42 protein-coding genes and 1 pseudogene (1 of these 43 running past the window's edge) are annotated in these 57,671 nt (G+C 68.0%); 23 read left to right on the forward strand and 20 right to left on the reverse strand.

What is annotated here, in order from left to right; genetic code table 11:
• The 7 genes from FHU31_RS30905 to FHU31_RS30935 all read left to right on the forward strand — a co-directional run.
• A partial coding sequence (locus FHU31_RS30905; protein ID WP_167165234.1) for an esterase family protein occupies nt 1-668 on the forward strand: 668 nt, incomplete at its 5' end.
• A 125-nt stretch (nt 669-793) separates the two neighbouring features.
• The gene (locus FHU31_RS30910) at nt 794-1,771 is read left to right on the forward strand and encodes an alpha/beta hydrolase-fold protein (protein WP_337789967.1); all 978 of its coding nucleotides are present in this window, start codon (nt 794-796) and stop codon (nt 1,769-1,771) included.
• 88 nt (nt 1,772-1,859) lie between these two features.
• A complete protein-coding gene (locus FHU31_RS30915) occupies nt 1,860-2,357 on the forward strand; it encodes a DUF732 domain-containing protein (protein ID WP_167165236.1) in 498 nt (165 codons plus the stop codon).
• Nucleotides 2,358-2,421: 64 nt separating this feature from the next.
• Entirely contained in the window at nt 2,422-3,432 is a 1,011-nt protein-coding gene (gene culp6 / locus FHU31_RS30920) for a carboxylesterase Culp6 (protein ID WP_167165238.1), read from the forward strand.
• 204 nt (nt 3,433-3,636) lie between these two features.
• Nucleotides 3,637-5,526, forward strand: coding sequence for a long-chain-fatty-acid--AMP ligase FadD32 (gene fadD32 / locus FHU31_RS30925; protein WP_167165240.1), 1,890 nt, complete (start codon nt 3,637-3,639; stop codon nt 5,524-5,526).
• A 56-nt stretch (nt 5,527-5,582) separates the two neighbouring features.
• Complete coding sequence (gene pks13, locus FHU31_RS30930; RefSeq protein WP_272953514.1) at nt 5,583-10,988, forward strand: polyketide synthase Pks13; 5,406 nt, start codon at nt 5,583-5,585, stop codon at nt 10,986-10,988.
• Nucleotides 10,985-12,556, forward strand: coding sequence for an acyl-CoA carboxylase subunit beta (locus FHU31_RS30935; protein WP_167165244.1), 1,572 nt, complete (start codon nt 10,985-10,987; stop codon nt 12,554-12,556). Before pks13 ends, FHU31_RS30935 begins: the two co-directional genes overlap by 4 nt.
• On the opposite strand, the gene FHU31_RS30940 is transcribed toward FHU31_RS30935, so the two are convergent.
• Nucleotides 12,553-13,806 (reverse strand): PucR family transcriptional regulator, encoded by a 1,254-nt coding sequence (locus FHU31_RS30940; protein ID WP_167165246.1) that lies wholly within the window; start codon nt 13,804-13,806, stop codon nt 12,553-12,555. The genes FHU31_RS30935 and FHU31_RS30940 overlap by 4 nt on opposite strands.
• A 105-nt stretch (nt 13,807-13,911) precedes the next feature.
• Between FHU31_RS30940 and FHU31_RS30945 the strand changes: the two are divergent.
• The 11 genes and pseudogenes from FHU31_RS30945 (at nt 13,912) to FHU31_RS30995 (ending at nt 26,084) form a co-directional block, all read left to right on the forward strand.
• Nucleotides 13,912-15,367, forward strand: a pseudogene (locus FHU31_RS30945) (class I adenylate-forming enzyme family protein).
• 9 nt (nt 15,368-15,376) lie between these two features.
• Nucleotides 15,377-17,143 carry a DUF3556 domain-containing protein gene (locus tag FHU31_RS30950; protein WP_167165248.1) on the forward strand — a complete coding sequence of 589 codons (1,767 nt, stop codon included), beginning with the start codon at nt 15,377-15,379 and terminating at the stop codon, nt 17,141-17,143.
• Entirely contained in the window at nt 17,140-18,555 is a 1,416-nt protein-coding gene (locus FHU31_RS30955; RefSeq protein WP_167165250.1) for a phytoene desaturase family protein, read from the forward strand. Before FHU31_RS30950 ends, FHU31_RS30955 begins: the two co-directional genes overlap by 4 nt.
• 99 nt (nt 18,556-18,654) lie before the next feature.
• Nucleotides 18,655-20,052, forward strand: a complete 1,398-nt coding sequence (locus FHU31_RS30960) for a serine/threonine-protein kinase (protein ID WP_167165252.1) — start codon at nt 18,655-18,657, stop codon at nt 20,050-20,052.
• Complete coding sequence (locus tag FHU31_RS30965; protein ID WP_167165254.1) at nt 20,052-20,498, forward strand: hypothetical protein; 447 nt, start codon at nt 20,052-20,054, stop codon at nt 20,496-20,498. Before FHU31_RS30960 ends, FHU31_RS30965 begins: the two co-directional genes overlap by 1 nt.
• Nucleotides 20,491-20,916, forward strand: a complete 426-nt coding sequence (locus tag FHU31_RS30970; protein WP_263987882.1) for an RDD family protein — start codon at nt 20,491-20,493, stop codon at nt 20,914-20,916. The genes FHU31_RS30965 and FHU31_RS30970 overlap by 8 nt, the downstream gene beginning before the upstream one ends.
• 23 nt (nt 20,917-20,939) lie before the next feature.
• Nucleotides 20,940-21,941, forward strand: a complete 1,002-nt coding sequence (locus FHU31_RS30975) for a DUF4331 family protein (RefSeq protein ID WP_167165258.1) — start codon at nt 20,940-20,942, stop codon at nt 21,939-21,941.
• 151 nt (nt 21,942-22,092) lie between these two features.
• The gene (locus FHU31_RS30980; protein ID WP_167165260.1) at nt 22,093-22,377 is read left to right on the forward strand and encodes a DUF1490 family protein; all 285 of its coding nucleotides are present in this window, start codon (nt 22,093-22,095) and stop codon (nt 22,375-22,377) included.
• The gene (locus tag FHU31_RS30985) at nt 22,355-24,523 is read left to right on the forward strand and encodes a heavy metal translocating P-type ATPase (RefSeq protein ID WP_167165262.1); all 2,169 of its coding nucleotides are present in this window, start codon (nt 22,355-22,357) and stop codon (nt 24,521-24,523) included. The genes FHU31_RS30980 and FHU31_RS30985 overlap by 23 nt, the downstream gene beginning before the upstream one ends.
• A 53-nt stretch (nt 24,524-24,576) precedes the next feature.
• Nucleotides 24,577-25,191: a TetR/AcrR family transcriptional regulator gene (locus FHU31_RS30990; protein WP_409371191.1), complete on the forward strand. Its 615-nt coding sequence runs from the start codon at nt 24,577-24,579 to the stop codon at nt 25,189-25,191.
• Nucleotides 25,188-26,084 carry an SDR family NAD(P)-dependent oxidoreductase gene (locus FHU31_RS30995; protein WP_167165264.1) on the forward strand — a complete coding sequence of 299 codons (897 nt, stop codon included), beginning with the start codon at nt 25,188-25,190 and terminating at the stop codon, nt 26,082-26,084. Before FHU31_RS30990 ends, FHU31_RS30995 begins: the two co-directional genes overlap by 4 nt.
• A gap of 16 nt (nt 26,085-26,100) precedes the next feature.
• Here FHU31_RS30995 and FHU31_RS31000 read toward each other — a convergent pair whose 3' ends face one another.
• A complete protein-coding gene (locus tag FHU31_RS31000; RefSeq protein WP_167165266.1) occupies nt 26,101-26,982 on the reverse strand; it encodes an MBL fold metallo-hydrolase in 882 nt (293 codons plus the stop codon).
• A gap of 161 nt (nt 26,983-27,143) precedes the next feature.
• On the opposite strand from FHU31_RS31000, the gene FHU31_RS31005 reads away from it, so the two are divergent.
• Nucleotides 27,144-28,286 (forward strand): ankyrin repeat domain-containing protein, encoded by a 1,143-nt coding sequence (locus tag FHU31_RS31005; RefSeq protein ID WP_167165268.1) that lies wholly within the window; start codon nt 27,144-27,146, stop codon nt 28,284-28,286.
• Here FHU31_RS31005 and FHU31_RS31010 read toward each other — a convergent pair.
• The 3 genes from FHU31_RS31010 to FHU31_RS31020 form a co-directional block, all read right to left on the reverse strand.
• Nucleotides 28,276-31,404 carry an arabinosyltransferase domain-containing protein gene (locus FHU31_RS31010; RefSeq protein ID WP_167165332.1) on the reverse strand — a complete coding sequence of 1,043 codons (3,129 nt, stop codon included), beginning with the start codon at nt 31,402-31,404 and terminating at the stop codon, nt 28,276-28,278. The genes FHU31_RS31005 and FHU31_RS31010 overlap by 11 nt on opposite strands.
• Before the next feature lie 50 nt (nt 31,405-31,454).
• A complete protein-coding gene (locus FHU31_RS31015) occupies nt 31,455-34,697 on the reverse strand; it encodes an arabinosyltransferase domain-containing protein (protein ID WP_167165270.1) in 3,243 nt (1,080 codons plus the stop codon).
• Between the two features lie 76 nt (nt 34,698-34,773).
• Complete coding sequence (locus tag FHU31_RS31020) at nt 34,774-35,961, reverse strand: alkane 1-monooxygenase (RefSeq protein ID WP_167165272.1); 1,188 nt, start codon at nt 35,959-35,961, stop codon at nt 34,774-34,776.
• A 241-nt stretch (nt 35,962-36,202) separates the two neighbouring features.
• Here FHU31_RS31020 and FHU31_RS31025 point away from each other — a divergent pair, with 241 nt between their 5' ends.
• Nucleotides 36,203-37,693, forward strand: a complete 1,491-nt coding sequence (locus FHU31_RS31025) for a GMC oxidoreductase (protein ID WP_263987879.1) — start codon at nt 36,203-36,205, stop codon at nt 37,691-37,693.
• Here FHU31_RS31025 and FHU31_RS31030 read toward each other — a convergent pair.
• The 7 genes from FHU31_RS31030 to FHU31_RS31060 form a co-directional block, all read right to left on the reverse strand.
• Nucleotides 37,690-38,430 carry a hypothetical protein gene (locus FHU31_RS31030; protein ID WP_167165276.1) on the reverse strand — a complete coding sequence of 247 codons (741 nt, stop codon included), beginning with the start codon at nt 38,428-38,430 and terminating at the stop codon, nt 37,690-37,692. The two genes, FHU31_RS31025 and FHU31_RS31030, sit on opposite strands and share 4 nt — an antisense overlap.
• 21 nt (nt 38,431-38,451) lie before the next feature.
• Complete coding sequence (locus tag FHU31_RS31035; protein WP_167165278.1) at nt 38,452-39,441, reverse strand: DUF7159 family protein; 990 nt, start codon at nt 39,439-39,441, stop codon at nt 38,452-38,454.
• Between the two features lie 201 nt (nt 39,442-39,642).
• A complete protein-coding gene (locus FHU31_RS31040) occupies nt 39,643-42,861 on the reverse strand; it encodes an arabinosyltransferase domain-containing protein (protein WP_167165280.1) in 3,219 nt (1,072 codons plus the stop codon).
• Nucleotides 42,861-44,792 carry a galactan 5-O-arabinofuranosyltransferase gene (locus FHU31_RS31045; RefSeq protein WP_167165282.1) on the reverse strand — a complete coding sequence of 644 codons (1,932 nt, stop codon included), beginning with the start codon at nt 44,790-44,792 and terminating at the stop codon, nt 42,861-42,863. The genes FHU31_RS31040 and FHU31_RS31045 overlap by 1 nt, the downstream gene beginning before the upstream one ends.
• 34 nt (nt 44,793-44,826) lie before the next feature.
• Nucleotides 44,827-45,606, reverse strand: coding sequence for a decaprenylphospho-beta-D-erythro-pentofuranosid-2-ulose 2-reductase (locus tag FHU31_RS31050; RefSeq protein ID WP_167165284.1), 780 nt, complete (start codon nt 45,604-45,606; stop codon nt 44,827-44,829).
• Between the two features lie 19 nt (nt 45,607-45,625).
• Nucleotides 45,626-47,038, reverse strand: a complete 1,413-nt coding sequence (locus FHU31_RS31055) for a decaprenylphosphoryl-beta-D-ribose oxidase (RefSeq protein WP_167165286.1) — start codon at nt 47,036-47,038, stop codon at nt 45,626-45,628.
• Nucleotides 47,039-47,079: 41 nt separating this feature from the next.
• Nucleotides 47,080-47,505, reverse strand: coding sequence for a GtrA family protein (locus tag FHU31_RS31060; protein WP_090361882.1), 426 nt, complete (start codon nt 47,503-47,505; stop codon nt 47,080-47,082).
• 68 nt (nt 47,506-47,573) lie between these two features.
• On the opposite strand from FHU31_RS31060, the gene FHU31_RS31065 reads away from it, so the two are divergent.
• On the forward strand, nt 47,574-48,209 hold the full coding sequence (locus FHU31_RS31065; protein WP_167165288.1) for an HD domain-containing protein: 636 nt from the start codon (nt 47,574-47,576) through the stop codon (nt 48,207-48,209).
• Here the strand turns inward: FHU31_RS31065 and pdxR are convergent.
• Nucleotides 48,199-49,620, reverse strand: a complete 1,422-nt coding sequence (gene pdxR / locus FHU31_RS31070) for a MocR-like pyridoxine biosynthesis transcription factor PdxR (RefSeq protein WP_167165290.1) — start codon at nt 49,618-49,620, stop codon at nt 48,199-48,201. The two genes, FHU31_RS31065 and pdxR, sit on opposite strands and share 11 nt — an antisense overlap.
• 50 nt (nt 49,621-49,670) lie before the next feature.
• Here pdxR and FHU31_RS31075 point away from each other — a divergent pair, with 50 nt between their 5' ends.
• Nucleotides 49,671-50,141: a carboxymuconolactone decarboxylase family protein gene (locus tag FHU31_RS31075; protein WP_167165292.1), complete on the forward strand. Its 471-nt coding sequence runs from the start codon at nt 49,671-49,673 to the stop codon at nt 50,139-50,141.
• A 114-nt stretch (nt 50,142-50,255) separates the two neighbouring features.
• Here the strand turns inward: FHU31_RS31075 and FHU31_RS31080 are convergent, their stop codons facing one another.
• From FHU31_RS31080 to FHU31_RS31105, 6 genes are all read right to left on the reverse strand, one after another.
• Nucleotides 50,256-50,888, reverse strand: a complete 633-nt coding sequence (locus FHU31_RS31080) for a hypothetical protein (RefSeq protein ID WP_167165294.1) — start codon at nt 50,886-50,888, stop codon at nt 50,256-50,258.
• A gap of 97 nt (nt 50,889-50,985) precedes the next feature.
• Nucleotides 50,986-51,816: a galactan export ABC transporter permease subunit Wzm/RfbD gene (wzm, locus tag FHU31_RS31085; protein WP_167165296.1), complete on the reverse strand. Its 831-nt coding sequence runs from the start codon at nt 51,814-51,816 to the stop codon at nt 50,986-50,988.
• Entirely contained in the window at nt 51,813-52,832 is a 1,020-nt protein-coding gene (gene glfT1, locus FHU31_RS31090) for a galactofuranosyltransferase GlfT1 (RefSeq protein ID WP_167165298.1), read from the reverse strand. Before glfT1 ends, wzm begins: the two co-directional genes overlap by 4 nt.
• Nucleotides 52,825-53,625, reverse strand: a complete 801-nt coding sequence (gene wzt, locus FHU31_RS31095) for a galactan export ABC transporter ATP-binding subunit Wzt/RfbE (RefSeq protein WP_167165300.1) — start codon at nt 53,623-53,625, stop codon at nt 52,825-52,827. Before wzt ends, glfT1 begins: the two co-directional genes overlap by 8 nt.
• 10 nt (nt 53,626-53,635) lie before the next feature.
• Entirely contained in the window at nt 53,636-54,133 is a 498-nt protein-coding gene (locus tag FHU31_RS31100) for a bacterial proteasome activator family protein (protein ID WP_090361865.1), read from the reverse strand.
• A 20-nt stretch (nt 54,134-54,153) separates the two neighbouring features.
• The gene (locus FHU31_RS31105) at nt 54,154-56,157 is read right to left on the reverse strand and encodes a DUF6541 family protein (RefSeq protein ID WP_167165302.1); all 2,004 of its coding nucleotides are present in this window, start codon (nt 56,155-56,157) and stop codon (nt 54,154-54,156) included.
• Nucleotides 56,158-56,281: 124 nt separating this feature from the next.
• Here FHU31_RS31105 and FHU31_RS31110 point away from each other — a divergent pair, with 124 nt between their 5' ends.
• A complete protein-coding gene (locus tag FHU31_RS31110) occupies nt 56,282-57,478 on the forward strand; it encodes a cysteine desulfurase-like protein (protein ID WP_090361858.1) in 1,197 nt (398 codons plus the stop codon).
• Here FHU31_RS31110 and FHU31_RS31115 read toward each other — a convergent pair.
• Nucleotides 57,475-57,671, reverse strand: the 3' end of a protein-coding gene (locus FHU31_RS31115; protein ID WP_167165304.1) for an NAD(P)H-quinone oxidoreductase. It continues 775 nt past the right edge of the window; only the last 197 of its 972 coding nucleotides appear in the window; its start codon lies off the right edge, out of view; it ends in the stop codon at nt 57,475-57,477. The genes FHU31_RS31110 and FHU31_RS31115 overlap by 4 nt on opposite strands.

Here is a 57,671-nt window from a genome sequence, read left to right on the forward strand (position 1 = left end):
GCCAGTCCAGCTTCTACTCCGACTGGTACAAGCCGGCCTGCGGCAAGTCCGGTTGCACCACCTACAAGTGGGAGACCTTCCTGACCTCGGAGCTGCCCGCGTGGCTGCAGACCAACCGTCAGGTGAAGCCGACCGGTGGCGCCGCCGTCGGTCTGTCGATGGCGGGTTCGGCGGCCATGACGCTGGCGATCTACCACCCGCAGCAGTTCATCTACGCCGGCTCGATGTCGGGCTTCCTGAACCTGTCCGAGGGCTGGTGGCCGTTCCTGGTGAACATCTCGATGGGTGACGCCGGTGGCTACAAGGCCGACGACATGTGGGGCAAGACCGGCGATCCCGGGAACGCCTGGAAGCGCAACGACCCGTTCGTGAACATCAACCAGCTGATCGCCAACAACACCCGGCTCTGGGTCTACTGCGGTAACGGCACCCCGTCGGAACTCAGCGGCGGCGCCAGCGCGGGCAACCTGTTCAACGCGAAGTTCCTCGAAGGCTTGACCATCCGCACCAACAAGACCTTCCGGGACACCTACATCGCCAACGGCGGCACCAACGCCGTGTTCAACTTCCCGGAGAACGGTGTGCACGACTGGCCGTACTGGGGCCAGCAGCTGCAGGCCATGAAGCCGGATATGCAGCGCGTGCTGGGCGCGGTGCCGACCGCCTGACCCGCGGTACAGCAACAACCTGAAGTCTGACGGCGGTGCCCCCTCGGGGACACCGCCGTCAGGCGTTTTCACAGCAGTGGACTGCGGTGATGTGGTTCACTACAACGCGGCGGTGGGGAGATTCGGTGACTTCGATGAGGTGGGATATGCGGCTGGGCGAGCGAAGCGACGGGAAACTCATCCGGGGCGAGCGAAGCGACGGGAAATCTCTCCTGCAGTCGGCGATCCGCAAGACGGTGCAGGCGACATGTGCGGCGTTGCTGGCGCTGGGGCTGTGGTCGACGGCCGGGGCTCCGGCCCACGCGGACGGGATCGAGTACCTCCAGGTGCCGTCGGCGGCGATGGGCCGCGATATCCCGGTGGCCTTTCAAGCCGGCGGGCCGCACGCGGTCTACCTCCTCGACGCGTTCAACGCCGCACCCGAGGTGAGCAACTGGGTCAATGCCGGCGCGTTCAACACCCTGGCCGGTAAGGGCATCTCGGTGGCCGCCCCGGCCGGTGGTGCGTTCAGCATGTACACGAACTGGGAGCAGGACGGCAGCAAGCAGTGGGAGACGTTCCTGTCTCAGGAGCTGCCGGACTGGCTGGCCGCGAACAAGGGCCTGGCCCCGACCGGGCACGGTGTCGTGGGTGCGGCCCAGGGCGGCACGGCGGCGCTGACGCTGGCGGAGTTCCACCCGGACCGGTTCCGCTATGCGGGCTCGATGTCGGGCTTCCTGACGGTCGGCAACACCTTCCTCAACGGTGCGATCACCGCGGGTATGGCGCAGTTCGGTGGGGTCAACACCCAGGACATGTGGGGCCCGGCGCAGTTCGGGCGGTGGAAGTGGCACGACCCGGATGCCCACGTGCAGCTGTTGGCGGATAACAACACCCGGATCTGGGTGTTCAGCCCGCAGACGCTGACCTGTAGCGATCCCGCGGCGATGATCGGCTATTGCGATCAGGCGCAGGGCAGCAACCGTGCGTTCTACTCGCACTATCGCAGCCTCGGCGGCCGTAACGGGCACTTCGACTTCCCGACCGGTGGCCAGCACGACTGGAGCAGCTGGGGCCCGCAACTGGCGGCCCTGTCCGGCGATCTCTCGGCCGCCATCCGATAAGCCGGGGCGGGCGCAACCGCGGGAAATATCACATCACGGCATCGTCTCGGCCCGGGGGCACGCGCTGGACAGCCGGTACCGTGGAGCCGTGCAGCGTAACCACCGGTGGACTGCGGGTCTGGCAAAGCGACCCGCGCTGGTGTTGACCCCGCTGATGCTGGCCTCCACCGCGGCCGCGGTGTGCGGATGTTCGTTCAGCGACGACGTCATCACGACCATCGGACTGCCGTCTTCCCAGTCCGCCGGGCCGTCGGACGGGCTGGCGGACATCGCCCCGCCGGCCGCCAGCGCGGCCGGTGGCTACCGCGAGCACATGCCGATGTCCCATCAGCAGCAGTCCTATCTGGACGCGCTGGGCACGGCCGGCGTGCACCCCTCCGACGAGATCATCGCGCTGACGATCGGGTCCTATGTGTGTCAGGCACGGGCGGCCAAGCAGACCGATCAAGCGGTGTGGGACTTCGTCGTGCCGCTGGTCCGGGCGGATGTCCGTGAGGCGCACGTGAGTTCGACGGCCCCGCCGACGGGTGAGGTCGACTCTGTCACCGCCGACTACATTCGCATCGCGACCGAACAGCTCTGCTGACCGCTTCCCGCGGACATGACAGCAGTGCTCGGGCAACCCAGCTGAACCGAGGAGCTCATCAACTATGGCGAACAACCGCAAACGCCACCGGATTCTCGCGGTGGCCGCGGCCGGGGCGGTTGCCGTCCTGGTGGCGGTGATCGTCGCCGCACTCGTGGTCTGGCTGCGCCAGCCGGAGCATCCGCCGTTGGCCACGCCGCCGACGGCACCGCCCACCGCGGTCCCGACCACGGGTCCCTCGCCGAGCAAACCGCGCCCGGAGTTCCAGGACGCCAGCTGCCCGGATGTGTTCGTGCTGTCCATTCCCGGCACCTGGGAGTCCTCACCGGTGCTCGACCCGAACAACCCGGTGCAGTTCCCGGCCGCGCTGTTGCTCAATGTCACCAACCCGCTGCTGCAGCAGTTCGGTCCCGACCGGATCCAGGTCTACACGGTCCCCTACACCGCGCAGTTCCATAACCCGTTCGCCGCGGACGGTCAGATGTCCTACAACGACTCCCGCGCCGAGGGCACCAAGAAGGCGGTCCAGGCACTGACCGATATGAACAACCGGTGCCCGTTGAGCAGCTATGTGATCATCGGATTCTCCCAGGGCGCGGTCATCGGCGGCGATATCGCCAGCGATATCGGCAATGGCCGCGGCCCGGTCGACCAGGACCTGGTGCTGGGCGTGACGCTGATCGCCGACGGCCGGCGCCAGGACAACGTCGGTCAGAGCCTGCCCGCGAATCCGCCGGGACAGGGAGCCGAGATCACCCTGCACGAACTGCCGATGCTGTCCGCGCTGGGGCTGTCGATGACCGGCCCGCGCGACGGGGGTTTCGGCGCGCTCAATGACCGCACGTACCAGATCTGTGGGAACGGTGACCTGATCTGCGCCGCCCCCGAGGAGGCGTTCTCCGTCGGGAATCTGCCCGCGACGCTGCAGACCCTGCTGGGCAGCACGGCGGGGCCGGTGCACGCGCTCTACAACACCCCCCAGTTCTGGAGCCTGGACGGCCAGACGGCCACCCAGTGGACCGAGCAGTGGGCCCGCAACCTGCTGGACAACGCGCCGCACCCCAAACACGGCTGAGCTGTTCGGTCTACCCGCCGCTTCGCTCACCCCCAGGAACCCGACTCGCCGGTAACCAGATTTGGCCTGCGAGAATCGGTCCCCTAACATTAAGAGAAAACTAAGAGCGGTGGGCGGGCGTCGAGGGGGGGAACAGCGCGTCCCGGTACGATCGCCGGGGCTCGCGACGACCGTGCGAAGAGTGTGCAGTGACAGGAGAATTTGATGCCGTTCCATAACCCGTTCATCAAGGACGGTCAGATCAAGTTCCCTGATGGCGCCAGTATCGTGTCGCACGTCGAGCGCTGGGCCAAGGTCCGCGGCGACAAGCTCGCCTACCGGTTCCTGGACTACTCCACCGAGCGCGACGGTGTGGCCCGCGACCTCACCTGGGCCCAGTTCAGTGCCCGCAACAAGGCCGTCGCGGCCCGCTTGCAGCAGGTCACCCAGCCCGGTGACCGCGTCGCGATCCTCTGCCCGCAGAACCTGGACTACCTCGTCGCGTTCTTCGGCGCGCTCTACGCCGGTCGCATCGCGGTGCCGCTGTTCGATCCGTCGGAGCCCGGGCACGTCGGACGCCTGCACGCCGTCCTGGACAACTGCAGCCCGTCGGCCATCCTGACCACCACCGACGCCGCCGAGGGCGTGCGCAAGTTCTTCCGCAGCCGGCCGGCTAACCAGCGGCCCCGGGTCATCGCGGTGGATGCCGTGCCTGACGACGTCGCCGTCACCTGGGAAGAGGTGGTGGCCACCGAAGAGACCATCGCCTACCTGCAGTACACCTCGGGTTCGACGCGCATCCCCACCGGCGTGCAGATCACCCATCTGAATCTGGCCACCAACGTACTGCAGGTGGTCGAGGCTCTGGAAGGTGAGGAAGGCGATCGCGGCCTGTCCTGGCTGCCGTTCTTCCACGACATGGGTCTGATCACCGCGCTGATCGCCCCGATGATCGGCCACTACTTCACCTTCATGACGCCGGCGGCCTTCGTGCGCCGGCCCGAGCGCTGGATCCGCGAGATGGGCTTCAAGCCCGACGACACCGGCGGTGTCATCTCGGTGGCCCCCAACTTCGCCTTCGATCACGCCGCCGCCCGCGGTGTGCCGAAGGAGGGCGACGCACCGCTCGACCTCTCCCATGTCAAGGCGGTCCTCAACGGCAGCGAGCCCATCTCGGCGGCCACCGTGCGCCGCTTCAACGAGGCCTTCGCGCCCTTCGGCTTCCCGCCCAAGGCCATCAAGCCGTCCTACGGCCTGGCCGAGGCCACCCTGTTCGTGTCCACCACCCCGGCCGCCGAAGAGCCCAAGATCATCAATGTCGACCGCGATGCGCTGAACACCGGTCGCATCGTCGAGGTGGATGCGGACTCGCCCAAGGCGGTGGCGCAGGCCTCGGCAGGCAAGGTCGGCATCTCCGAATGGGCCGTCATCGTGGATGCGGAATCCGCGACGGAACTGCCCGACGGCCAGATCGGTGAGATCTGGATCAGCGGCCAGAACATGGGTACCGGGTACTGGGGTAAGCCGGAGGAGACCCGTGAGATCTTCCAGAACACCCTCAAATCGCGGACCAGCCCCTCGCACGCCGAAGGCGCGGCGGATGACGCGACCTGGGTGCGCACCGGTGACTTCGGCGCGTTCTACGGCGGTGACCTCTACATCACCGGCCGCGTCAAGGACCTCGTCATCATCGATGGCCGCAACCACTACCCGCAGGACCTGGAGTACTCGGCGCAGGAATCCACCAAGGCGCTGCGCACCGGATTCGTGGCGGCCTTCTCGGTGCCGGCGAATCAACTGCCTGCCGAGGTGTTCGAAAACACCCACGCCGGACTGAAATTCGATCCGGAGGACACCTCCGAACAGCTCGTCATCGTGGGCGAACGCGCGCCGGGCTCGCACAAGCTCGACCTGGGCCCGGTCGTCGACGATATCCGCGCCGCCATCGCGGTCCGGCACGGCGTGACGGTGCGCGATGTGCTGCTGACACCGGCGGGTGCCATCCCGCGTACCTCCAGCGGCAAGATCGGCCGCCGCGCATGCCGCGCCGGTTACCTCGACGGCAGCCTGCGCAGCGGCAAGACCGCCAACGACTTCCCGGACGAAACGGACTGAACCCCGCATACATCCGGCCCCTCAACCAGGCCGCACGGCGGCGAAAGCGAATGAAAATGACTGACACTGGCGAGAACTCGCAGACTTCAGAATCCAACGTCGCCGCCGGGGCGGCTCCGGCCACCGACATGACGGTCGCCGAGATGCGCGAATGGCTGCGCAACTGGATCGCCACCGCCACCGGCCAGTCGCCCGACTCGATCAACGAGTCGGCCCCGATGGTCGAGCTCGGCCTGTCCTCCCGCGATGCCGTCGCGATGGCCTCCGATATCGAGGACCTGACCGGTGTCACGCTGACCGCCACCGTCGTCTTCCGCAATCCGACCGTCGAGTCGCTGGCGAAGGTGCTCATCGAGGGTGAGCCCGAACCCGAGGACGTCGGCGACGAAGACTGGTCGCGCCCGGCCGGAGTCGAGGACATCGCGATCGTCGGTGTGGCGACCCGCTTCCCCGGGGACATGAACACCCCCGACGAGATGTGGGCGGCGCTGCTCGAGGGCCGCGATGCGAGCTCGGATCTGCGGGAGGGCCGTTGGTCGGAGTTCCTCGGTGAGCCCCGGGTCGCCGAGCGGGTGGCCAGGGCCCACACCCGCGGCGGGTATCTGTCGGATATCAAGGGTTTCGACTCCGAGTTCTTCGCACTGTCGAAGATGGAAGCCGACAATGTCGACCCGCAGCAGCGGATGGCACTCGAGCTGACCTGGCAGGCCCTTGAGCACGCCCGGATCCCGGCCTCCAGCCTGCGCGGCGCCGATGTCGGTGTGTATGTGGGCAGTTCGAACAACGACTATATGTTGCTGGCCGTCGCCGACCCCACCACCGCTCACCCGTACGCCATCACCGGCACGGCCAGCTCCATCATCGCCAACCGGGTGTCGTACTTCTTCGACTTCCGCGGACCGTCGGAGTCCATCGACACCGCGTGCTCCAGCTCGCTGGTCGCCGCCCACCAGGGTGTGCAGGCCCTGCGCAGCGGCGAGATCGACGTGGCGATCGTCGGTGGGGTGAACGCCATGGTGACCCCGATCGTCACCATCGGTTTCGACGAGGTCGGCGGGGTGCTGGCCCCGGACGGCCGCTGCAAGTCCTTCTCTTCGGACGCCAACGGTTACGCCCGTTCCGAGGGCGGCGGCATGCTGGCGCTCAAGCGGCTGTCGGATGCCCGCCGCGACGGGGACCAGATCCTGGCAGTCATCGCCGGCTCCGCGGTCAACCACGACGGCCGGTCCAACGGCATGCTGGCCCCCAATCCCGATGCGCAGGAAGCGGTTCTGCGTAAGGCGTACAAGAACGCGGGTATCGACCCCCGCGACGTCGACTACATCGAGGCGCACGGCACCGGCACCATCCTGGGTGACCCGATCGAGGCCGACGCCCTGGGCCGGGTCGTCGGCCGTGGCCGCGCCGCCGACAAGCCGGCGCTGCTGGGTGCGGTGAAATCCAATCTGGGACACCTCGAATCGGCCGCGGGCGCGGCGAGCCTCGCCAAGGTGGCGTTGTCGCTGCAACACGACAAGCTGCCCCCGTCGATCAACTATGCGGGCCCCAACCCGTACATCGACTTCGACAAGGAACACCTCAAGGTCAACGACACCGTCTCGGAGTGGCCGCGCTACAGCGGACGCGCCATCGCGGGTGTGTCGGGCTTCGGTTTCGGTGGCGCCAACGCCCACCTGGTGCTGCGTGAGGTGCTGCCGGCCGATCTGGTCGAACCCGAGCCGGAACCCGAAGTCAGCGAACAGAAGTCGGATGACGCCGACGCCGTGTACGTCGGCGGGGTCCGGATGGACGAGTACGGCGAGTTCGTCGACAGCGACGGCCCGGATGGTCTCCCGGGCTCCTCTTCGCAGGACGAGGGCGGCTACGAGCTGCCCGGTCTGACCGATGAGGCCAAGCGGCTGATCGAGGTCGGTCGTGCCGAGATCGAGGCGCTGGAGTTCACTCCCGTTGTGCCGCTGGTGATCTCCGGATTCCTCACCTCGCGTAAGAAGTCCGCTGCCGCGGAGCTCGCCGACTGGATCGACAGCGAAGAGGGCCGCGCCTCGTCACTGGAGTCGATCGGCCGCTCGCTGTCCAAGCGCAACCACGGCCGCTCGCGTGCCGTGGTGCTGGCCCATGACCACGACGAGGCCGTCAAGGGCCTGCGGGCCGTCGCCGAGGGCAAGCAGAGCCCGCTGGTGCTGGCCGCCGACGGCCCCGTCACCAACGGACCCGTCTGGGTGCTGGCCGGTTTCGGCGCGCAGCACCGCAAGATGGGCAAGAGCCTGTATCTGCGCGACGAGGTGTTCGCCGAGTGGATCAACAAGGTCGACGCGCACATCCAGGACGAACGCGGCTACTCCGTCGTCGAACTGGTCCTCGACGATGCGATCGACTACACCAACGAGACCTGCGAATACCCCATCGAAGTGGTCCAGACGGTGATCTTCGCCATCCAGATCGCGCTCGGTGAGCTGCTGAAGCACCACGGCGCGAAACCTGCTGCGGTGGTGGGTCAGTCGCTCGGTGAAGCGGCCGCAGCCTACTTCTCCGGTGGGCTGTCCCTGGCCGATGCCACCCGCACCATCTGCTCCCGCGCGCATCTCATGGGTGAGGGCGAGGCGATGCTGTTCGGCGACTACATCCGGCTGATGGCGTTGGTCGAGTATTCGGCCGAGGAGATCAAGACCGTCTTCTCCGACTTCCCGGGTTTGGAGGTCTGCGTTTACGCCGCCCCCACCCAGACCGTCATCGGCGGCCCGCCCGAGCAGATCGACGCGATCATCGCCCGGGCCGAATCCGAGGGCAAGTTCGCCCGCAAGCTGCAGACCAAGGGCGCCAGCCACACCCAGCAGATGGACCCGCTGCTGGGTGAGCTCTCCGCCGAGATCCAGGGCATCCAGGCGCTGCCGCTGCAGACGGCGTACTTCTCCACCGTGCACGAAGGCAAGTTCATCCGGGCCGGCGCCGATCCGATCCACGATGTGGAGTACTGGAAGAAGGGCCTGCGGCACAGCGTCTACTTCACCCACGGGATCCGCAACGCCGTCGACAACGGGCACACCACCTTCCTGGAGCTCGCGCCGAACCCGGTGGCGCTCATGCAGGTCGGCCTGACGACCGCCAGCGCCGGTCTGCACGATGCGCAGCTCATCGGCACGCTCGCCCGTAAGCAGGACGAGGTCGACTCGATGACGGTGGCGATGGCCAACCTCTTCGTGTACGGCCACGATCTGGATCCGCGGGTGTTCTTCGGTGCCGGTGAGCACGCGAACATCCCGCCCACCCGCTTCAAGTACAAGGAGCACTGGCTCAACGCCCGGTTCGCCGGTGACAGCTCGGCGGTCCTGCCGGGCACTCATGTCGCCACTCCCGACGGCCGGCATGTCTGGGAGTACGCCCCCAACGGTGCCACCGATCTCGCGGCTCTGGTGAAAGCCGCTGCCACCCAGGTTCTTCCGGACGCCGTACTGACCGCCTTCGAACAGCGTGCGGTCCCCGGTGACGGGGCCCGGCTGGTCACCACGCTCACCCGGCATCCCGGTGGGGGCACCGTGCAGGTGCACGCGCGTATCGACGAGTCGTTCACCTTGGTGTACGACGCGGTGGTCAGCCGCAGCGGTAGCGCCGCGGTGCTGCCCGTGGCGACGGGTGCCGCGGTGGCGATCGCGGCTGAGCCGGTGGCCGAGGCGGCGCCCGATCACGTCGCCGACGTGGCCATCCTGCAGGACAACCTGACCGCCGGCGCCGGCCTGGCCGCGAATTTTGCCAAGTGGTCACCGGAATCCGGTGAGACGGTGGCGGATCGCCTCGGCAGCATCGTCGGTGGGGCCATGGGTTACGAGCCCGAGGACCTGCCGTGGGAGGTCCCGCTGATCGAGCTGGGCCTGGATTCGCTGATGGCCGTGCGCATCAAGAACCGCGTCGAGTACGACTTCGACCTGCCGCCGATCCAGCTGACCGCGGTGCGCGATGCCAACCTCTACAACGTCGAGGAGCTCATCAAGTACGCGATCGAGCACCGCGACGAGGTCGATGAGATCGCCGAATCCCAGAAGGGACAGACCGCCGAGGAGATCGCGGCCGCGCAGGCCGAACTGCTGGGCGGGGCGACGACGGTCGCCGAGTTGGAGGCGAAGTTAGCCGAGGCGAGCGCAGCGACGGGAAGTGTGACCGAGGCGGGTCACCCGGTCGCGGAGAGCGGGCAGACCCCGGTCGCGTCGCCCACCGAGCTCGAAATCCCGCCGCCGCCCACGGATCCGACCGGACCCACGGCGACCATCCCCGCACCACCGAGTGATCCGGCCGGCCCCAGCAAGGCCACCGCGGCCGCGGCCGCGGCGAAGGTGCTGACGCAGGAGGCTGTCACCGAGGCGCTCGGCGCCGATGTGCCGCCGCGGGATGCCGCCGAACGTGTCACGTTCGCCACCTGGGCGATCGTCACCGGTAAGTCGCCGGGCGGCATCTTCAACGAGCTGCCGAAGCTCGATGACGCGGCCGCCGACAAGATGGCGAAACGGCTGACGGAGCGCGCCGAGGGCACCATCACCGTCGAGGATGTGCGTTCCGCCAAGAACATCGAGGAACTGGCCACCGTGGTGCGCGCCCAGCTCGAAGAGGGTGTGGTCGACGGATTCATCCGCACCCTGCGGGCAGCGAAGGAGGGTTCGACCGCCCTTCCGCTGTTCGTCTTCCACCCGGCCGGTGGATCGACGGTGGTGTACGAGCCGTTGATCAAACGGCTGCCCGCGGACATCCCGGTGTACGGCATCGAGCGTGTCGAAGGCTCCATCGAGGAGCGGGCCGCCGAGTACGTGCCGAAACTGCTTGAGGTGCATCAGGGTCCGTTCGTGTTGGCGGGTTGGTCGCTCGGTGGCGCGCTGGCCTATGCCTGCGCGATCGGGCTCAAGCAGGCCGGCGCGGATGTGCGGTTCGTCGGCCTGATCGACTGTGTGCGCCCCGGTGTGCCGATCGACCAGACCCAGGCGGGCATGCGTGCCCGCTGGGACCGCTACGCACGGTTCGCCGAGCGGACCTTCAACGTCGAGGTACCGGCCATCCCCTACGAGGAGTTGGAGAAGCTGGACGACGAGGGCCAGGTCAAGTTCGTCCTGGACATCGTCGCGCAGAGCGGGGTGCAGATCCCGGGCGGCATCATCGAGCACCAGCGGACGTCCTATCTGGACAACCGTGCGCTGGACACCATCGAGCTCCGGCCTTACGACGGGCACGTCACCTTGTACATGGCCGACCGCTACCACGATGACGCGATCGTCTTCGAGCCCGCGTACGCCACCCGTCAGCCCGACGGCGGATGGGGCGAAGCGGTCAAGGATCTGGAGGTGGTGCCCATCGGTGGTGAGCACATCCAGGCCATCGACGAGCCCATCATCGCCAAGGTCGGCGCGCACATGAGCGAGGCCATCAACCGTATCGAGAGCGAAGCGACGGCTAGCACAGCAGAGAAGGACGCGAACAAGTGACCGAAACCTCCAGTGTCCCAGCGGTAACCACGGCGCAGAAGCTGGCCGAGCTCCGTGAGAAGCTGGCACTGGCCGCCGACCCCGGTGATGAGAAGGCCAAGGCCCGCCGCGACAAGAAGGGCATTCCGAGTGCCCGCGCCCGCATCCACGCACTGCTCGATCCGGGCAGCTTCCTGGAGATCGGCGCGCTGGCCAAGACCCCCGGGGACCCCAACGCCTACTTCGGCGACGGTGTGGTCACCGGCCACGGCACCATCGACGGCCGTCCCGTCGGCGTGTTCAGCCACGATCAGACGGTGTTCCAGGGCTCGGTCGGTGAGATGTTCGGCCGCAAGGTCGCCAAGCTGATGGAGTGGGTGGCCATGGTCGGCTGCCCGATCATCGGTATCAACGACTCGGCCGGTGCCCGCATCCAGGACACCGCGACCTCGCTGGCCTGGTACGCCGAACTCGGGCGCCGCCATGAGATGCTGCGCGGGCTGGTCCCCGAGATCTCGCTGATCTTCGGCAAGTGCGCCGGTGGCGCGGTGTACTCGCCGATCCAGACCGATCTCGTTGTGGCGGTGCGCGATCAGGGCTACATGTTCATCACCGGACCGGATGTCATCAAGGACGTCACCGGTGAAGACGTCAGCTTCGACGAGTTGGGCGGCGCCGATGTGCAGGCGCAGCGCGGCAACATCCACAAGGTGGTCGAGTCGGAGGCCGCGGCGTACCAGTACGTCCGCGACTACCTGAGCTTCTTGCCCCCCAACCACTTTGACGATGCGCCCATCGTCAACCCGGGCCTGGAGCCCGAGATCACCCCGAGTGATCTGGAGCTCGACACGATCGTGCCGGATTCGGACAACATGGCCTACGACATGCACGAGGTCCTGCTCCGGATCTTCGACGACGGTGACGTCTTCGAGATCGCCGACCAGCGCAGCCCGTCCATGATCACGGCGTTCGCCCGGGTGGACGGCCGCCCGGTCGGGGTGGTGGCCAACCAGCCCATGCACATGTCCGGTGCGGTGGGTAACGAGGCCTCCGACAAGGCCGCCGGGTTCATCCGGTTCTGCGATTCGTTCAACCTGCCCTTGGTGTTCGTCGTCGACACCCCGGGTGCGATGCCGGGTGTGGAAGAGGAGAAGGGCGGCATCATCAAGCGTGGTGGCCGCTTCTTCAACGCCATCGTGGAAGCCGATGTGCCGAAGGTGACCATCATCGTGCGCAAGGCCTACGGCGGCGGATACGCCGTGATGGGCTCCAAGCAGTTGTCCGCGGACCTCAACTTCGCGTGGCCCACCGCCCGCATCGCGGTGATCGGCGCCGAAGGTGCGGCGCAGTTGCTGGTGAAGCGCTTCCCGGATCCGACCGCACCCGAGGTGCAGAAGATCCGTGCCGACTTCATCGAGGGTTACAACCTGAATCTGGCGACGCCGTGGATCGCCGCCGAGCGCGGCTATATCGACGGTGTCATCGAACCGCACGAGACCCGTCTGCTGCTGCGCAAGTCGCTGCATCTGTTGCGGGACAAGCAGAACATCCACAAGGTGCAGCGCAAGCACGGCCTGACCCCGCTCTAACCCAAGACAGCGGTCCCGAACCACAGGCAGGCCAGCAGCGCCATCTCGGTGTCGAGGCGGTCCTCGCCCAGCGGTCGGCCGCGGCGCTGCAGTGCCCGGCCGACCCGGTACTTCACCGTGTTGTAGTGGACGGTGAGTTCCTCGGCGGCGGCGGTGTAGCTGCCGCCGTGCTTCAGGAATACCCGCAGGGTGTCGCGCAGGCCGGCGTCGGTCGTGGTGTCTGCGGCCAGCTCACCCAACGTGTCCTGCACGAATACCTTGGTCTCGTCGAGGTTTTCGCCGAGCAGGGCGGCAGCGGCCAGGCCGGGAGTGCCCGCGTCGACGACGCCCGCCGCGCCGGCTGCCATCGCGATACCGCGGGCGCGCAGCGCCTGGGTGTGTGAGCGCCGAAATCCTGCCACCCCCGGAAGGGGCCTGCCCAGCGCGACATTCGGCGGGTCGGTGGCCTGGGCGTGGAACTGACGCACCCGCTGGGCCGCCTCGTCCTGATTCGCCAGCGGTATCCAGCCCCAGCCGGTCACCTGGTCGGCCGGGACGAACAGGGGTGCACTCTGAGGTGCGACGGTCTCGGTCATCCCGCGCAGGAACGATTCCAGGCGGGCCAGCCCGTCGTCGCGGCCGGTGTCGCTGCCGGGATCGGGGGGCCACCACAGGATCAGGCCGAGGTGTGTGCGACGCATCGGGTAGCGGATGGCGGTGGTGAGGGCATCCACGTCGTGGCCGGCGCCTGCCAGGATCTCACGGACCCGGATCGCTCTGGTGCTGTTGCGGTTGGTCAGCCAGCGGTCCCGCTCGTCCTCGTAGACGCCGACGACCTGCTGCGAAATCCAGTCGATGTAGCCGAACGTCATCGAGGTGATCCGTCCGTACAGGGCGAGGCTGGTGCGCGGGTCCAATGCGGCCGTGCCGATCTCGTCGGCGGCGACGTCCAGCACCAGGGCATGTCCCAGCCGGTAGGCCCGAACCAGGGCGTTCATCGGAACCCCGCGCTGGGCGAGGCGCCGGGCGTATTCGAGCGCGGCTGTCGGTGCCTCGATGTTGTCCAGGGATATATCGTGGCGCAACGCGCCGAAGATGGTATCGATGTTGCTCTCGACGCTGGCGGTCAGCAGATCGAGGATCTCGGCGTCCCCGCGCAACTCGGCGATATCGGTTGCGAGCTGCCGCTGAACGCTGTGCGCCACCTCCACCTGGCGGCGCATCAGCGCGTCGAGGACTGCTGCATTGGCGTCGGCGACCGTGGGGTCCATGGGCCGACAGCTTAATGCCGGATTGTCTCCGGGGGACAAAGCGGATTCTGATGTTCATCGGGCGACGACAGTGTGTCCCAAGGCACATATTCCTACCTTCGTGACATGCACCTCTCGTCCCTGCCCGACCGCCGCGCCGAATCGGCGCCTGATCGCATGGCCGTCTCCGACGACCACATCGCCTACACGAACGCCGGGTTCCTGGACGCGGTGCGACGGGCCGCCGCCGCCATGGCCGGCCGCGGCGTGCGCCCCGGCGCCGTCGTCGCGGTGATGCTGCCCCAATCGCGCGGCCTTCGTGGTCGCCATGTTCGCGGCCTGGCGTCTGGGCGCCGTCGTCACCCCCATCAGTCCCACGTTGGTCGCTGCGGAGCGGGAGCACCAGATCGCGGATTCCGGAGCTGTCGTCCTGCTGGCCGAGTGGGACGTGGACACGGAGATCCCGGTGCTGTCGGTGGACGATCTCGATACCGATCCATGGACGGCCGAACCAGCCCCCAACCCCGACGACGCCCTCGCGCTGCTGATCTACACCAGCGGAACCACCGGCAGGCCCAAAGGGGTGATGCTCGACCATCGCAACGTGAATGCCATGTGCACCATGGTGATCGAAGGATTCGATCTGACCGCGGCCGACCACAGCCTGCTGATCCTGCCGCTGTTCCACGTCAACGCCATCGTGGTGAGCACTTTGTCACCGTTGATCGCGGGCGGGCGTACCACCATCGCGGGCCGATTCGACCCGGTCGGCTTCTTCGACCGCGTCGAGGCCAGCCGGGCCAGTTACTTCTCCGCGGTCCCCACCATCTACACCATGCTCGCGGCGCTGCCGGCCGAGGTGGCACCCGATACCAGTTCGATCCGGTTCGCCGTCTGCGGTGCGGCGCCCGCGAGCGTCGAACTCCTGGAGAAGTTCGAGAACCGCTATGGCATCGGGATCATCGAGGGCTACGGCCTGTCCGAGGGCTCATGCGCGAGCACCTGCAATCCGCTCGAGGGCAGGCGAAAGCCGGGAACCGTCGGGCTTCCGCTGCCCGGGCAGCAGATCCGGATTATCGACGGCGCCGGCACCGAGGTGCCTGCAGGGGGTACCGGCGAGGTGATCATCAAGGGGCCCAACGTCATGCGCGGCTATCTGAACCGCCCGGCCGACACCGCCAAGACGGTGGTCGACGGCTGGTTGCGCACCGGTGACATCGGCCGCTTCGACGAGGACGGCTACCTGGTGCTCGTCGACCGGGCGAAGGACATGATCATCCGGGGCGGGGAGAACATCTACCCCAAGGAGATCGAGACGGTCGCCTATCAGATGCCGGAGGTCGCCGAGGCGGCGGTGATCGGGCGGCCGAGTGCGCTCTACGGCGAGGAGCCGGTGCTCGTGGTGTCCCTGCATGCCGCTGTCGGCGTCGATGCCATCGATGCCCATCTGCGCGCATCGTTGTCGAAATACAAAGTCCCCGTGGAGATCACGGTGCTGGACGAGCTGCCCAAGAATCCGGTCGGCAAGATCGACAAACCAGCACTCCGAAAAACATTCGCCGCCCGTCGGATCGACGCCTAGGAGCTCATCATGGGATTCGTCAAACCCACCCTGCCCGATGTCGACCTCGAAGAATTCCTGGGCCTGCCGCTGCGCGACCGCCTCCGGATCATGTCCCTCAAATGGGTGGATCAAGGTTTCGGTGCGCCCCGCATGATCCATGTCATCTACATCGTCAAACTCGTGCTCTTCTATGCCGTCCTGGGCATCTTCATCGCCACGGCAACATCGGGTCTGCCCGCCTTCTGGCACGGGATCGGCTGGTGGAACCAGCCCATCGTCTACCAGAAGATCATCCTGTGGACGATCCTGCTGGAGCTGCTCGGGCTGGCCGGGTCCTGGGGACCCCTGGCGGGCAAGACCAAACCGATGACCGGAGGGTTCCGGTTCTGGGCCAAGCTCAACACCATTCGGCTTCGGCCGTGGAAGGCGGTGCCCTTCACCGACGGTGACAGGCGAACCTGGTTCGACATCATCGTCTACCTGGCGCTGGTCGCAGGCGTCGTGGTGGCGATGGTTTCCCCTGGTGTGCTGAGCGATTCGCTGACGGCGGTGCTACCAGCGAACACCTCGGGGCTGGTGAACCCGGTATTGCTGATCGTCCCGATCGTGCTGCTGGTGCTGATCGGCCTGCGAGACAAGACCATCTTCCTGGCCGCCCGCGGCGAACAGTACCTGCCTGCGCTGCTGTTCTTCGCCGTGCTGCCGTTCACCGACATGATCATCGCCGGCAAGCTGCTGATCGGCACGGTGTGGATCTGGGCCGGGATCTCGAAGTTCGGCCTGCATTTCACCAACGTCATCCCGCCGATGGTGAGCAACAGCCCGATGATCCCGTCCAGGTGGCTCAAACGCGCCCACTACCGGAACTATCCGGTAGATCTGCGGCCGTCGCACCTGTCCACCTTCATGGCTCACTGTCTCGGCAGCTTCGTGGAGATCGCGGCGCCCCTGACCCTGCTGTTGTCCCCGTGGCCGTGGCTGACCATCACCGCCGTCGTGGTCATGGTCGGATTCCACCTGTTCATCATCTCGACCTTTCCGCTGGCGGTCCCGGTGGAATGGAATGTGCTCTTCGCCTACGCGACCGTGTTCCTGTTCCTCGGGTTCCCGAACTGGGACGGCTACGCGGTGGGGGACATGTCGTCACCCTGGTTGACGGTCGCGTTGCTGGCCGGGTTGTGCTTCTTCCCGGTCCTGGGCAATCTCCGGCCCGATCTGGTGTCCTTCCTGCCGGCCATGCGGCAGTACGCGGGCAACTGGGCTTCGGCGGTGTGGACGTTCACCCCCGGCGCCGAGCAGAAGCTCAACCGGGTCACCCGGTCCTCGCCCAACACCGTCGACCAGTACATCGACTTCGGCTGGGACCCGGTCACCGCCGAAGTGTTCGCCCAGCAGGTGACGGCGTGGCGGGCCATGCACAGTCAGGGCCGCGGGCTGTACTCGGTGCTGCTGAAATCGCTGCCCGATATCGACACCCGCACCGTCCGGGAGGGCGAGATGTCGTGCAACACCATCATCGGCTTCAATTTCGGCGACGGACACCTGCACAATGAGGATCTGATCCGGGGCATCCAGACCGAAGCCCGGTTCGAACCGGGCGAGTTCGTCATCGCCTGGGTGGAATCGCAGCCCATCCACAAGAAGACCCAGGAGTACAAGGTGATCGACGCGGCCCTCGGCGTCATCGAACGCGGCACCTGGAATGTCGCCGACCTGGTGAACGAGCAGCCCTGGCTGCCCAACGGGCCGATCCCGCTGAACGTCACCTGGCAGCGAGCCGGAGCCAGTCGATGACATCCGCGGTGGTGGTGGGTGGCGGCCCGAACGGGCTGGCCGCCGCCATCACGCTGGCCCGGGCCGGCGTCGAGGTCACCGTGCTGGAGGCCGCCGATCAGATGGGCGGGGGTGTGCGGTCCGGGGAAGCGATCGTCCCCGGTCTGGTGCACGACCACTGCGCCGCCATTCACCCGATGGCCGTCGGCTCGGCTTTTCTCGCCGACCTGGATCTGGCACGGCACGGATTCCGTTGGCGCTGGCCCGAAGTCGACTGTGCACATCCACTCGATGGTGGCGGCGCCGCGCTGCTGCACCGCAGCGTCGACGACACCGCCGCGGGGTTGGGGCCCGACGGTGCGCGCTGGCGCGCGCTGTTCGCCGGTCCCGTCGGCCGGTTCGACCGGCTGTCGCAGGACATCATGGGACCGCTGCTGCATGTCCCGAAACATCCCCTGACGCTGGCACGTTTCGGTGCGCCGACGCTGCTACCCGCCGCGGCGCTGGCCCGGTTGTTCCGCACCCCGGCGGCAGCCGCGCTGTTCGGCGGTGTCGCCGCCCACACCTTCCGTCCCCTGCACTACCCGATGACGTCGGCGATCGGGCTCGGCATCATCACCGCCGGGCACCGGCACGGCTGGGCAGTCGCCGAGGGTGGCTCGCAGTCGCTCACCGATGCCCTCGCGGCCACGCTGTCCGAGCACGGCGGCGAGGTTCGGACCGGGGTGCGCGTCACCTCGGCGGCTCAGCTGCCCGCCGCCGACGTGGTGCTCTTCGATCTGGCGCCGACCGCTGTCGCCGATATCCTGGGTGACCGGCTGCCCCGGCGCGCAAGCCGGTCCTTGAGTAAATTCCGTTATGGCCCAGGGGCTTTCAAGGTCGACTTCGCGGTGCAGGGCGGGGTGCCGTGGCGCAATCCCGACGCCGGGCGGGCCGGCACCGTGCATCTGGGCGGTGATCTCGGCGAGATCGCGGCCACCGAACGCGACATCCACGCCGGCCGCATGCCGGCGCGGCCCTTCGTGCTCGTCGGCCAGCAGTATCTGGCCGACCCTGGCCGCTCGGTCGGGGACATCCATCCGGTGTACTCCTACGCCCATGTGCCGCACGGGTTCACCGGGGACGCCACCGAGGCCGTCATCGGTCAGTTCGAGCGGTTCGCCCCCGGGTTCCGCGACCGGGTGGTCGGCATGGCGGTCCGCTCCACCACCGAGATGTCGGTACACAACCCCAATTTCGTCGGCGGCGATATCTGTACCGGCGCCAAGGACATCCGCCAGCTGGTGTTCGGACCGCGGCCCACCCTGCACCCGTACCGGCTCGGGGTGCCCGGCACGTACCTGTGCTCCGGGGCCACCCCGCCCGGCCCCGGCGCGCACGGCATGTGCGGGGCCAACGCGGCCGCCGAGGCGCTGGCCTACCTGCGACGGTGATTCTCCTCGCGCTGCCGGCGCACCGTCCCTGATCAGGTGCGTCGCCCCCCCGTCTAGAGATGCGGCACCCCATCTCTGATCGGCCATTACACTTCGCCCATGCCGCTCGAGGAAGGCCAGGTGATCGCCGGGTACATCGTGGTGCGGTCACTCGGCGCCGGCGGTATGGGCGAGGTCTACCTGGCACAGCACCCGCGGCTACCCCGCCGGGACGCGCTCAAGGTCCTCGGCGCCACGGTGTGTGCCGACTCCGAATATCGGCAGCGTTTCGAGCGTGAGGCAGATATCGCCGCCACCCTCTGGCACCCGCACATCGTGGAGGTGCACGACCGCGGAGATGTCGACGGTCAGTTGTGGATCGCCATGGACTATGTCGAGGGCACCGACGCCGGCGCGCTGCTGGCCGAGCGCTACCCGAGCGGAATGCCGGCCGATGAGGTGGTGCGCATCGTCACTGCCGTCGCCGAAGCGCTCGACTACGCCCACCAGAAGGGGCTGCTGCACCGCGACGTCAAACCGGCCAACATCCTGATCGCCAACCCGGACACCTCCGATGAACGAGTCCTGTTGGCCGACTTCGGCATCGCCCGTCGTACCGGAGAGACCAGCAATCTCACCGGCACCAACATGACCGTGGGCACCGTCGCCTACGCGGCACCAGAACAGCTGACCGGTGCCGAGATCGACGGTCGTGCCGACCAGTACGCGCTGGCGTCGAGCGCGTACCAGTTGCTCACGGGGTCGCCACCCTTCCAGCATTCCAATCCGGCCGTGGTGATCAGCCAGCACCTGACCGCAAGCCCGCCACCCATCGGGGACCGCAGGCCGGAACTCTCCGGTCTGGGACCGGTTTTCGAGCGTGCCCTGGCCAAACATCCCGCCGAGCGGTACGGCAAGTGCGTGGACTTCGCCCGCGCCCTCGAACACCGGATCGGCACCGCCGGATCCGAGGCCACCATGCTCGCCGTCACGGCCTCCGGGCCGCGGCACGCCAAGGCACATCCCGCACCGGCCAGGTCCCGGTCCACGCTGGTGGTGTCCGCGGTGGCAGTGGCGCTCGTCGCCGTGATCGGGGCGGCGGTGGCGTTCGCACTGGGCGCCTTCGGCCGGCCCGGCGGCACACCGGCACCCGCGCAGACCAAGACTTCCACCGCGACGGCCGCCCCGCCGCCACCGGTGCTTTCGTCGCCGGCACCCGCCCAGGCGCCGGCGATACCCGTCGTCGTCGTCGGGGCCACCTGTGCCACCCTGGGCGCCGCCGGCGTCGCGGAGTCGGGAGCGCCCGCGTACTGCGCTCAGCTGCCGAACTCCGCGTCCATCATCTGGTCGCTGAGCCAGCAGGTCACCGAGCCGTCCGCACCCAGCGCCACCCCCGCCGAGGGCGAGCAGACCTATGCCCCCGAAACCGAGGGCCCGGTACGGGTCTGTGTGGACCAGACGCATCAGACCCGGCTGCGCTGTCTGGAGGACATTGTGCGCGGCAACGGCGGAGCCTGATGCCCCCTGAGGTGTCGCGGCCATCCGCCCCGGTCGACATCGCGGCAGGTATCGCGGCCACCGCGGTCGGCGGCGCCGTCGCGGTGTATCGCGGTGCCGAACGATTGCCCGTCCTCGGTGGCCTGCTGCACCAGGCCCGCACGGGACTGGCCGCCCGCGGTGAGCGCGCCCTGGAACCGGCCAAAGCGGCGGTGGCCGGTATCGCGGTGCAGATCGTCGAACGGGTCCTCGACCAACTCGACCTCAACGAGTTGGTGCGCACGCGGGTGGATCTGGTCGGGCTGGCCAACGAGGTGGTCGACGGTATCGACCTGCAGGCCATCATCAGGCAGTCCACGGAATCCGTCACCGCGGAGGTGATGACCGATGTGCGCAGCCAGGGCGAGCGGGCCGACGACTTGGTATCGGGTTTCGTCGACCGCCTGCTGGGGCGCGACCGTGACTGAGATCCGTGCCGCCGGCGTGGTGAGCCGTGGCGTGGCCGCGGTGATCGACCTGATCATCGTCGCGACGGTGCTGGCCGCGATCTATCTCGGCCTCATCCTGACCCGGCTGATGTTTCACCCCACCGCGTTCCGCGCGCCGACCATGGGCGCCGTCTTCTCCACCGCCGTGCTGTTCGGTGTCGCGGTCTGCTACCTGACGGCATGCTGGGCGGTATCGGGCTGCACCGTCGGATCGGTGACCATGGGATTACGGGTGATCGGCCGGCGCGGACGCCGACTGTCGCCGGCAGTGGCGCTGCTGCGGGCGGTGGCCTGTGTGCTGTTGCCCGTCGGGCTGTTATGGGTGGCCGTCGACCGGCACCGAAGATCCCTACAGGACATCGTGTTCGGCAGCCGGGTCGTTTACGCCCGGCCGTAGCGCAAACGGGGTTGGATGGCGGTATGTCCAATCATTTCACCGGGTTGTCCCTCGGCCCGCCGCTGGGCGATCAGCGGCTCGACCTGTGCGACCTGTACGCCTTCCAGTCACCTGCCAACCCCGCCCACACCGTGCTGATCCTCAACGCCAACCCCAGTGCCGACGCCTTGCACCCCGACGCCATCTACCGGCTGGCCGTGGACAACGACGGTGACCTGCGTAACGACATCGCGTTCAGCTATGTGTTCTCCGAACCTGCCGACGGCCGCCAGACCGTCGATGTGTACCTTGCCGTCGGCGACGAAGCCGAAGAACCGGAAGCGGTGGGGGAGAAGATCTTCGAATCCGTCCCGGTGTCCTTCGGCAAGGAACCCGTCATCGCACGCGAGGGCGAGTACATGTTCTTCGCGGGGGCGCGCAGCGATGCGTTCTTCTTCGATTTCGACGGGATCAAGAACCTGTTCGACATCACCGGCGGCCGCAATTTCACCGCACCGCACCTCGGCAGCGAATCACCCTGGACCGGTGTGGATTCCGACACCGAAGCCAACGTGATGGCCTTTGTGCTGGAGCTGCCGACCGCCATGCTGGGCGCTGCCCCGGACATCCGGATCTGGGGTCGCTGCAGCGTGCGCCGCGACGGCGAACTTGTGCACGTGGACCGGGCCGGGCACCCGTCGGTGAGCAGCTTCTTCAACACCGATGAGACCAAGGAGGAGTACAACGCCAGTGAGCCCGTCGCCGATCGTGCCCGCTGGCTGGGGCAGTTCGTCCACCTGCTCGGACACACCGGCGGCTACTCACACGACGAGGCCGTGGAAGCGATCGACGCCGAGGGCATCCTGCCCGACATGCTCACCTTCGACCCGGCCACACCCGCCAGGTACCCGAACGGTCGGACGTTCACCGACGATGTCATCGATTACCGACTGGCCTCGCTGACCAGGGGTGACTGCCCGCCGAGTGGTCTGCGCCCGCACACCGACACCCTGGAGGTGTTCCCCTACCTCGGCACACCGCACTAGATCCGGCCCGGGCGCCCTCGCGTCGACAACCCGTCGGGCCATTGAGTACCCTCCTTGATGCAAATGGTAATCGTTTCCACTAGTGATGAGTGGGTCGGCGAGCGTCAGGCCGACGAGGACGACACATCCGCAACGGGGAAGGGCTGACCTGATGGTGTGGCACGTGGTGCTGATGAAAGCGGGAACGACGGTGGTGACCGGTGCGGTCGGAGCGGCCGCCTACGCGGCGATCCGCAAAGCGGCGGCGAAGGTCCCGGCGAGGGAGGCCACCGTGGCTGCCACCGCGTTGGGGCTGCGGGGCGTGCGCAAGGCGGAGGAGAGCGCCGAGCGCGCCCGGCTCGTCGTCGGCGATGTGGTGGCAGAGGCGCGGGAGCGGATCGGTGAAGAGGCCCGGCCGCCGGCGGTCACCGGACATGAGCACGAGCACGAGCACTGAGGTGCACACGGTGCCGGCTGTGGTATCGAATGCGGCCGGTCGACTCCGGTTGCAAACCAACGACTTCCGTAACGACACGCGCCGCGCCGTCCTCATCGAGGACACCGTGCTGCGCGTCAAGGGTGTGCGTGCTGCGCATGCCTATCCGCGGACCGGCGCCGTGGTCATCTGGTTCTCGCCGGCCCGGGCCGAGGTCGAGACCCTGGTGGCGGCGGTGACCGATGCGCTGGCGATGCCGCCGGCGCTTGTCCCTGCCAGGGTCCCGCATTCCGCGGACGTCAGTAACGGCGACCTCGTGCGAATGGGGCTCGGGGGTTTTGCGCTGGCAGCCCTCGGCGTGCGGCGGTACGTACTCGGCCGGCCGGCCATTCTGGGCCCCACCAGCCGGCGGTTCGCCACGGCAGTCACCATCTTCACCGGATATCCGTTCCTGCGTGGCGCGCTGCGGGCACTCGGCGGCGGTCGGGCCATGGGTACCGATGTGCTGGTGTCCGCGGCGACGCTCGCCAGCCTGGTATTGCGCGAGAACGTCGTCGCACTGACGGTGTTGTGGTTGCTCAATATCGGTGAATACCTTCAAGATCTGACATTGCGGCGGACCCGGCGGGCCATCGCAGACCTGTTGACCGGAAACCAGGACACCGCATGGGTCCGGCTGCCGGACGGCACCGAGGTGCAGGTCGCCGTCGACAGCCTCGCGGTCGGTGACGAGGTCGTCGTGCACGAACGGATCGCCGTACCGGTGGACGGCGAGATCGTCGATGGAGACGGGGTGATCGACCAATCGGCGATCACCGGCGAGACGCTGCCCGTCGCGGTGCGGACCGGCGATCGAGTGCATGCCGGGTCGGTGGTGATGCAGGGCCGCGTCGTCGTCCGGGCCGGCGCAGTCGGCTCGGAGACCGCCATCGGCCGGATCATCGCCCGGGTCGAGGAGGCCCAGCATGACCGCGCGCCGATCCAGACCGTAGGGGAGAACTTCTCTCGCCGGTTCGTGCCGGGGTCGTTCCTCTTGGCCGGTGTGACGCTGGTGCTCACCAGGGATGTGCGCCGGGCGATGACGATGCTGCTGGTGGCGTGTCCGTGTGCCGTGGGACTGGCCACGCCCACGGCCATCAGTGCGGCGATCGGGAACGGCGCGCGGCGCGGGATCCTGGTCAAGGGCGGCTCGCATCTTGAGCTCGCCGGTCAGGTCGACGCCGTGGTGTTCGACAAGACCGGAACGTTGACGATAGGCCGGCCTGTCGTGACCAATGTGGTTGCTTTCCACAAGGATTGGCAGCCGGACGAGGTGCTGGCATACGCGGCGAGCTCCGAGATCCACGCCAGGCATCCGCTGGCCCAGGCCGTGATCCGATCGACCGAGGAGCGGCACATCGTCATTCCGCCGCATGAGGAATGCGAGGTGCTGGTGGGCCTCGGCATGCGTACCCGGGCGGACGGCCGCACATTGCTGCTGGGCAGCCCGGCGCTGCTGCGCCAGGAGAAGGTGCGAGTCAGCAAGAAGGCGACGGAATGGGTCTCCCGGTTGCAGCGTCAGGCCGAGACACCGCTGCTGCTGGCCGTGGACGGGGTGCTGGTCGGGTTGATCAGCCTGCGCGACGAGGTGCGACCGGAGGCGCAGGAGGTCCTGGCCGCTCTACGGGAGGCGGGTATCGGCCGGATCGTCATGCTGACCGGTGATCACCCGGAAACTGCGCGCGCGGTGGCGGAGGAACTCGGTATCACCGAGTGGCAGGCGGAGGTGCTGCCGGAGGACAAGTTGGACGCGGTGCGCGCGCTGCGAGAAGCCGGCCATGTGGTGGCCGTGGTGGGTGACGGTGTGAACGACGCACCGGCGCTGGCGGCCGCCGACATCGGGATCGCGATGGGACTTGGCGGCACCGATGTGGCCGTCGAGACGGCCGACATCGCGCTGGCCGGTGACGATCTCCGCCGACTCCTGGATGTGCGGACGCTCGGGGCGGGCGCTGTCACGGTCATCAAACAGAACTATGCGATGTCCATCGCGGTCAACGCGATCGGCCTTGCCGTCGGCGCGGGCGGCGCCTTGTCGCCGGTCTTGGCCGCCGTGCTGCACAACATGTCCTCCGTCGCGGTGGTGGCGAACAGCTCCCGGTTGATCAGGGCTGAACTCAAGGGCTGACGGCGGTCGCGCCTCCCTGCTACGGTGTCTGTAACGATCCTTACAGACTTGGAGTGCCGGTGACGCGCACACAGACCAAACGCCAGCAACAGGGTGAGAGCTCCCGCGGGCAGATTCTCGACGCCGCGGAGCGGCTGATGTCCACGCAGGGCTATGCAGCCACCTCGATCAGTCATATCCGCGCGGAATGCGGCCTGCCGGCGAGCTCCATCTACTGGCATTTCGGTTCCAAAGAAGGCGTGTTGGCCGCGGTCATGGAACGCGGTGCCGAGCGGTTCTTCGCGCAGATCCCACGCCACGGGGATCTCGAGACCACCCGTGCGGCCGCGGCGAAGCTGCTCGCCGAGCATCCCGAATTCCTGAGATTGACCTACATCCTCTCGCTGGAGCGCAGTGCGGACCCCGCGGTCGGTGCGGCGGTCCGCCGGGTCCGTGACACCGCGATCGCAGGCTTCCGCGACGTGATCAGGCAGATGATTCCCGCCGGGGTGGAGCACGAGCGCACCGAACGGGTGGTCGCCGAACTCGCGAGCTTTGCCACCGCGCTGTCCGACGGGGTGTTCTTCGCCGATCACCTCGAGCCGGAGTCCACCGACGTCGACCGGATGTACACCCGCATGTTTCAAGCCGTCGCGGCGCTGATTCCCATCCTCCTGGAGGAGACATGACCACCAGATCCGTCATCATCACCGGAGCCAACGCGGGCCTCGGGCTGGAGTGCGCCCGGGCTATCCTCGCGGCCGATGAGAGCTGGCACGTCGTGCTCGCTGTACGCGACCCACAACGCGGTGCGGCGGCCGTCGCCGAACTAGGGACACCGGATCGATGCACGGTACTGCCGTGCGACCTCGCCTCGCTGCAATCGGTGCGGGCCTTCCCCGCCGTCTTCGCCGAAGCGGGCCTGCCCCCGTTGCATGCCCTCGTGTGCAACGCCGGTCTGCAGATCGTGTCCGGCTTGCAGCAGACCGCCGACGGCGTCGAGATGACCTTCGGTGTCAACCATCTCGGACATTTCGCGCTGGTCGACGGACTGCTCGAGCACCTCGTCGCGCCCGCCCGGATCGTGCTGGTGGCCAGCGGCACCCACGATCCCGAGAAGCTGACCGGGATGCCGCACCCCGCGTACACCTCTGCTGAGGAGCTGGCCCACCCGCAACCCGGTGCTCCCATCGACGGCAGGCGCAGATACACCACCTCGAAGCTGTGCAACGTGCTGTTCGCCTATGAGCTCGACCGCAGGCTCGGCCACGGTGACCGCGGCATCACGGTGACGGCGTTCGACCCGGGCTTGATGCCGGCCTCCGGACTGTCCCGCGACTACAGCCCGGCGCAGAAGGTGCTCTGGCGCATGGTGTCCCCGCTGCTGCGCGTGCTGCCCAACGTCCACAGCGTCGCCACGTCGGGCGCAAACCTGGCCGCACTTGCCGTCGATCCGAGGTTCGCCCATGTCACCGGAGAGTATTTCGAGGGCGCCAAACCCATTCGTTCGTCCGCGGATTCGTATGACACCGCCAAGGCGCGCGATCTATGGGATACCAGCGAGCGGCTGGCTGCGCTGTAGTCCAGGACGGTGTCACTCAGATCGGGTCGAGGGCCAGCCAGTCATCGACCATGAAGGCATCACCACGGGCGACGATGGTCGCACCGCCGTGGCCCGGGTAGTGCGCGGGGATCACCACGGCGCGCCGGCGGGCCGCCTCGGTGAAGATGCGTTTGCGCGTGGCCACCGCTGCCGGCCCGTCGACATCGAACGCGCACGGGTCGGCGGGACGCGGAATCTGGATGGGGCAGTGGGTGAGGTCGCCGACGAACACCGCCGGCTTACCCGCGTCCAGCCAGAGCACCGAGGAGCCCGGCGTATGTCCGGGCGCCGGACGCAGCCACACCGATTCGCTCAATTGATGTTCGCCGGAGAACAATTCGACCTGACCCGCCGCGTATACCGGGGCCACACTGTCGTCGAACACGATGGCCGCGGCCTCATCGGCGCCCGGGCCACCCGGCTCGAAGTGCCGGAAGTCCGCCTCGGGCAACAGATATCGGGCGTTGGGGAAGAACGGCACCCAGGCATCGGCGCTGCGCCAGGTGTTCCAGCCGACGTGATCGCTGTGCAGATGGGTGTTGATCACCACGTCCACACTCTCGGGTGGCACACCCGCGCGGGCGAGTGCGCCGGGGAAGTCGGTGTCCAGGTGGTCGAGCACCGCTACGGCGCGCCGGCGACCGTTGCCGACGCCGGTGTCGATCAGGATCCGCAGCCCGTCGACGTCGACCACCCAGGACTGCACGATGACGCGCCAACGCTGCGTGTCCGGCTGATAGAACGTGGGTACCAGCAGGTCGGCGTGCTCACTCCAGGCTTGCGCCGGGGTATGGGCGAAGACCGCGGACGTCGGTTCGAACATCGTCTCCACCACGCGGGTGAGCACGGCGGCACCGAGGCGGACTGTGTCGGCCATACCCCGACCGTACGGTGATATCGGGTAGGTTGCGGTGAAGGCGCGCAGGAACGCCCGACGTCCGCTCGAAGGGGCTCAGCCCTCCTGCCGCAGCACCTGATCGAAGCCGACCTCTTCTCGGCCCGACTTCGCGGACACCGGGCTTGCGAGAGGAGGCCGTCATGGCCAGCACCCTGCCCGACAATCCGTCCCTGGATCGGCTCAAACGAGAGGCCCGCGCCCTACAGCGGGCCGAGATCGCTTCTGGTCGTGAGCGCTACGCCCTGCACGAAGCCCAGTTGACGGTGGCCCGTGGTTACGGCTTCGCCGGCTGGCCGGCAATGGTGCGGTATCTGAAGGTCGCGGCCGGGCTGAGCGTCGACCCCGGCGCCGTCGAGGAGGACGGGCTCGCCCCGCCGGACCTGTTCTGCGCGTTGGCGTCATTGCGGTATGACGCCGACGACGCCCCGCCCCGGTGGCATGCCGCGGCGGATCTGCTGGCCGCGCGCCCCGAGTTGGTGCGCGACCACATCTGGGCCGCCGCCGCGGCCGCCGATCCGGACGCACTGCGGTACCACCTGCGCACCACCCAGCCCACCGCCAAGGGCGGACCCTACGGCTGGTCGCCGTTGATGTACCTGGCCTACAGCCGGGTGCCCGGTGACTCCGTCTCGGCTGCGCTGATCCTGCTCGACGCCGGAGCCGATCCCGACGACGGCTATCTGTGGCGCGGGATGGCCACCCCGTTCACGGTGCTCACCGGAGTGTTCGGGGAGGGCGAGCAGGGGACGCGCCGGCAGCCTCGACACCCCCACGCCGAGGAACTGGCCACCTTGTTACTGCAGCGCGGGGCGCACCCGGCGGATCAGCAGACCCTGTACAACCGGATGTTCGGCGCCGACGACTCGCACCTGCGCCTGTTGTTCGCCCATGGTCTGGCCGACGCGGCCCCGAGCCCGTGGGAACGCCGGCTCGGTCCGGCCATGGAAACCCGCGAGCAGATGTGGCGCAGGCAGGTGGACTGGGCGGCCGAGCACGGGTTCGCCGACCGCCTGGCCCTGCTCGGCCACCACGGTGTCGACATATCGACCGCCCGAGTGCCACCGGTGGGCTTCCCCGCCGACCCCAACCTGCGTGACGACGAGGGCGCCACGCCGCTGCACCACGCGGCGTGGGCCGGGAACCTCGAGCTGATCGCGCGGCTACTCGAGGCAGGCGCCGACCCGACCATCACCGACCTGAGATTCGGTGCGACACCGCTGGGCTGGGCCGAATACGCCTATCAGACCGAGGCCGCCGACCTGCTGCGCGGTACTACGGCTTGATCCGGATCTGCCCCGGCGAGTACAGGCCCGAGTGCGTCGCCGTGCCCAGGTCGATCTCGGCGGGCGCGGCATCGACGATGGTCTCGAACTTGCGCAGCGAACCCCAGTCCCGGCCCCAGTCCTTGTTCAGGTACGTCGCCATCAGATGCGCCCGCAGCAGTAGATCACTGATCCCGAGCAGACCGCCGTTGACGCCGTCCTGCCAGGTGTCGGTGTCCTTCATCTTGGCGTTGTAGTCCGGCGTGATGCGGTACTTGGGCACATCGGTGACACCGTTGGCGTGCAGCATCGGCTGCTGGCACGGGAAGGCCAGGCCGACCGCCCAGTCCATCAGCACCGGCTGCGTAGACCCGAGGTACTCCTGGATCGTCTTGACCTGTGGCACTCGCGGCGGGGTGATGGCCACCCAATCACCCTGGGACAGCGACTTGTCCTCGGCCACCACGCGAACGAACGTCGCGTCGGCCGGGATCTGGCGGCGGTCATAGCGCAGGTTGCGCCACGAGGGCAGCGGGCCGATGTCGTAGGGCACCACGCGCCCGGCGGGCACGGGAGCACCGTCGGGACCGGGGCGGCCGTACTCGAGTTCGACCGGCTGGCCCTGGGTGAGGCCGTTGAAGATGCTGTTACCGGTGATGGTGCCTGCCGCGGTCACGACCACCAGCGGATGTCCGGCGTCCGGCGGCGGCAGCTGGTACCACGCCGAGGCCAGCCGGGCCTCCTGCTGGGCCGGGCCCTCGACGAAGCTCCCGGCCAGCGGCACCTTGGCGGGGTCCAGACCGTAGGGCAGCGGCACGGTCGAGCCGTTGATCCCCGGGGTCTTCAGCTTGACCGGCGCATCCCAGTCGTAGTCGGTGCCGGGCATCGGTAGGGTCAGCCGGATCGCTTCGGCGACAATGTGATCCGGGACGCCGTTAGGGGTGAAGCCGACCGGCTTGACGCCGCCCAGCGGGCCGAGCGGGCCGTAATCGCCCGGCAGTGCCGTCAGGAATCCCTCGTTGGGATCCGGCTCGACCAACACGTTGTCGGCCAGCCCGCATCCGCCGGCGAGCGCTTCGACATTCGACGACGCGTTCGTGTAGGTGCCGTGCTGACGCACCACGCCGAACAGCATCGACGCCACGAATACCGTGACCATGAATCCGGCCGCGATCGGCACGGGCGCCGCCGTGAGCAGGCGGATCACCCTGCTCTCGCCGCGGTCGCGGGGCGCCAAATGCAGCAGGAACGCCCACACCGCGGTGATCACGAACAGCGCGAAGAAGATTGCGCTGACGGTGATTCCGCCGATCTGGGGCTTGTCGTTGTTGAACGGCACCCCGTAGCTCGACACGTACCACCAGCCGTTGGTGGTGGCGAAGCACAGCGCCAGCACGAACAACACGGAAGCCGTGAACGCCATCCGGTTTCGCGCCGAACGCAGCACCGCGCGCGAGGCAAGCACCGTCACCACCGCGGCCATGGCCGCGCCCACGGCGGCGAACAGGCCGAAGTGGTGCACCCATTTGGTGGGGGTGAACATCAGGCAGAACACCGTCGCGAAGATGATGCCCATCAGCCGCCATACCGGGCCGCGGGCCACGCCGGGAATCCGCTTGCGGCGCAACATGATGAACATCGACGCGAATAGGCTCAGCGCGGTGATCATGAAGCCGAACCGCCGCGACACCGAACCGTCCACGGTGGGCAGGATCAGGTAGTAGTAGCGCAGGTTCTCGGTGTACCACTCCTGGCTCGGCCCGATCGCGGTCCGAATCCTGGTGGCCTCCATCACCGTCGCCAGCGTCTGGTCGGCGAACACCACGCACAGGATGACGGTGCCCGCGGCCAGCAGCGGCAGGATCAGCGGCCACAGCCCGACCCGGCGGCGGCGCTGCACCAGGATGCGCAGTACCGGCCGGCCACCGGCCAGCAGGGCCGCCACGGCGATCAGGCCGGTGGGCTGGATACCGAGGGTGAACGCCGCGGAGATGATCGCCATGGCCGCCGGAGTGAGCCGGCCCGAGATGATGGCGCGTTCGATCAGCACGTAGGTGATCAGCGCGCCGGTGGCGATCTGGCCTTCCGGGCGCAGCCCGTTGTTGAACGGCATCCACGCGCCCATCAGGACGAAACCCGCCGCCCACAGCGCGGGCCGGCTCGCGATGACGGCGGGCCCCAGCCGGGGCAGCACCTCACGCGAGAGCAGCAGCCAGCACACCAGCGCGCACACCAGGTCCGGCAGCCGCATCCAGATGCTGGCATCGCTGACGTGCGTCATCAGGGCGAGCAGGTTGTAGAACCAGCCGAACGGATCCTCCGGGCTGCCGAACCAGCGGAAGTAGTTCGACATGTAGCCGGCATGGTCGGCGACCCGGGCCATCTGCAGGATGTAGCCGTCGTCGGAGGAGTTGGCGCCGATCACATGCCACAGCAGGAACCCACCGACGACGACACCGTCGACCGGGGTCGCGGTGCGCCAGCGGGTCGGGATGATCCGCTGCATCCGCCGGCCGTCGAGCTGATCCAGGCGCCACAACGCGAACAGCGCCACCACGGTGGCCACGATGCCGAGCACGATCGCGGCGAGCTTGAGTGCGGTGGGTTTGGTGGTGAACCGGGTGTCGATCGTCGCCGACAGCGAAAGGCCCTGCGGTGCAGGACCGGTCAGTTCGGTGAACACCCCGACTATGCCGGGGCGCAGATTCGGGTCGGCAAAGCCGCTGCGGATATCGCCGCCGGGCAGCCCGACGAACGTCGCGAACGTCCCGTCCTTCGAGGAGGTGATCTCGATGCGCTGGCACGCCTCGGCTTTGGCGCGCGGCACACTCGCGATCACCACGTTGCGGTCGGTGATATCGACACGCGAGCCGGTGACGTTGACGAACAAGGAGTTGAGCGCGGCCTGCTTACCCGACTTGGGGGCCGTGCCGAACACCAGCGCCCCGGCCGGCGGCACCGACCTGATGACCTCGCACGGCACGGTCGCCGTCATCTGCACCGGTGTCTGGGTGATCAGCGGCGCGGTCACGCTGTTCAGTTGGCCCGCCTGCGGCCAGTTCAGCGTCGCCGTGGTCTGCACCACGGGCAGCAGCGGTGTGGCCACCGCACACAGGAAACCGACGAGACCGGCGATCATCGCGATCCATCGGGTGAGCTTCACGTCGTCTCTCACATTCACGGCTTCGGTCACGGCAGCGCCCTGATCGGCCCGGGCCTACTCCAGCCGAACACCCGCTGGGTGCCCTGGTCGATGGCGGCCATGGGCGCCTGGGCCGGCGGCACCACCGGGTCGTAGCGTTCCAGTGAGCCCCAGTCGCGGTACCAGTCGTTGTTCAGGTACGTCGGGATGGACGACGTGCGCAACAACGCCTGGATGAACAGGAAGGGGCCACCCTTCTGGGCGGACTGCCACATGTTCGACGACACCACCACTTGTTTGACGTTGGGCAGGATGCGGTACTGCGGAAGCTCGGCGACGCCGAGGTGTTCGGAGAACGGCCGCTGGCACGGGAAGTTCGCGGCGGTGGCGATGTCCAGCATCACCGGCGTCTGCGAGCCGAGGAACTGTTGGGCGGTCTGCAGTTGCGGCACCCGCGGTGGGGTGAAACCGAACCACTGGTCGTCGGACAGGTTCGGGTCGTCGGCCACCAGGCGCGCGACGTTGGCCTCCGGCGGCGCCCATGCCAACGGGAAACGCAGGTTGCGCCATGCGTACTGGGCGAACACGTCGATGGGCTGGACCGCAGCGAGGGCCTGGTAGCTGCCGTCGGGACGGTGCACACCCCACTGCAGCTTCAGCGACTGCCCGTAGTGGAAGTCGCCTTCCTCGTCGTAGTACCAGATGGCGCCGGCCGCGGCGACGGTCACCAGCGGGCGGTCCGCGGTACGTGGCGGCAGCTGGTACCAGGCCGAGGTGGCCTTGGCAGCGGTGGAGTTCTCCTTGTAGCTGCCCATCACCGGGGTGCGAGCGGGATCGAGTCCGAACGGCAGGAACACATTCGAGCCGTTCACCCCGACCGGTCCGTAGCCGCCGCCGGTGCCGGCCGCGTACGCGATCCCGACATTGGGCTTGTTGGGGGATCCGTCGGAGTTCACGGTGCCCGGGTTGGCCACCACCGGTTTGGGCGGCTCGAGGGTGTCGCTGATACCGGCGGGGGTGAACCCGACCGGGTTCTCGCCGCCGAGCGGTCCGTACTTGCCGTACGTCTGGCCCGGAACCGGTTGCAGCATACCGGCATTGGGGTCGGCCTCGACCAGGACGTCGTCGGCCATCCCGCAGCTGGCGCTCGACAGCCCGGAGGTCAGCGCCGACATGTTCGCCTTGGCGTTGGTGTACGCGGGATAGCGCTGTACGAATCCCTTTGCCATGGAGCCGACTTCGAGCACCACCATGATGATGGCCACCACCAGCAGCGGGGTCGACGCGAGCACGCGGTTGCGCCGGGTGTCGGCCACCTCGGTGTGCCCGGCGTAGTCGATGCGGAAGTGCAGCCAGCCGGCCAACACCCCGGTGATGATCGCCAGCGCCAGGAACATCGTGGTGACCGGCTGGCCGGCCAGCACCGGCTGGCGGTCGAACCAGGGCACCCCGTAGTTGCCGGTGTAGAACCAGCCGTTGATACCGGAGGTCGCCCACGCCAGCACGAACAGCAGCGCGGTGACATACAGGGCGAGATTCCGGCGGCTGTGCAGACCCACCCGCGCGAACGTGAAGGCGGTCACCGCACCGAACGCGCCGGAGATCCCGGCGAACGCACCGAACTGCACGGCCCACTTGGTCGGTGTGAAGGTCAGCAGCAGCAGGCCCACGGCGCATATCCCGATCAACCGCCACATCGGCCCGCCCGCCAGACCGGGGATCCGACCCTTGCGCAGCAGCACCGCGATCATGCCGAACAGGCACAGCATCAACACCAGGACCGAGAACCGCCGCGTCAGGGAGCCGTCGGTGCTGTCCTCCACGGTGAGGAAGTAGTAGCGCAGGAATTCCTGGTACCAGGAGATGGTCGGGCCGACGGTGTACTTGATCCGTACCGCCTCGGCGACACTCGCCAGGGTCTGGCTTCGGAACACGATCACCGCCAGCAGCGACGCCGCGGCCGCGAACGCGGCCAGCGCGGGCAGCACCGCGCGCCGGTCCCTCAGCACCGTGACGATCGCGCGCCCACCGACCAGCAGGGGGGCCAGCGCCAGGATGCCCTGCGGGGCCAGCGTCACGGTGAACACCGCGAGCACGACGGCGAGCGCCGCGGGCCACAGCCGGCGGGTCCCGATGGTGAGCTCGACGAGTGCCCACACCGCCAGGACACCGAAGGCGATCAGCGGTTCGGGGCGCAGACCGTTGTTGAACGGGAACCAGGCGGCAAGGAATACCGCAGCCGCCGTCCAGACCGCGATGCGATTGGTGGCCAGCCGGCGGCCCAACCGGGGAATGAGCCAGCGTGACAGCAGGATCCACGTCCCGATGCCGGCCAGGAGTGCGGGCAGCCGCATCCACACGCCGGCGGTGCTGAGGGCGGCGAAGTGGCTGAGCACCGACTGGTACCAGTCGAACGGGGCCTCCGAGGTGCCGAAATAGCGGTAGTAGTTGGCGACGTAGCCGGCGTCACCGGACACCCGGGCCATCGTCAGGTTGTAACCGTCATCGGAGGAGATGGCGCCGATCACGTGCCACACCAACAGTCCGCCGAGCACGGCGGCATCGGCGGTCCAGGTGGCCCAACCGACCCGCCAGAACCGTCGCCACACGTGCCGGATCCGGTGGGTGGCGCCGCGGTCCAGCACGGCCAGCATCACGATCGAGATCAGCACGCTCAGCACGCCGAGACCCATGACCGCGGCTTTGAGTGCCGTCGGTGTGGAGATGAACCGGGTGTCGATGTCCACCCGGGCGCCCAGACCCTGCTGCGGGGCCACCTTGAGATCGGTGAAGATCCCGGCGACTTGTGGCTTCTTCTCGATCGCCGCGGTACCCGCCGCGCCGGGGATCCCGATGAAATCTGCGCCGACGCCGCCGGTGTTGGCCCAGATGTGCAGCGTGCTGCAGGCGCCCGCGCTGACGGCGGCGCGCGGCGCGACCGCGGTGACGGTATCGCGGAAGGCCACGAAGACGGTGTCGGCGGTGGCGCGGGCGAACAGGCCGTTACGGGTGGCGTCGATACCTCCGGGCGGGATGGTGGCGAACACCAGACCGCCGGAGGCCGGAAGGGTGGCCACCGCCTGGCACGGGATCGAGACATCGAGGGCCAGCGGGGCACCGGACACCAGCGGCGCCGTCAGGTCCCCGACGAATCCGTCTGCGGTGGGGGCCTGGGGCCAGGTGATGGTGGCGGTGGTCTGCTTGACCGGGAGGAGCGGGGTCAAGGCACACAGCAGCAGGCCGACGATGCCCGCGATGATGGCGACGAGTCGGGTAGTCCTGGCGGGCACGAGGCTCAAGAGTATGCGACGTAGCTATGGGCGCTGCCCGCCGACCCGCGGCGGTGTCCCAAGTTTTGTCCGCGCCTTATGCGCGCTGCGCGGTGGAACGGGATCGGGCGGGACCGAGCGCCGCCAGGGCGGCGTCGCCGCCGTAATGGGCGAGCACCCGGGGGTCCATGGTCCGGCGCCACAGCGGCGTGCACCAGGCCAGCACCAGCATGGTGCCGTAGCCGTACGGCAACTGCGGTGCTTGGTCGGCGGGCCGCAGGGTCTGATACCGGCGCTGCGGATTGGTGTGATGGTCGGAATGGCGCTGCAGGTGGAACAGGAACACATTGGCGATCAGCGTGTCGCTGTTCCAGGAGTGCTGGGGCCCCACCCGCTCGTACCGGCCACTGGCCAGCCGCTGGCGGCGCAGCCCGTAGTGCTCCAGATAGTTCACCGACTCCAGCAGGCACACCCCGATGATGGCCTGACCGATCAGCCAGGGCGCGATGACGATGCCGAACCACACACTCAGTCCGAGGAACAGGGCGAGGGTCATTAGCCAGGCGTTGAGTACCTCGTTCTTGAGGATCCAGCGCAGAGACCATCTCGGTGTGCCGGCCCGGGCCAGCCGTTCGCCCTCCAGACGCCAGGCCGAGCACACGCCGCCCAGGACCGAGCGGGGGATGAAGTGGACCAGGGGCTCGCCGAGGCGGGCGCTGGCGGGGTCCTCGACCGTCGCGACCCGGACGTGGTGGCCCCGGTTGTGTTCGACGAAGAAATGTCCGTAGCCGGTCTGCGCCAGCGCGATCTTGCTGAGGCGCCGCTCAGCGGTCGCCCGACGGTGACCAAGCTCATGTGCGGCGTTGATCGAGATCCCGCCCACGATGCCGACGGTGACCATCAACCCGACTTTGTCCAGCGTGTGCATGGTGACCCAGCCGCCGCCGCTCCACAGCCAACATGCGAACACCAGCGACAGATACTGGTTGGGTAGGTAGAGGTAGGTCACCCAGCGGTAGAAGGCATCGTCCTCGAGCCACTCCAGGGTCTTCTCGGACTCACGGGAATTATCGCTTCCGACCAGGTGATCGACGACAGGGATGATGATGAAGGCCATGAGCGGACCGACCCACCAGAACACCTCCTGGCCGGTCACATGGACTAGTAGCCACGCGAAAGGAACCAGGCCGGGCACGATGGCACCGAGCAACCAGAGGTATCGCTTCGCGTCACGCCAGGCCGGCGTGCGGAGGCCTTCTTGATCTGCCACGTTATTCCTTGCCATTGATTCGAGTTCTTTGCTGTGGTGACTATTTAACCTGGAACCCGGCGGAACGCAAACGCGAACGACGGCCAGGGAAGTATTTGCTGAGAGGGTATGTGTGACACTACCGCGAGATAAGTTAACAAGGCGTAAATTTCTGGGCGCCGCCACAGGGATCGCGCTTGGCGGCATGGGCGCGGGTGCCTATCTCCTCTCTCGGACGGAACATCGTCCGGACTCGCGCCGGCATTACCCCGCCATCGTGATCGGCAGTGGTTACGGCGGCGGAGTGAGTGCCCTGCGACTCGGCCAGGCCGGCGTCGAGACCCTCATCCTGGAGCGGGGCAGGTTGTGGGACACCCCCGACGCGGACGGTAAACGGTTCACCAAGATGCTTCCCGCCGACACCCGTGCGGGTTGGTTCTCCGACGTCCCGCCCAGCATCGTGACGTCGTTCCGGGGAGTTTCCATCGACGCCGTCGCCGCCCATAACCCGTCCTCCCAGCCCAAGCAGGCCGGGATTTGCGAGAAGGTCACCCACGGTGCCCACCATGTGTTCCACGGCGTCGGGGTGGGCGGTGGCTCGATGGTGAACGCCGCCATCGCGGCGATCCCGACCCCGGACCAGGTGCGGGCGGCCTTCCCCGATATCGATCCCACGGAATTCCTCGGCACCTATATGGACCGCGCCAGGACGGCGCTGCGGATCAGCTACCGGAACATGGACTGGTTCGAGCAGACCCCGTACTTCCAGTACGCCAGGGTGGGTCGCGCGTACGCCCAGACCGCCGGCTACAAGGTGGACTACAACGGCAGCGCGTATTCGTTCGACTACATGATGCGTGAGGCCAACGGTGAGGTGCCGCTTTCCGCCCTGGACTGGGAGTGCCAGTTCGGCAACAACTACGGCCGCGACGGCAGTGTCGACCAGACGTATATCGCCGCGGCGATCAAGACCGGCAAGGTGACGTTGCAACCGCTGACCGAGGTCACCGGAATTCGGCGGGAGCGCTCCGGTGAGTACGTGGTGTCCACCCGGCGCATAGACCGGTGGGGCGCCGAACAGTCCCGCGACGAATTCGGTTGTGACCAGCTCTATCTCGCCGCCGGTGTGCTGGGCACCAACCAGCTCCTGCTCCGCGCCCGCGATACCGGCACGCTGTCGGACCTGTCCGACGAGATCGGCCGCGGCTACGGCAACAACGGGGATCTGATGCTCGCGCACAACCTCAAGGACAGCGATCCTGCGGGCACCAAACAGTCCCTGCTGGGCATGATCAATCTCGACGGCCGCGACGACCCGGTGAACCCGGTGTACGCCAGCATGTTCTCGCTGCCGCTGCCCATCGAGACGCACGCGCTGGGGTACTACGTGATGGTCAAGACCGGCGATCGCTCCGACATCACCTTCGACAAGGCGTCGGATTCCATTCGGATCGACTGGCCCCAAAGCCACACCGACCATCTGATCGAGCGGGCCAAGATCGTGTTCGACAAGCTCACCGCGGCCAACGGCGTCGACTATCGCGACGACCTGTTCTCAGGAGAAGCCTTCGCCTCCAACACCGTTCACCCGCTGGGTGGGTGTGTGCGGGGTAAGGCCACCGACGCGTTCGGCCGGGTCAACGGCTATGACAATCTGTTCGTCAACGACGCGTCACTGATTCCGGGCTATATCGGCTGTAATCCGTACATGTCGATCACCGCACTGGCCGAGCGCAACATCGAGGGGATCCTGGCCGGCCGGCACTAAGGACTGGGCGGCGCCGCACCGGCTTCGGCGGGTAGCGGTGCGTCCGCGGACGGAGGTGCCGCCTCGACCGGTGTTTCCCCCGTCGCTGCGCTCGCCCCGGTACTTCCACCCGTCGCTGCGCTCGCCCCGGTACTTCCACCCGTCGCTGCGCTCGCCCCGCCCGGCGGCTGGTAGTACGGGCTGTCCGGCTTGGGCACGTTCACCCCGAAATGCGCATCCTCGTTCTGCCGGTCCGGACGCACACCGTCGATGATGTCGCGCAGCGGCGGCAGATTGATCGGCTTGTCGGTGACCGGCGGCACGGCCGGCAGGTCCACCGGCTGATCGGCGCGGTCCAGCGCCGGCGGGACGACCGCCTGGGCCACCTGGAAGGCGGCGTTGTTGAGCGCCGGGTCGCCCGCCGCCGGATTGGGCGGGAGCGCGCCGGGCACCAACGCACTCAACGGGTTGACGCCGGGCGCGGTACTGCCGGGTATCGCGCCGCCGTGCAGGCCCTGGTTCAGTGCGGCGAGTTGGGGGCCGGCCACAGCGGCAAGCAGCTGCAGCGGATTGGGCGGAACGGCCGGTGCGGGCGCCGCGGGTGGGGCGACGACCGTCACCGCGGCCGGGACCGCCGGTGCGGCGGGTGCCGGGGGCAACTGCGGAGCGGCCGGCGGCGGTGGTGCAGCCGGTGCTGCGGCAGCGTCGGGCGCCGGGGCGGCCTGCGGAGCCGGCGCCTCCGCGGCGGCCGGGGCCACGTTGGCCGGGCGGGGCTTGGCTTAGGCGGTCTGCTCGTCGCTGGTGCGCAGCTGGCTGCCGACATACATCGACACCGCTGCGACGAACGCCAGTACGCCGCCGCCGACGACGGCGGTCAGCATCCGCAGCTGGCGGCTGTGATCGGGGGTGGTCACGGCGACGGCCGGTGCCGAGGCGGGCGCGGCGGCGGTGCCGACACCGGGGATGGCCATCAGCTTGGCGGTGCGTGGCACGAACAGGGCGGGCGCCGGCAGACTGATGCCGGACCCGCCACCTGCGGCCATCGCGGACCGGGCGCCGACGACATGCAACCGGCGGTGCGCGCCGGCATTGGTCAGGGCGGCGCCGCGGGCAAACGCCAACGCCGCGTTCTGCGGAATGGTCACCTGGGTGGACAGCGTCGAATTGAGTTCTCCGGCAAGCATTCCTGTGAGCACGCCAGCGGAGCCGGCGGCGTACACCGCGACCTCATCGGCTTCGGCGGCACACTCGGCGCAGGCCCCGCGCACCGACAACGCCAATTGGCGGTGATCAGCGGCGTCCACCACGCGGCTACGCATCCGGCGCACACCGCCGGCGGCGTGCATGACGGCGATATAGGCCACCGGTGCCTGGGTGCCTTCGATCAGGCACGCGGCGGCGCAGCTCTCCCCGGCTGCCGAGGCCATCTGCTCGACGAAGGTCTCGGCGGCGTCACACCCTGTGATGGCAACGACATTCGGCAGCCCGACCTCGCCGAGTGCCTCTATCAGCAAATCGGCGTCCTCGGCGGCGTCGTCGGTCCACGTGACGGCGATTCGTTCGACGTGGTGCCCGTTGGCGGCGGCGACACCGTAGGTTCCGAGTACCGCGTTGACGATATGTTCTGTGACAGTGGCACTTTCGACTCCGCCACTGCGATCGACATCAAAGATGTCCTGATCGATGAGATCGCCGCCCCCGCCGGATCCCTCGACCAGAACCAAGCGAACGCTGTCGACCGTCAGCGCTATTCCAAGCACGACGTCCATTACCACTGATTCCCTGTCTCATGTGTCCGTAAGCGGGGTGCGTGACGTCGTTGTCAGCAAACGTTGTCAGCAAATCAACCGACGCACCAGAAGTGCGGTCCTCACTCCACGATAGCGGGCATGGCGGAGAGCGCCAGTTTCCTTACTGACCGCTTAAGGCGAGATAAGAAGACTGCCAAGGAAATACATGCCCGTGTCCCCCTAGGACGGCCGTAGGGGGGCCGGACTCCACAGTCCGCTGCGGGTCGCGGTACCCAGGTCGATGCGTGCCGCAACGGCATTGGCATAGAACGGCGTCAGTTGCTGCAGCGATCCCCAGTCGCGGAACCAGTCGTCCTTCAGGTACGTCGGTACAGGGTTGGCGCGCAGCAGCAATTCCGTGATGCCGAGCGGCCCGCCGCCGAGGTAATCCATCACGGGCGAGTTTGCCTCGGCGCCGAAACGATCCGGCAGGATGCGCCACTTGGGCACCTCGGTGACGCCGTACTGATGCCCGAACGGGCGCTGGCAGGGGAATGCCAGACCGACCAGCCAGTCGAGCAGCACCGGATCCGAGGAACCGACGACGTCCTGCAAACTCCGCAACGTCGGGATCCGGGGCGGGGTGACCGCGATCCAGTGTTGTGGTGCCAGATCGTCATCTGTGGCAACGAGGCGCACCTGGGTGGCCTCCGGCGGAATCGCCGACATGGGGGCACGCAGATTGCGCCACGCCGGTGCCGCGCCGACATCCGCGAAGCCGAGACTGCCGCCGGCGGTGCCCTTGGCGGCCTGCTCGTCGGTGGCCCACTGCACCACGACCTCGCCCGGATCGAACCGGCCCGCGGCGGCGACCACCAGCAGAGGGCCGCGCTCGCCGCGGGGCGGGAGCCGGTACCAGGAGGAGCGCAGCGCGGCCGGCTGCTGGGCGCCGGCGCGCCAGCTGCCCATCACCGGTGTGCGGGCCGGGTCGAGGTTGTAGGGCAGCCGCGCCCGCGATCCGTTCGCGCCGGCCGCGGCGGTGGTGCCGCCTTCGGTGCCGGGTTCACTGCCGGTGACGGGGCCGGTGTCGTTATCGGCGAAGTTCGTGCCGCCCGGTTGTTCCATCACCGGGTCGGCGGACACGTCGGCGGGGATCCCGCTCGGGCTGAAGTTCTGCGCGGTCACCCCGCCCAGCGCTTCGCCGACCGGCTTGTCGACAGGTACGAGCAGGCCGACGTTCGGATCCTGTTCGACCATCACGTCATCGGCCAGGCCGCAGGTCTTGCCGGTGAGGGCGTCCAGGTTCGACCGCCCCACCGACCATGCCGGGTACTGCTGGGTGACGCCCAGTGTCAGGGACAGCACCTCGAAGATCACCACCGCCCAGGCCGCCACGGCCAGCGGAGCTTGGGTGAACCGGGCCCATGGCCGGGGCCGGTCCCGGCCGGAGAAGTGCAGCCACGCCGCGACCAACAGGGTGAGCACGGACAGCCCGAGCAGCATGGTGGTGAAGCCGAAGTGCCACTCCGGGAACTGATTCGACCACGGCACGCCGAAGTTCGAGACGTACCACCAGCCGTTCACGGTGGCGAAGGACAGCGCCGTCATGAACAACACCACGGCGGTGAAGATCGTCCGGTTGCGTTTGGAGCGCATGGCGGTGGCGGTCACCGCGACCGCGGCGAGCGCGCCCAGCGAACCGGCCAATCCGGCGAACACGCCGAAATGGTGCGTCCACTTCGTCGGGGTGAACATCATCGCCAGGAACGAGATGATGGTGATACCGATGATGCGCCGCGCCGGTCCCATGGCGGTACCGGGAATCCTGCCCTTGCGCAAGGACATCGCTACCGAGATGACCAGTGCCAGAAGAAGAGTCAGCACGGCGAAGCGCCGGGCCACCGAGCCGTCCGGGCTGGTGGTGAACAACCGCTCGTACCTGATGTGCTCGTCGAACCAGCTCAGGCTGGGACCGACCAGGGACTTGAAGGTGCTGGCCTGGATCTCACCGGCCATCGTCTGGTCGCGGAAGATCAGCACGATCGTCACCGTGGCCGCGGCGGCGATCGGGGCCAGCAGGGCCCAGTGTCCGAAACGTGACGTGTGGGCAGCCACGATGGTTCGCAGCGGGCCGACCGCCACCAGCAGGGCGCCCACCGCGGCGATGCCGGTGGGGCCGGAGAACAGGGTCAGCGCGCCAATGATGATCGCGATGGCGACCGGCAGCAGCCGGCTGGTGGCTACCCCGCGTTCCACCGAACACCACGTCAGCAGGATGCCCAGGGCGATGATCGGTTCCGGCCGCAAGCCGTTGTTCAGCGGCAGCCAGAACGCCAGGAACATCGCCGCCGCCGTCCACGCGGCGGGCCGACTGTGCTTGACCGCGTGGCCGAGGCGGGGGATCACCTCGCGGCTGATCAGCCACCAGCAGGCCAGTGCCATCAGCAGGGTCGGCAGCCGCACCCAGACGCTGGCAGTGGAGACGTGCGTCCACAGCGCGAGCAGGTCGTAATACCAGCCGAACGGCGCCTCCGGGGTGCCGAACCAGCGGTAGTAGTTCGCCATGTAGCCGGCATGCTCGGAGACGCGGGCCATGGTGAGGATGTAGCCGTCGTCGGAGGTGTTGGCGCCGACGAAATGCCACCACACCAGGAGCGCGCCGACCAGGCCGTCCAGCGCGGTCAGCGACCACCAGCGCTGCGGCAGGAACCGCCGGGTGGGTCTGCCGTCGGCGATGTCGAGGCGGTGCAGTGCGATCAGGGAGATCGACGTCAGGGCCACCGCCATGATCATCGCCAGCATCTTCACCCAGGTCGGGGAGCTGCTGTAGCGGGAGTCGATGGTGGCCGAGAACGTCAGCCCCGGCGGGGCGGGGCCGGACAGGTCGGTGAAGACGCCCACGATCTGCGGCCGGAAGTCATAGCCGCCCCGTTCGCCGCGCAGCGGTGCGCCCGGCTTGGCCGATCCTTCCTCGTCGGGTTCCTTTCGCAGGCCCACGAACTCTCCGGTGACCTTGTCGGCATGCGCGGTGAAGGTGATCCGCTCGCAGGCCGGGCTGAGGACCTGGGTCAGCGGTGCGCTGACGACGGGCGTGTTGCGCACGATCATCAGCAGCTCGTCGCCGACCCGCTCGATGAGCAAGCCGCGGTCGACCGCCTTGGGTGCCTGCTTGGGCACCGTCGACAGCAGGATGTTCCGGCTGCCGGTCAGGCCTTCGGCGGCGCTGCAGGGGATCGAGATGTTCAGGTCGGTGGCGACGTACCCGATCAGCGGGGCGTCGACGCTGGTGAGCGTGCCGTTCTGGGGCCAATTGAGCTGCGCGGTGGTCTGGGTGACGGGCAGAAAGGGTGTCGCCACCGCGAGCACGGTGCCCAGCAAGCCCGCAACGATGGCCACCAGCCGCGTAGATCGGTGGTTGGTCACGGATGGTGATGCTAACGGCACGGTCCCTGCGGCCATCACCGTCGGATCGCCAGCGTGAACGGTCCGGCCGTCGAGACGTCCCAGCGTGGATCGTCGAACAGGGCCGAATTCAGCTCGACCTGGTAGCGCTTGACGTTGGGCTGATTCGGGTAGACATCGGCCGCCAGCCGCAGGGTGTAGCTGTCCGGACCGCCGTGGCGCATCAGGAACACCGTGGGCGGTGTCCAGGGCAGTTGGTCGAGCGCACCGATCAACTGATCCGGCTTGGTGAACAACGCCCAGCTCTCGATAGCCGCCGAACGCTCCTTGAACTGTGCCAGCGGATTCGCGTAGTGCGATGTGAGGCCCTGGAACCCGTAGTAGGGGTAGTACGACAGGAAGCTGTAGTCGGCGGTCAGCACCACGGTGTCGTGCGGGGGCCGGCCGGTGACCTGCTGGATGCGCGCGTCGATCTGGCGGTAGTACTGCTCGGAGCCGGGCGGCCGACGGTCGGCGCGCTGGCCGTAGCCGTCGGTGTCGGTGTAGGCGACATTGATGTCCGAGCGCAGCACATCCGGAACATCCTGGGTGAAGGTGATCGCGCCGATCGCGCCGATGGTTGCGGCGATGGCCACCACGTGCCGGCCGGGATGCTGGTAGCGCGCGGCGGCCGCCTGGGTCACCGCGATGAACCCGAACGCGCCCGCCGCGGCGAGCAGCACGCTCAGGGTGGGTTGCAGCCGGAACGACAACAGTGTGGTGCCCACCAGGGTGGTGAGCATCGACAGCAGTGACCATGCGTACACCGCGAGCACCGCGATGGTCAGTGCTGGGGCTGCATTCTCGTCGCGCAAGCGCTCATCGCCGGCCCGCGTCGAGCTGCGGGCGTACATCACCAGCCACACGGTGCCGAGCAGGCACAACGCCCCCAGCAGGGTGGTCTGGAACATCGGGAATGTCAGGACGGCAGCATCATTGGGTAGATAGTGCTGCGCGGTGCCCTTGTCGGCGGGCGTGCCTTTGGCGGCCGCCAGCAGGTACGGCGCCCAGCCGACGAGGGCGATCGCGCCGGAGATGACGGCGATGACCGCCAAGCGCAGCAGAGGTTCGAGGGTGCGCCTGGAGATGGCCAGCAACAGCGCCATCAACGTGACGGTGAACGCGGCGTAACCCAGCAGCAGGGCGTAGCTGAGCGCCGCGGCGCCCAGCACGACCCCGACGCCGAGGACAGCGCCCCATCCGCCGTTTCTGCTACGGCCACCCAGTCCATTCCCCGGGTCGCTTCGCTCCAGCCCGCCGAGTCCGCTCCACGCCAGCACGAACGCGGGCGGCAACAGCACGGTGATGACGGCGGCGTAGGGCTCGGTGGAGGTGTAGGCGAGCGTGACGACAGCGGTGGCGGTGGTGACCACCAGCGCCGCCTCGAACCGGATCATCGCTTTCCACAGCACGAACGCGACCGCGATCGCGGCGGTGATGGAGAGGATCGACCACGGCTTGTACATCTCCCAGGCCGGGGTGCCGGTGAGGGCGGCCAGGCGGCCGCCGATCCAGAACCAGCCGGGCGGGTAGAACGGCGGCAGCCCCTGGTAGGTCATGTCGTGCAGGGCCGGGCTGTCGGCCAGCCGGGTCAGGTATTCGGTGCGGAACTGCTGATCGACCGAGATGCCGAAGAGGTACAGCTTGGTGGCCCCCAGCGGCATCGCCAGGGTGACCACCGATAGCGCCGAGAGCATGAACACGGCCGTGATCCGCGCCAGCACCCGTCGGCCCCGCCGCCACAGCAGCCCGGCGCCGAAGATCCCGGCCAGGCTGATGACCTGGCCCACGGTGGTCAGGGCGTGCAGCTGGTTCGACGAGTTGTACGCGGGCCATTCGACGCGTCTGATCGCGATGAGGGCGACACCCGTCACCGCGGCCGACAGGATGACCGCGACCACCATCTGGCCGATCACCCGGGCCGGGCCGGCCAGCATGCTGGGTTTCATTTCCCGGGTCGCTTCGCTCCTGCCCTCCGGAACATCAGAAAGGCAGCTTGCGGAAGATCGGGCGCGGGATATGGCGCAGCACCGACATCAGCACGCGCACCTGCCCCGGTGCCCACACCAGGTCCTTACCCTTGGCTGCCGAGGTCACCGCGAGGTCGGCGACGTATTCCTTGTCGACCGTGAACGGGGCCTCCTTGGCGCCGGTGGCCTTCCAGTGCTCGAGCGTGGTGGTGGTGCGCACCTGTCCGGGCCGGATCACCAACACGTGAACACCGAACTCGCGCAGGGCTTCTCCCAGTCCCAGGTAGAAGCCGTCCAATCCGGCCTTGGTGGAGCCGTACACGAAGTTGGAGCGGCGCACCCGCTCGCCGGCCACCGACGACATGGCGATGATCTGCCCGAAGCCCTGTGCACGCATCTTCTCGCCGATCAGCACACCCACCGACACCGCGGCGACATAGTTGATCTGGGCGGTCAGCACGGCCTTTGCCTGGTTCTGCCACAGCTCCTCGGCATCGCCAAGCACCCCGAAAGCGACCACCGCGACGTCGACATCGCCTTGGGCCCAAGCTGATTCGATCACCGCGGGATGTGATGCGGTGTCCAGGGCATCGAAGTCGAGGTACTCGACCGACTTGGCCCCGGCGGCCTTCAGCTGCGCGATCGCGGCGTCGCGCTTCGGGGCGTTCGGCAGATCGGCCAGGATGATCCGGGCCTTCGCATTGCGCAGGTAGCGCTCGGCGATGGCCAGGGCGATCTCGGACGTTCCGCCCAGCAGCAGAACGGTCTGCGGGTTACCGGTGGCGTCGATCATGTTCGCGGGGTGTGCCTTTCTACAGCAGTTCGAGACGGCGGGCCATATCGGAGGCGAAGACGCCCTGCGGATCTGCCTTGCGGCGCACGGCGATCCATTCGTCGACCCGGGGATACATCTTGTGGAAGTTCTCCGCGCTGACCCGGGAGTCCTTGGCGGTGTAGACGCGGCCGCCGAATTCCATGACGCGACTGTCGAGTTCGTTGAGGAATTCGTTGACGCCGGGTTTGTTGGGGAAGTCCATGGCCACGTTCCAGCCGGCCATCGGGAAGCTCAGCGGCGCCTTGTTACCGGGGCCGAACAGCTTGAACACGTTCAGTGCCGAGTAATGGCCCTGGGTCTGGATCCACCGGATGATCGCCTTGAAATCGTCCAGGGCGTTCGGCGGCACCAGGAACTGGTGCTGGGCGAAACCTGCTGGGCCATAGGCTTTTTGCCATCCAGTGGTGATGTCCAGCATATGGTAGAACTGCGTCAGGTTGACGATCTTGTTCTGGTAGTTGCCGCTCACCCGGTAGAACGCCTCGCCGACCATGCTCAGCGTGAACTTGTTCATCACACTGACCGGGAACAGGTTCGGTACCGCGGGCAGCTTCGGCGCGGTGAACTGCAGCGGGTTCGTGGCCAGCTTGGGCGGCAGTTGATCCAGCTTGGCCAGACTGCCGCGGCTGACCGCCGCGCGGCCGAGCTTCGGCGGCGGGTTGATCAGGTCGAACCACGCGCTGGAGTAGGTGTAGTTGTCCTCGCTGCCGTCCTGGTGCACCGCCACGGTCTCGTCGAGGTCCGCCGTGGCGATCCCGTCGGCGATGAAATAGGCCGTCTCGGTCCTGGTCATCGCGATGCGCGCACGGATGACGATGCCGGTCAGGCCGTTTCCGCCGATGGTGGCCCAGAACAGCGACCCGTCCTCGTCGCCGGGGCTGCCGGTGGGGGTCAGCGTGTGCACCTCACCGTCGGCCATCAACAGGTCGAGGGACAGCACGTGGTTGCCGAAGCTGCCCGCGCTGTGATGGTTCTTGCCGTGGATGTCCGAGCCGATGGCGCCACCGACCGTGACCTGCCGGGTACCCGGCAGCACCGGTACCCACAGGCCGAACGGCAGGGCGGCCTTCATCAGCTGATCCAGGCTCACCCCGGCGTCCACATCGGCGATCGCGGTCTCGGCGGACAGCGAGTGGATGCGGTTCACCCGCGTCATGTCGACGACGATGCCGCCGCCGTTGCAGGAGTGGTCGCCATAGGACCGGCCCAGGCCTCGGGCCACGATCCCGCGGCGCAGGTGGGACGGACTGGCGGACGAGGCGTCAGCCACCTGCCGCACGGCGGCGGCGATCACCTCGATGTCGGGGGTGGTCAGCACCTGCGCCACACTGGGCGCGGTCTGGCCGAACCCGGTGAGGGATCGCCGCGTGAGGGGGAGTTCGGTAGACATATCAGTGCCAGACGATACCGGTCCGGGCTACCGGGGCGGATTTACCTCAACCGGAATATCACCGCGCGCTGCACCGCGAAGTTGATGACGGTGGCGGTGCCCTGTGCGATGACGAATGCCACCGGGACCTGCCACGGCTGGCCGGCGAACTTCATGTAGAAGAGGTAGTTGATACCGACCTGCACCGCGTAGGTCAGCGCGTACAGGGCGATCACCGCGATGAATCGCGCCGTGCTCGGCGGGGCCTGGAAGGTCCACCGGCGGTTGATCAGGTACGCCGTGGTGGTGCCGGCGATGAAGCTCAGCGTCTTGGCCACGTTGACCTGCAGTCCCAGCTTGAGGAACAGCACGTAGAGCCCGAAGTCGACACAGGCCGACAGCCCACCGGTGACCAGGAATCGCCAGGCTTGGGTGAGCAGGCTCAAAGGTGCGCCGCCCTGGACGGATCCGTCGGCTGTCTCGGCCACCCGGGCAGCTTAGCGGCAGGACCCGGGGTCGCCCGCCCACGCCGGCGCAGGCGGTGCACCATGGTGAGGTGACGGATCTGCTCGAGGCCTGGCGCGCCGTGCTGACGCGCCACACCGCGTCACCGGATGTGGGGGCCGTGGGGGAGGCGCTGCTGGCACGGTGGACCGAACCGCACCGCCGCTACCACGATCTGTCGCATCTGCGCGGAGTGCTCGCGGCCATCGACGAACTGACCAGCGGAGTCGACGCCGCAGATGTCGACATGGACGCCGTGCGAGTGGCCGCCTGGTACCACGACGCCGTGTACGCCGGTCAGCCCGATGACGAGGAGAACAGCGCGCTGCTGGCCGAAACGGATCTCACCGCGCTGGGGGCGGCGCCGGAGTTCGTGGCGGAGGTGGCCCGGTTGGTGCGGATGACCGTCGAACATGATCCCGCACCCCAGGACCGTAACGGGCAGGTGCTCTCCGATGCCGACCTGGCCGTGCTGGGCCTTCCCCCGGCGGATTACCGGCGCAACACCGCCAAGGTGCGCGCCGAGTACGGCCACGTCGCCGACGGGGACTTTCGGGCCGCGCGGGTACGCGTCATCGGTTCGCTGCTGTCGGCGCCGTCCCTGTATCGCACCGAGCGGGGCCGCCGGCTGTGGGAGGACGCCGCACGGGCCAACATGTCCGCCGAACTGCGTGCGCTCAGCGACTGATCCCGGCGAGTACCCCGCACAGCGCCGCGACCGCGGACCCAAAGGCATGCTCGGCCGGTGTGCCGAAACTGACCACCACGCCGTCGCGCTCGGGGGTGCCCGGCCCGGCGCCGGGATGGCGCAGCATCGCCAGCCCGGACAGCGCGATACCGGCTTCCCCGGCGCGACGCACCACCTCGGCCTCGGTGCCCTCGGGCAGGGTGAGCAACAGATGCAGCCCGGCGGACACCCCGCTGACGCCCACACCCAGTGGTTCCAGCGCGGCCACCAGGCGGTCCCGGCGGCGCCGGTACATCAGCCGCATCCGCCGAATGTGTTTGTCGTAGCTGCCATGTGCGATGAAGTCGGCCATCGTCAGGGTGCTGAGCCCGTTGACATAGAACTGGTCACCGCCCATCGCCGCGAGCACGGCGTCAAGCAGATCGCCGGGGACCACCATCCAGCCCAGCCGCAGCACGGGGGCCAGGCTCTTGCTGGTGGAGCCGAGGTAGATCACCCGGTCGGGATCGCGGCCCTGTACGGCGCCGATCGGCTGACGGTCGTAGCGGAATTCCCCGTCGTAGTCGTCCTCCACGAGGTAGCCACCGGTGCGGTGTGCCCAGTCCAGTGCCGCGGTGCGCCGGGCCGGGTGCAACGGCACCCCGTGCGGGAAGTGGTGCGCCGGGGTCAGCAGTGCGGCTCGGGCGTCACCCGGCAGCGTGTCGACGACCGCACCGTGCTCGTCGACGTCGATCGGTATGGTCGAGATGCCCTGTGCGGCAAGGGCGTCACGGAACAGGAACAGGCCGTAGGCTTCGACGGCGAACGGTCCACCGAGGGCGCGCGCGAGGATCTCGACCGCATGCCGGGTCCCGGCGCAGATGACGATCTCGTCCGGGGTGGTGCGTACGCCGCGCACCCGGGCGAGGTATTCGGCCAGGGCCGTGCGCAATTCGATGCGCCCGCGTGGATCGCCCATCCGCAGAGCATCATTGGGGGCGGTCGCCATCATCCGGCGGGTGGACGCCAGCCAGGCGGCGCGGGGGAACTCCGCGACATCGGGTGAGCCGGGCATCAGATTGTGCAACGGGGTGCCGGGTGCGCCGCGCGGCCGGGTGGGCAGGGGAGTGGCGGCCCCGGTGTTGACCACCCAGGTGCCGGCGCCCTGCCGGGAGGCCAGCCAGCCCTCGGCCACCAGTTCGGCATAGGTGTCGGCGACGGTGTTCCGGGCCAGGCCCAAGTCGGCGGCCAGGGTGCGCGACGGTGGCAGCATCGTGCCCGCGGACAGTCGGCCGGAGCGCACGGCGTCGCGCAGTGCGCTCAGCAGCAGTTCCCGTGCCCCGCGCGCGCCCGGTGTGATGACCTCGCGCAGGTCCAGGTGTAGGTCTCTCGATCCCGGATCGGCCGGTTCGGAATTGGCCCATGAACTCACTATCGGATTGAACCATGTCGGTGGGTCTTTGCGGACCTAGCGTGGACGGCATGACACAGACACTCGAACACCCCACCGCCATCGACCGCGTGCAGATCTACAAGGTCTCCCCTGAGCTCTACGACGCCATGATGAAACTGTCCGGCGCATCTGCCAAGGATGTCGACCCGACCATCGGCGAGCTCATCAAGATCCGCGCCAGCCAGCTCAACCATTGCGCATTCTGCCTGGACATGCACGTCGCCGACGCGCGCAAACAGGGCGAGACCGAGCAGCGGCTGGCGCTCGTCGCGGCGTGGGAAGAGGCGGGCAACCTGTTCACCGAACGGGAGCGCGCCGCCCTCGAACTGACCGAGGCGATCACCGAACTGCACCACGGCCACGTGTCCGACGAGGTGTACGCGAAGGCCGCCGCCGTCTTCAGCGAGAAGGAACTCGCCCAGGTCATCGCGATGGCTGTCACCATCAACGCGTGGAACCGGTTCAACGTCGCGACCCGGCTGAAGGCGCCGCGCCGCTGAGCACCCGGACCGCCCGTGCAGGGGTGCACCGGAAAGCAGTCAGCTCCCCGGCGGTGCCGAGGAGCTGAGCCGGTGCGGGCACGACTGGCCCACACCCGGAGGTGGCTGTGGGGGTCAGGCGATCGCGTCGCGAATGGCCTGGCGCGCCGTTGAGACGCGGGCTTCGACGGCGTCACGAGCGGCCACCGCGGTGGCGTTGAACTCGCTCCACTCCTGGTCGATGGCGTCGCGCACATCGCCGCCCTTGCTGGCGACGGTGGCGACGCTGAAGGCGCCGTCGACGGCAGCGACCGCCAGGGAGCCCTGGGCGCGGACCAGTGAGCCCGCCACCTCGGCAGCGCCGGTGATGACGGCGTTGGGCAGGGTCGACTGCTGGCTGACGTAATGGCCGACGGCGGTGCGGATCCGGGTGCCCGCCTCGCTCACGGCGATCTGCACGGCGTCGCCGGTCTCGCCGAACGCGGCGGGCAGGGTGGCGCCGTCGCGAACGGCGGCGATCACCTTGGCCGGGGCTTCGACCAGGGCCGCGGTGGCGTCGGTGGTGGCCGTGACCAGCTCGCCGGACAGGCTGTGTCCGGCGGCGAGCTGACGCTCCAGGGTCTCGCGCACCTCCAGCACGCGGCGCTTTGCCGTGGCCTCGGCCTCGAATGCGGCCGCCTCGGCCTGGTTGAGCACTGGCACGATCTCGGCTTCGACGAAGCTCTCCGGGGCGGGTGTGGTGGTTTCGCCGTTGATGACGTCGGTCATGGCAACTCCTGGGAATCTGGAAAAGTCAGATGTGGGATGACCACCATTCAACGCGGCGCAGCCGAATCGTCGATTGCGCCAAGGTGAACTCCTAGGACTACACCCAGTACGGCACGCGGGCCCGGTACTGGCGCATGGCGATGGCCGCCATCATCCAGCCCAGCACGGTGAACACCAACACCACGATCCAGTGCCGTAGTTCCTGGTCGGCGCCCAGCAGCGGCGCCCGGACGATGTCGACGTAATGCAGCAGCGGATTGAACTCGATGATCTTGGCCCAGCCGCCGGCGCCCTGGTCGCGCAGTGTCTGGTCGTTCCAGATGATCGGCGTCATGTAGAACAACAACTGCACCAGACTGAAGAGCAGCGGGCTGATATCGCGGTACCGGGTGGCCAGGATGCCGAAACACAATGCCACCCATACGCAATTGGCCACCAGCAGCGCCAGGGCCGGGATGAATGTCAGGTCGGTCCACTTCCACGGCTGCGGGAAGATGATCGCGATGATCACGAAGATGATGATGTTGTGTGCGAACAGCAGGACTTGGCGCCACACCAGTCGGTAGACATGCACGCTCAGCGGGGTGGGCAGCTGTTTGATCAGACCCTCGTTGGCCACGAACACGTCGGCGCCCTCGATGATCGCGGCGTTGATCATGTTCCAGATGATCAGGCCGAGCGTCACATAGGGCAGATGCTCGGCCAGCTTCAGGTGGAACAACTGTGAGTACAACCCGCCCAATGCGACGGCCATGGTGCCGGTGGCGATGGTGATCCAGAACGGGCCGAGCACGCTGCGCCGGTAGCGCTGCTTGATGTCCTGCCAGCCCAGGTGCAGCCACAGCTCCCGCTTGCCGAAGCCGACCACCAGATCGGACCAGGCGCGGCTGAAGGTCTTGGATTGTGCCGCCGCATCGGTGAATGTCATCGGTTGCCTCTCCCGTCGCTTCCCTCGCCGGCTTTTCCCCCGTCGCTTCGCTCGCCTAGGTTCTCGAACCGTCCGAACCTCTCCTGCCGGCCCAACCGCCGCAGTCGCCACCACTCCCGCAGTCCCGCCGGGTCGCGCCGGGTCACCAGGAAATACCAGCCGAACCGCACCCACTCCTGCGGGATCAGCCGCCGCTGGCCGCGCTGGGACTGCACGTAGCCGCGGTTGCGGTAGGTGTAGAAGCGTTTGACGTCGTTGTCCGGGTACTGGGTGTGCATGCGCCCGCCGAGGATCGGCTTGAACTCGTCGGTGCCATACGGATGCAGGTACTTCGCCGCCAGGCACGTGCCGAACGCCAGGCCGGACAGGGCCAGCCGCCGGTGCAGGTCCACCTCGTCGCCCCGGATGAACAGCCGAAGGTCAGGTACCCCAACGGTTTCCACGGCCGCCGCGGAGAACAGTGCGCCGTTGAACAGCGAGGCGATACCGGGCAGCAGATCACCGGGACCTTCACGCAACTCCGAGACCCGCCGTCGCCACACCAGCCCGCGGCGCAGCGGGAAGGCCAGTCGTTCCGGTGCGTCCATATCGCACACCATGGGGGACACCTCGTCCAGGGAATGCGTTGCTGCACAGTCGAGTAGCGTGCCGAGTACAGAGGGGTCGGCCGGCCTGCCGTCATCGTCGGCGAGCCAGATCCAGTCCGCGCCCAGGGTCAGTGCGTGCAGCATGCCGAGGGCGAAACCGCCTGCACCGCCCAGGTTTCGGTGCGAACCCAGATACGTCGCCGGCATCGGCTGGCGCTCGACCACCGCGCGGACGCGGTCGTCGGCGTCGTTGTCGACGACGATCAGATGATCCGGCGCGCGGTCCTGGCCGCACACCGCGGCCAGGGACGTGGCCAAGGTGTCGACCCGGCGGTGCGTGACGACCACGGCGACAACACGCTCTTCGCGCGAGCGCTCATCGGCCACACGCTCTTCGCGCGAGCGCTCATCGGCCACACGCTCAGCCATCGGCGCGGGCATTCTCCTCGAGCACCTCACGCACATGCCGCGCGGCGTCCGGACCCTCGTAGGCGCCGACGACCTCTTCGATACCGCCGGTCATCTTGATGGTGCCGTGGTCCACCCACATCGCGGTGTCGCACAGCTGGGCCAGGAATTCGTTGGAATGGCTGGCAAAAACCAGGATTCCGGAGCGCGCCACCAGATCTTGGAGGCGTTTGCGCGCCTTGTGCATGAACTCGGCATCCACCGCGCCGATACCCTCGTCCAGCAACAGGATCTCGGGGTCGATGCTGGTGACCACACCCATCGCCAGCCGCACCCGCATACCGGTCGAGTAGGTGCGCAGCGGCATGGACAGGTAGTCGCCCAGCTCGGTGAACTCCGCGATCTCATCGACCTTGGCCATCATCTGCTTGCGCGTCTGACCCAGGAACAACCCGCGGATGATGATGTTCTCGAAACCCGAGATCTCCGGATCCATGCCGACGCCGAGGTCGAATACCGGCGCCACGCGCCCGGTGACGGTCGCCGAGCCGCGCGTCGGTTCGTAGATCCCCGACAGCAGCCGCAGCAGCGTGGACTTGCCCGCACCGTTGTGCCCGACCAACCCCACCCGATCGCCCATCTTCAGCGACAGCGTGATGTCCCGCAGGGCCTCGATGACCACGACATTGGATTCGTTGCGCCCGATCGCGCCACCGGCCTTGCCGAGGAACGCCTTCTTCAGCGAGCGCGACTTGGCGTCGAAGATCGGGAACTCGACCCACGCGTTGCGGGTCTCGATATGCGGATTGCTCATGCGATGAGGGCTACAGGTACTGCCCGGTGCCGGGGTGTCCGGGACCGCGCTGCTGGCCGGCCATTCCCGGCGGTAGCTGACGCATCTGCTCGAGCTGGGCCCGCGCGGCCATCTGCTGGGCGAACAGGGCGGTCTGGATGCCGTGGAACAGCCCCTCAAGCCAGCCGACCAGCTGGGCCTGTGCGATGCGCAGTTCGGCGTCCGAGGGCACCGAGTCGTCGGTGAACGGCAGCGTCAGCCGCTCCAGCTCCTCGCGAAGTTCGGGGGCAAGACCGTCCTCGAGCTCACGGATGCTGCTCTTGTGGATCTGCAGCAGCTTGGTGCGGCTGGCATCGTCGAGAGGTGCGGCGCGTACCTCTTCGAGAAGCTGCTTGATCATGGTGCCGATCCGCATGACCTTGGCGGGCTGCTCGATGAGGTCGGTCAGGGACTTGTCGTCCTCAGCGGTACCTGTGCTCGGGTCGCCCGCCAGGATCTCGATGTTGTCGTCGTCGGGATTGATCGTCATGGCCTTCCTGATACCCGTCCTCACCCGTTGGTCGGTGTCGATGGGGTGTCACCGCGCCACTCGTAGATGCGGGACTCCCCGTTGTCGTAGATCTTGGCCCACGACTTCGACTTGTCCAGTGACACTAGTCCGTCGGGCATCACGAACCCGCGCACGACCGGGGTGCTGGTCAGCACGTAGCGGATATTGAGCGCGTGCACGGCCTCGGCCACCCGCGGGTCGTGATCGGCGTCATCGGCGTAGGCCCAGAAGATGAACCGGTGGTAGCCGGGCCCCTGCTGCTGGGGATAGTCGTAGTGCGTCCACAGCGGATGCAGCCCCGCCACGGCGTACATCCAGGCGGTGCCGTCGGTGTTGGCATCCCCGATCATGGTGTCGCGCGCCCCCGGCAGCGCGGCCAGGTACGACATGGCCTCGAGATCCTTGTCGTCGATGATCACGTGGTCGTACTTGTCGCCGATCAGGAAGCGATGCCGCGGGAAGTAGTGCCAGGCACTGGTGAGTGCGACGGCGACCAGTACCGCGGCGGTCACCCCGTGCCACACCCGGGGTGTGCCGCGGTGGGCGAACCGGCGAACGGCGGCCACCGCCAGGGCGACCACGGTGTACAACCCGATGCCGGCCGCGGCGGTGAGCAGCATCGTCACCACGGCCGAAAGCCGGCGCGGGTCGCTGTAGAACAGGTCGCTGAACCGCCCGGTGAGGGTGCCGATGATGCCGCCGAACGGGGCCGACGAATGCACGATCGACACCACCAGCAGGCACCAGACCGCGAGCGGCCACCAGATCCGGCGGTACACCAGGATCCCGGCGCCGATGGCCGCGGCCAGGACGAGGAACCACTGGATCGGGAAGTCGTTGAGGTGGCGGGTGTGCTGCACGACGGCGTCGATGAGGCCGCGCTTCTTGCCCTCGTGGGTGACGAACGCGTGCCCGACGATGATCTCGGCCTGCTGCAGCACTCCGACGAACTGGGGAAGAAGCAGAACCAGTGCGGGCAGGCCGACGGCCAGCAGGGTGAGGAAATCGGCCAGCCGGCCGCGCACGGGGCGCAGCAGGCCGTCGAACAACCACCACGCGGCGACCAACAGCACGGCCACCACGCCACCGGTGATGTGGACGGAGAACACACCGATCACGGCGATGATCGCCAGCGGGATCCGGTCGCGGCGCCGCAGCGCCGAGATGGTCAGTGCCGCCGTGGGTACGGCCACGCCGTATGCGGCCAGATTGGGCATGGACGCGGTGTCGAATTCGACGTAGGGGACCGCGGTGAAGGATGCCGACAGAGCGGCCGCGGTGGCCGCGCACCCGGCGGTGCGCCATTGCCCAATCCCCGGGTCGCTACGCTCCTGCCCGCCGAACGTGGTCGTTCGGCGCAGTATCAGCCAGGTGAGACTGGCCGCGCTGACCGGGAACAGCCAGATCGAGGCGACGAGCGAGTTGATCGTGTACGCGGTGGTCGCCGCGGCGCCGCTGACCTGGCTGTAGATCGCGGCGAGCGCATGGAAGGTGGACGGGTAGTACAGCGCGTCGTGGGTCTCGACGTTACGCAGTTCCCCCATATGCGTCGGTGAGGCCTGGCCGGTGTCGAGGATCCAGCGGATGGTGTTGGCGTGCCAGACGGAGTCCCAGTTGCTGGGAATCGACTGCCAGTTCGGGAGTCCGCGCACCGCGGCGAACCAGATGAGCAGGGCGCCCAACACCACCCCGGCCGCCACCACCAGTGCAGGTCCGCGCTCTGCGGCGCGTTCCTCGGCGTCTCGGTCACCGAATCGGATGAGGAGCCGGCGCAAACCGAAAGTGATGCCGATCACAAGAATCAGGGCCACCAGGGCCGTCCAGACCATCCAGGGGATACCGACGGCGCCCATCGGCACGATGGCCAGTGCCACAACGCCATACGTCACCACGGGACCCACCGCCACGGCAGTCGGCCAGGTCAGGCCCGCCGTTCGTCCGACGATTGCTCCCGGGCACACCAGCAAAAGCAGGGCAATCAGCACCCCGAACGACAAGCCCACTGCACTAGTATGGCTGCCGAAGTGATCCGGCCCAGGACCCCGGCCCAAGACGCCGTGGTGCTCCCGGGCACTTACCGCAACTGTGTCTGTCTGCACGAATTGCAGACGCTCTAAGGTGGCTTGCATGGCTTATGACGTCGCTCGGGTGCGCGGATTGCACCCGTCACTTGGCGACGGCTGGGTGCATTTCGACGCACCGGACGGGATGCTGCTGCCCGACTCCGTGTCCACCACGGTGTCGACGGCCTTCCGTGGCTCCATGCCGATCGCATCCGGCCCGCATCCCTCCGCGCGACGCAGTGCCACTGTGCTGGCCGCCGCCCGCCAGGCCATCGCGGATCTGGTCGGGGCGAGTCCGGACGGGGTGGTGCTGGGTGCCGACCGGTCCGTGCTGTTGACCCTGTTGTCGGATGCGGCCTCGTCCCGGGTGGGGCTGGGGTACGAGGTGGTGCTGACGCGCCTGGATGACGAGGCGAACATCTCGCCGTGGTTGCGCGCGGCGAACCGGTATGGCGCCAAGGTCAAATGGGCCGAGGTCGATGTCGAGACCGGTGAGCTGCCCGGATGGCAGTGGGAGAACCTGATCACCAAGCCGACCCGGTTGGTGGCCATCACGTCGGCGTCCTCGACGCTGGGCACCCTCACCGACCTGGAACCGGTCACCAAGCTGGTGCACGCCAACAACGGGCTGGTCATCGTCGACCACTCCGCGGCGGCACCGTACCGGCTGATCGACATCGACGATATCGATGCCGACGTCCTGGCCCTGAACGCCGTCGCCTGGGGCGGACCGCCGATCGGCGCGTTGGTGTTCCGCGATCCGTCGGTGATCGACATGTTCAGCTCGGTGTCGCTGGATCCACACGCCACGGGCCCGGCTCGGCTGGAGATGGGCAACCATCAGTTCGGGTTGCTCGCCGGAGTGGTGGCCAGCATCGAATACCTGGCCTCGCTCGACGAGGCCGCGCAGGGCACCAGGCGCGAAAGACTCGGGGTGTCGATGGAGTCCGCGGCGGCCTACATGGACCGGCTGTTCGGCTACCTGCTGGCGTCGTTGCGCTCACTGCCGCTGGTGATGGTGCTGGGCAGCCCGGCCGAGCGCATCCCGGTGCTCAGCTTCGCGGTGCAGGGCGTGCCCGCGGAGCGGGTGCTGCAGCGACTCGCCGACAATGGCGTGCTGGCGTCGATCGATCCGAACTCGCGCGTGCTCGACCTCATCGGGGTGAGCGATGTCGGTGGTGCGGTCACCGTCGGATTGGCCCCGTACACGACGACGGCCGAGGTCGACCAGTTGGTCCGGGCGCTCGCCTCCCTAGGTTAAGACACCCGCAGCAACACCTTGCCGTGCACCTCGCCGGCGGCCAGTAGCGCATGGGCCCGTGCGGCCTCTTCGATCGGCAGCTCGGCGCCGATGATCGGCTTGACCTTGCCCGCGCCGATCAACGGCCACACGTTGGCGACCACCGCATCGACGATCGCGCCCTTGCCGTCGGGCCCGTCGAGCGGCCGGGACC

This window comes from Mycolicibacterium fluoranthenivorans (assembly GCF_011758805.1).
Classification (GTDB): Bacteria; Actinomycetota; Actinomycetes; order Mycobacteriales; family Mycobacteriaceae; genus Mycobacterium; species Mycobacterium fluoranthenivorans.

Excerpts from the sequence above, each read along its gene's own strand:
- culp6 (WP_167165238.1), top strand. The coding sequence starts at position 2,422 with ATGGCGAACAACCGCAAACGCCACCGGATTCTCGCGGTGGCCGCGGCC.
- fadD32 (WP_167165240.1), top strand. The coding sequence starts at position 3,637 with ATGCCGTTCCATAACCCGTTCATCAAGGACGGTCAGATCAAGTTCCCT.
- pks13 (WP_272953514.1), top strand. The coding sequence starts at position 5,583 with ATGACTGACACTGGCGAGAACTCGCAGACTTCAGAATCCAACGTCGCC.
- FHU31_RS30940 (WP_167165246.1), bottom strand. The coding sequence starts at position 13,806 with ATGGACCCCACGGTCGCCGACGCCAATGCAGCAGTCCTCGACGCGCTG.
- FHU31_RS30950 (WP_167165248.1), top strand. The coding sequence starts at position 15,377 with ATGGGATTCGTCAAACCCACCCTGCCCGATGTCGACCTCGAAGAATTC.
- FHU31_RS30955 (WP_167165250.1), top strand. The coding sequence starts at position 17,140 with ATGACATCCGCGGTGGTGGTGGGTGGCGGCCCGAACGGGCTGGCCGCC.
- FHU31_RS30960 (WP_167165252.1), top strand. The coding sequence starts at position 18,655 with ATGCCGCTCGAGGAAGGCCAGGTGATCGCCGGGTACATCGTGGTGCGG.
- FHU31_RS30965 (WP_167165254.1), top strand. The coding sequence starts at position 20,052 with ATGCCCCCTGAGGTGTCGCGGCCATCCGCCCCGGTCGACATCGCGGCA.
- FHU31_RS30975 (WP_167165258.1), top strand. The coding sequence starts at position 20,940 with ATGTCCAATCATTTCACCGGGTTGTCCCTCGGCCCGCCGCTGGGCGAT.
- FHU31_RS30980 (WP_167165260.1), top strand. The coding sequence starts at position 22,093 with ATGGTGTGGCACGTGGTGCTGATGAAAGCGGGAACGACGGTGGTGACC.
- FHU31_RS30985 (WP_167165262.1), top strand. The coding sequence starts at position 22,355 with ATGAGCACGAGCACGAGCACTGAGGTGCACACGGTGCCGGCTGTGGTA.
- FHU31_RS30995 (WP_167165264.1), top strand. The coding sequence starts at position 25,188 with ATGACCACCAGATCCGTCATCATCACCGGAGCCAACGCGGGCCTCGGG.
- FHU31_RS31000 (WP_167165266.1), bottom strand. The coding sequence starts at position 26,982 with ATGGCCGACACAGTCCGCCTCGGTGCCGCCGTGCTCACCCGCGTGGTG.
- FHU31_RS31005 (WP_167165268.1), top strand. The coding sequence starts at position 27,144 with ATGGCCAGCACCCTGCCCGACAATCCGTCCCTGGATCGGCTCAAACGA.
- FHU31_RS31010 (WP_167165332.1), bottom strand. The coding sequence starts at position 31,404 with ATGATCGCCGGTCTCGTCGGTTTCCTGTGTGCGGTGGCCACACCGCTG.
- FHU31_RS31020 (WP_167165272.1), bottom strand. The coding sequence starts at position 35,961 with ATGGCAAGGAATAACGTGGCAGATCAAGAAGGCCTCCGCACGCCGGCC.
- FHU31_RS31035 (WP_167165278.1), bottom strand. The coding sequence starts at position 39,441 with ATGGACGTCGTGCTTGGAATAGCGCTGACGGTCGACAGCGTTCGCTTG.
- FHU31_RS31040 (WP_167165280.1), bottom strand. The coding sequence starts at position 42,861 with ATGGCCGCAGGGACCGTGCCGTTAGCATCACCATCCGTGACCAACCAC.
- FHU31_RS31045 (WP_167165282.1), bottom strand. The coding sequence starts at position 44,792 with ATGAAACCCAGCATGCTGGCCGGCCCGGCCCGGGTGATCGGCCAGATG.
- FHU31_RS31050 (WP_167165284.1), bottom strand. The coding sequence starts at position 45,606 with ATGATCGACGCCACCGGTAACCCGCAGACCGTTCTGCTGCTGGGCGGA.
- FHU31_RS31055 (WP_167165286.1), bottom strand. The coding sequence starts at position 47,038 with ATGTCTACCGAACTCCCCCTCACGCGGCGATCCCTCACCGGGTTCGGC.
- FHU31_RS31075 (WP_167165292.1), top strand. The coding sequence starts at position 49,671 with ATGACACAGACACTCGAACACCCCACCGCCATCGACCGCGTGCAGATC.
- FHU31_RS31080 (WP_167165294.1), bottom strand. The coding sequence starts at position 50,888 with ATGACCGACGTCATCAACGGCGAAACCACCACACCCGCCCCGGAGAGC.
- wzm (WP_167165296.1), bottom strand. The coding sequence starts at position 51,816 with ATGACATTCACCGATGCGGCGGCACAATCCAAGACCTTCAGCCGCGCC.
- glfT1 (WP_167165298.1), bottom strand. The coding sequence starts at position 52,832 with ATGGCTGAGCGTGTGGCCGATGAGCGCTCGCGCGAAGAGCGTGTGGCC.
- wzt (WP_167165300.1), bottom strand. The coding sequence starts at position 53,625 with ATGAGCAATCCGCATATCGAGACCCGCAACGCGTGGGTCGAGTTCCCG.
- FHU31_RS31100 (WP_090361865.1), bottom strand. The coding sequence starts at position 54,133 with ATGACGATCAATCCCGACGACGACAACATCGAGATCCTGGCGGGCGAC.
- FHU31_RS31110 (WP_090361858.1), top strand. The coding sequence starts at position 56,282 with ATGGCTTATGACGTCGCTCGGGTGCGCGGATTGCACCCGTCACTTGGC.